The sequence below is a fragment of the Flavobacterium sp. CF108 genome, assembly GCF_900129795.1.
Classification (GTDB): Bacteria; Bacteroidota; Bacteroidia; order Flavobacteriales; family Flavobacteriaceae; genus Flavobacterium.
In genome coordinates this window covers 576,716-634,386 of the sequence record NZ_FQWW01000002.1, presented here as the reverse complement: position 1 = coordinate 634,386, position 57,671 = coordinate 576,716, and the positions used below count along the sequence as shown (strand labels likewise).

Below are 57,671 nucleotides of genomic sequence, written 5' to 3'. Positions count from 1 at the left end.
GGCATTGTCAAAAGTTGCAGGAATTACAAAAGTTCCTTTACTGTCAACATATCCCCATTTTCCATTTTGTTTAACGGCTGCTAATCCATCAGAAAAATCTCTTGCGCTGTCAAATTTTGGTTCAACAGCAAAAGTTCCTTCTTTTGTAATAAGACCAAATTTACCGTCTTTTTTAACTAAAGCAAGTTCTTGAGCATTAACTAATTGAAAAGCTATTAGAAATAAAAAAAATATTTTCTTCATGTTTTTTAAATATGATTCCAGTAAAATTAATTGTTGATCAAATAATCTTTTACACCTTGAACAAATGGATACATTACCTGATCTTCCTTAAATGTTGGAATTATAGTTCGAACATCATCGTACCATTTTTTGGTAACCGATGAAATTTTATCTTTTTGCCCTAAATAATCAATTGCCTGAACGATAGTAATCATTTCGATTGCCAATACTTCAAAAGCATTTTCGATTACTTTTGAGGTAATTACCGCAGCGTTTGTTCCCATACTTACAATATCCTGATTGTCATTGTTGTTTGGAATACTGTGAACGTACATTGGGTTTGAAAGCATTTGACTTTCGGCCGTTGTTGAAGTTGCTGTAAACTGAACTCCCTGCATCCCGAAATTGAAACCTAATGTTCCTAAATTCACAAATGGAGGCAGTAATTCGTTGATTTTTGAATTCAATAAATAATTCAATTGACGTTCTGCCAACATCGTTAATTTTGTAATAACGATTTTTAGTTTATCCATTTCCAGCGAAATGTAATCTCCGTGGAAATTTCCTCCGTGATAAACGTGTTTGTTTTTTACGTCGATGATTGGATTGTCGTTTGCGGAGTTAAATTCGTCTTCTAAAATAGAAGCTACATTATTAATAGTCTCTAAAACCGGCCCCAAAATTTGAGGAACACATCTTAATGAATAATATTCCTGAACTTTTTCTTTGAAGATTTCTTCGGTGTTTTCACCAGAATATAAATGGTCTTCTCTTTTACGGATTAAAGTACTGTCTGAAAGATTCTGACGCATTTTTGCAGCAATTTCCTGCTGTCCTTTATGACGTTTTGTTTGGTTTAATTCTGCAGAGAAATGATCATCATAAGCCTGAACCAATTCGTTTATGGCACAAGAAGATTTTAATGACCAGTCTAATAATTTTTTAGCGTGATATACATTTACAACGCCAATTCCTGTCATTACAGAAGTTCCGTTGATTAATGCTAAACCTTCTCTAATTTCTACCTGAATTGGTTTTAAACCTTCTATTTCAAAAACTTCCGGAGTTGGTCTTCTTTCGCCTTTATAAAAAACTTCGCCTTCGCCTATTAAAACTAATGCTAAATGTGATAATTGTACTAAGTCACCGCTGGCACCAACACCACCGTGTTCAAAGATTAAAGGTGTAATATCTCTATTGATAAGTTCAGACATTAAATGAATTACTGACGGATGAACACCAGAATTTCCTAATGAAAGTGTATTTAATCGAGCTAAAATTGCTGCTTTTGCACAAGCTGCATTTAATGGTTTTCCGGTTCCAGAAGAGTGGCTGCGGATTAAATTATATTGAAGCTGAATTTGATCAGACTCTTTAATTCTGTATTGCGCCATTGGGCCAAAGCCTGTGTTTACGCCGTAAATTACTTTATTTCCAGAGAATTCTTTTAAGAAATTGAAGCTTTCGTTTACTCGGTTTAGAACTACATCGCTAATTGTAACTTTTTGATTTCCAAAGATTATGGCTTCAAACTCTGCTAAACTTAAATATTCATTAATTGTATTCATTAACTCGTTTTTGGTTGTGCTAATTTAATTTTATTTATCAAAATAAATGTAGTTATTTTGATGATGGCAAATGTAGGTTAATAATTGATAATATTTTTATTATGATAAAGGAGTTTGTAGATGTTTTAGTAATAGGCGCCGGACCATCCGGATGTGTATCGGCATCGTATCTTCATAAAAACAATGTTAAGGTGAAAGTTGTTGAGAAACAGAAGTTTCCGAGACTTGTTGTGGGCGAAAGCTTAATTCCGAGAGTAATGGATCATTTTGCTGAGGCAGAATTATTTGATGCTCTTAATTCAATGAACTTTGAAAAGAAACTTGGAGCCCGTTTTATTAGAGGCGAAGAGATTTGTGTTTTTGATTTCAGCAAGAAATTTGGTGAAGGCTGGGATTGGACCTGGCAGATTCCAAGAGCTGATTTTGACAACACAATGGCGCAGGAAGTGGTTCGTAAAGGTGTTGACCTTGAATTTGAAACGGAAGTTTTAGAAGTTTCTTTTGAAGGAAAAAATTCAAAAACAATCGTAAAAGATAAAGACGGAAATTTAAAAGAAATCCATGCCAAATTTATTGTCGATTCCAGCGGATACGGACGTGTTTTGCCAAGACTTTTAGATTTAGATACGCCTTCGAAATTAGATCCGCATTCTTCGATTTTTACACACGTAAAAGATATTAACAGACCAGAAGGTGAGGAAGGAACTCAGATTTCATTTGATATTTTAGAAACTGAAGTTTGGCTTTGGGTAATTCCATTTTCTAACGGAAATACTAGTTTAGGTGTTGTTGGGCCAACAGATTTTATCAATTCGCTTTCTGAAAATAAAGATAATGCCGAGGCTTTGAAAAACGCTATTCAGCTATCAGATTATTATATTCAAAGATTTAAAGGAACAGAATTTTTATTTGAACCGGTAAAACTGGAAAATTATTCGAGAGCAGTAAAAAGAATGTATGGAGACGGTTTTGCTTTGACAGGAAACAGTTCTGAATTTCTTGATCCTGTTTTTTCATCTGGAGTAGCTTTTGCAACGGAGTCTGGAATGCTGGCGGCAAAATTATACTTAAAAGAATCACAGGGAATTCCTGTTGACTGGGAAGTTGAATTTACGCAATATATGAAACGCGGAATTTCGGTATTCACGACTTATGTACAGGAATGGTATACCGGAAATCTTCAGACTTTGTTTTTCCATCAGCCGGAAAATCCTGAAGTAAAAGAAAAAATTTGTGCTGTGTTGGCTGGTTATGTTTGGAACGAAGAGAATTCGTTTGTCAAGAAACATGATCACGTTATAGCCAATATGGCGTATTTACTAAATATGCAAAAAGAACAAAGCCCTGAATAATCAGGGCTTTTTTTTGGTTTTATTTAAATGCTTTTTTCAATAAAAGCTTAGATAACGATTTTGCAGTTTTGGCGAATCCTTCTCCAATTCTTGTTTCATTACTAAAATTACTTCCCCATTGATCTCCGGGAGCTTCTTCGCTTGTAATTTCCAGTAAAACATTTGATTTGTTTGCTGTTTCAACAAATTTAAGATTTGTAGTAACTTTTGCAGGTTGTTTCATAATTCCTGCATCCCAGCCCGGATAAATCCATACCGTTTGTACAATTAAAGTATAAGGAGTATTTAATCCTTCCTGGAAATTTAAATCTTTACCAGCTTTAGCTAGTACGACATTTCCTATTTCTAAAAATTTTGGTGTCCAGATTTGATCTTTTGCAACAACCCATCTTTTTTCCCAAAGATTTCCGTTTCCTTTTGCTTTTTCGTCTAAATCGGCTTTGTGTTCTTTAATGTATTGCGCTTCAGATTTTTTTTCTTTCATCATAGTGAAGCTGCTATAATCAAATATTGTATTGATTTCTTTTTGATCTTTTAAGAAATCAAAGTTTCCTTTTACTACTTCCATGTCCTGAGAAAAAGCGGTTCCGGAAATAATAAATAAAGCAAAAATTAATTTTTTCATTTTTTATTTATTTTGGTTAATTACTGGGCTAAAAGTAATTAAAATGTTTGTATAAATATTTTTCTTGTTAAAATAAAAATCATCTATAAAATCTACTTTTGCTTATAACAGAAAGATTTTGACTAAAATAAAAATAATTGAAGCAGAGAATAATAGTAATGCTTCAAATTTAATAACTTGTTTTAAAGATAACCCTAAACGCATTTTTTTACCAAGAATTTTGCTTATCAAAATAGCGGTAATTAAAAACAGGAATATAACTATAGAGTTAAGAATAAACCGATTAAGAAATAGCAGGAATAATGAATCATTTTTTAATTGAATGTATTTTTCTTCACTTCCTATCCATAAATAGGCACTAAAAAATATTGCAATTATTCCCAGAATCAGGAGAATTGTGTGGATAATTTTAAAAAAATATTCTTCATGTTTTTCCCGGAATAAAGAGCGTTATAACTATTTCTATTTTGTATTAATTTTTTGATTTCCGTGCCATTAAACTTTGATAATATACTTTATAATCAAATACTTGTTTGAGCTGATTGTTTTTATACAAATAAATACTGGACTGACCTTTAACTTTTACTATTGAGTCTCCAACTTCTACTTCATCCCAAAAACTGTTTACTACAGCATTGCTTGAACTACTTGTAAATTTAAGCATTGGCGTACAATGTTGTGATGAATCAATATATTTTTCAAGCACAATACCGGAATATGATTCTTCTTTACTATTCTCAAGTGCTCTTTTATAAAAAGCTTCACTTCCTGAAAGATAATTTGCCCAAAAAGCCATCACAGTTAGTAAAATCACTAAAATTAGAAATTTAAGTACATTTTCTTTTTTTATCATAGAGAGCAAATTTTTCTTTTTTGTAATAGTGGTTCTTGTTTAACTTAATCTAAAGACAAATTTTAAAAAATAAATTAGATTCCATGAAAATTTTAATTTAATCAAAAACAAACATAAAAAAGGGATCCCATACAGGATCCCTTTTCACTTCAAAATTACTTATTAAAAAATTACCAGAATTTAACGTACAATGCTACGATAATCAGTAATGTAATTACAATTAAAACTGTTGTTTGTGGTTTTACTTTAAACATTTCAGAGTCTATTTCAAACGCTTTTGGATTTACTTTAGGACCTGCAAAACTAATTCCAATCATAGCTAGCATCGTAAAGAAAAATGATAATCCCATACAAATGTGGAAAGGAATTTCAAAAATTGGACTTCCGTCAGGATAAAGTTTTCCGTTAGGATAAGCCGTATATAATAATGTATCGTGTCCAAATAATGCCGGAGCATATTCGTTGAATAAAACCGATAAAAGAAATCCTAAAATTACTCCAACAATAGCTGCAGTTCCTGTAGTTCTTTTCCAGAACATACCAAGGAAGAACATTGCGAAAACTCCAGGACTGATAAATCCTGTATATTTTTGGATATAAGTAAATCCTCCAACTCCTCCAATACCTAAAGTATCTTTCCATGTAAATAAAACAGCTAAAAGCATGGCAGCAAATACTGTAATTCTACCAATATTTACCTGTTGTTTTTCGCCAGCTTCTTTTTGAATATATTTTTTATGAATATCTAAAGTATAGATTGTCGAAATACTATTTACTTTTCCGGCCAATGAAGCTACGATTGCAGCAGTTAAAGCCGCAACAGAAAGCCCTTTTAAACCTGTTGGCAAGAATGTCAATACAGCAGAATATGCTCCATCTTTTCCTCCAACTAATTGTGGTAATTGTCCGTTTGTATATAATACATACGCAGCAATTCCAGGTAACATTACAATTAAAGGCATTAATAATTTTAGCATTCCTGCAAATAAAATTCCGGTACGTGCTGTTTGTAAATCTGCACCAAGAGCTCTTTGCGTAATATATTGGTTACAACCCCAGTAATTTAAGTTGATAATCCAGATACCGGCAAGGTAAGACATCAAACCTGGGAAAGTCAAATATTTGTCAATTTCAAGCTGAGATGAAGTCGCTGTAGGTTTTGGAATAATCATTTTGAAATGTTCCGGAGCTTCTGTCATTAATACTTTGAAACCTTCAATTGCACTGCCGCTTATTCCTAGCTTTTCTCCAACAGTTACTAAAGCAATATAAGAAGTTACCAATCCACCAATGATTAATACGGCAACCTGAATAACATCTGTATAAGCCACAACCTTCATTCCTCCAAGAGAAATAAATAAGGCAAAAACCGCTAAACCAATCATAATAACGTGAAGATATTCTCCTCCCGCAAGACCGTTAATAGCAACTGCACCTAAATATAAAATAGAAGTTAAGTTTACAAATACATATAAAAACAACCAGAAAACAGCCATAATCAACGCAGTCGATTCATTATAACGTGTTTTTAAGAATTGAGGCATAGTATATATCTTATTTTTAAGATATACTGGAATGAACCAAACGGCTACAATAATTAAGGCAACAGCAGCAAGCCATTCATAAGCAGCAACGGCGATTCCTAAAAAGAAACCTTCACCACTCATCCCGATGAATTGTTCTGCTGAAATGTTTGATGCAATTAACGAAGCTCCAATTGCCCACCAAGTTAAGTTTCCTTCTGCAAGAAAATAGGCTTTAGCATCATGCTCGTCTTGTTTACGTTTGCGATAAATGGTGTAACCGTAGACAGATACTACGATAAAATAGATAATAAAAACCGCATAATCTGCGAGAGTGAGGTTCTGGTTCATTGTTAATAGTATTTTAGATAATTAGTATAGGTGATTGTTTAAGTTAAAATTTGAAATTAATATTTATGTGGTTTAATGTGTTTAAAAATGAAATATGTGTTTTTATTGTGTTATTTTTTTGTCAAAACAAGAACGAAAGCCAAATTTAAAATAAAAACTTTAATAACAATCATTTTAAATGTGTTATTTACATTTATAAATAAATAATTCTGTTAAATTTTCAAATAACAGACTATTAGCGTAAAAATTTAGTCAATTTTTACTGCATTTTTATAATGCACTTCAGCTTGTTGTCTTAAAATTTCGGCGCTTTTCTCAGGAGTAATATCTCTTTGAGATTCTCCCATCATTTCGTAACCAACCATGAATTTTTTTACAGTTGCTGAACGAAGCAGCGGCGGATAAAAATGCATGTGGAAATGCCATTCAGGATGATCAAAACCGTCTGTTGGTGCCTGGTGAATTCCAGACGAATACGGAAATGAAGTATTGAATAAATTATCGTACTTGATGGTTAACTGTTTTAAAATTTTGGCATAAGCCGAAACTTCTTCAGCAGTAAAATCAGTGATTTTGCTAATGGCTCTTTTACTTACAATCATCGTTTCGTAAGGCCAAATTGCCCAAAACGGAACTAATGCCACAAAATATTCGTTTTCGATAACAATACGGCTTCCCACTTTTAATTCGGCCTGAACGTAATCTTCTAATAAAGTTCTGTGGTTTTTATCAAAATACGATTTTAAACTGTTATGTGTTTTTTCAACCTGAGTTGGCAATGAAGACTGCGCCCAGATCTGTCCGTGCGGGTGTGGGTTGCTGCAGCCCATAACACTTCCTTTATTTTCAAAAATCTGAACGTGGTTGATATATTTTATATTTCCTAAATCAGTATATTCTTTCTGCCAGGTTTTTACAATATTTTCAATGTCTGAAACTTCCATTTCCGGAAGTGTAAGATCGTGTCTTGGAGAAAAACAAACCACTCTCGAAATTCCCTGTTCTGGTTTTGCCTTAAAAAATGTATGCTTAATATCTTCTTCAAAAATAATTTCATCCTGTTTTAAAGCAGCAAAATCATTGTCAAAAACAAAACTGTTTTTGTATGCCGGATTACTAACTCCGTTTGCACGAACATTTCCCGGACATAAATAGCATTCGGGATCGTGTTTAGGAAGTGATTCTGTCGAAATGGTTTCATTTTGTCCCTGCCACGGACGTTTTGCACGATGAGGTGAAACCAAAACCCATTCATTAATTAAGGGATTAAAACGTCTGTGAGGATCTTCGTTAATGTCAAAATTTTTCATTGTGTTGTGTGTGGTATTAAAGTAATGTTGTTCCGTTTGAGATTTTTACATCATAAAATTTTAATTCAATCCCAAATGTATCTAAATAAAGATTTGAAAACTTACTTTTTACCTGATTTTCATGTCCTTTTTTAATTAAATTTATGGTACAGCCTCCAAAACCGCCTCCCATAACGCGAGAACCAATAATGGCATCATCTGCTTTTGCAGTATCTACAAGCATGTCTAACTCGGCACAGCTTACTTCATATTCCTGCGATAAACCATAATGCGTTTCAAAAAGCAATTGTCCTAAAAGTTCAATATCTCCTTTGTCCAGCGCTTCGCAGGCTTTTATAACACGGTTAATTTCTTTTACAACAAAATGAACTCTTTTAAAAACCGTTTCACTTATTTTATCCTGAATGCTTAAAAGCTGTTCTTCAGAACAATCCCTGAAACTTTTTACTTCAGGAAAATTATTTTTAATAATCGCTAAACCTTGTTCACACTCAATTCTTCGCGTGTTATATTCCGATGTAAAAAGAGAATGCTTCACGTTACTATCCATTAAAATCAATGAATAATCTTTAAAATCGGCATTGTGATATTCAAAATCAAGCGTGTTGCAATCTAGTTTTATAACTTTATTTTCAAGACCGTGAACGCTCGAAAACTGATCCATAATTCCACAGTTAATTCCAACCCAGTGTTCTGCTTTTTGTCCTAATAATGCTATGTCAACTTTTTCAATTTTTAAATCAAAAAGCTGTTTAATTCCGAATAAAGTTCCGCACTCTAAAGCCGCAGAAGAAGATAAACCAGAACCAACCGGAATATTACTGCTAAAAACACAGTTGAAACCTTCAAACGAATATCCGTTATCCTGCAATTGTTTTATAACACCGCGAATGTAATTTGTCCAGACAACATCGCTCAGTTTTACTTCCTGAGTTAAATCAATTTCAAATTCTTCATTTAAATCAATGGCGATTACTTTTGATTTCTTTGAATTGTTTTTTTCAAAAGCAAAACAAATCACTTTATCAATTGCAGCCGGTAAAACAAAACCGTCATTGTAATCAATATGTTCCCCGATAATATTAATTCTTCCCGGAGAAAGCACCACTTTATCTGGCTTAGTGCCAAATGATTTCTCAAAAAAAGCAGTCGTATTTTGTATTAAAATATCACTCATTATATTGTAATAGGTAGTTAGTTTATGTTTTCAAATTTGTAAACCGTTTTCTGGTTGTATTCTTCGCCTTTTTTCAAAACCGAATTTGGAAAATGAGACTGGTTTGGAGCGTCTGGAAAATTTTGAGTTTCAAAACAAATTCCGCTTGTTTTATGGTAAACCACATCGTTTTTTCCTTTTAAAATATCAAAACAGTTTCCGCCCACATATATATGTACACTTGGCTGATCCGTAAAAACACTCATTTTTAAATTATTTTTAGAGCTTGATAAAACCGCCGAAGCATTGTTTGTCTGTTCAATCACAAAAGAATTATCTATTGAAGCCGGGCAATTTTTCGCAGTTCTAAAATCAAACTCATGATTCGTTAGATCTATAAATTTTCCGGTTGGAATATTCTCGTGGTTTGTCTCCACTATTTTTTCAGCATCAATAAAAACGGTCTGATCTAAAACACTTCCATCGTGTCCGTCCAGATTAAAATAACTGTGATGCGTTAAATTTATAACCGTATCTTCTGTCGAAACCGCTTTATAATCTAATTTCAATTCATTGCCTTCTGTCAAAGTATACGTTAAATCAACATGTAATTCTCCTGGATAATTTTCATCTAAATCTTTACTTATAAGACTAAAAGTTATCGAAGGATTTTCATCCAAAGTTTGATTAGTAACACTCCATACTTTTCTTCCAAAACCATTATTTCCGCCGTGAAGGGAATTTCCATTATTATTTTTGGCCAATTCATAGGTTTTTCCATTTAATGAAAAAGTTCCTTTATTGATTCTTCCAGCATAACGTCCTACGGTTGTTCCAAAATAAGGAGCACTTGGCAGCAAATAAGATTCTAAATAAGAAGAAACAGAATCAAAACCCAAAACCACATCAACAAGATTTCCGTTTGAAACAGGAACTTGTAATGACGTCACAGTCGCTCCATAATTTGTAATCTCGACCTTCATACCATTTTTATTCGATAATTCTAAAGAAAGAATTTCGTTATTATCTGGGGTGAAACCAAAGGATTTAGAATTATAAGTTTCCTTTAAATGCGATTTATGTTTTATTTCCATGTAAATTTTGCCAAAAATGAAATTCAAAAATAGAAACATTTCTTTAGTTTTACATACCAGTACCTACCAGTTTTTGTATATTGCACAAAATTTCACTTTTCTTATGAATATAATTTCGATTCAAAACAACATTGGTCTGCCAAAATATAAGCAGATAATTCTTTCAATAGAAAAAGCAATTGAAGAAGAAAAATTAGTAAAAGGCGACAAGCTTCCATCAGTAAATAAAGTCTGTCTGGCGTTTTCATTATCGCGCGATACCGTTTTGCTGGGCTATGAAGAACTCAAAAAAAGAGGGATTATTTATGCCATTCCCGGAAAAGGATATTACGTTAAAAGCGTTGAAATCACTATAAAACAAAAGATTTTTTTACTTTTTGATGAGCTGAATATTTTTAAGGAGGATATTTATAACTCGTTTTTAAGCAGCATTGGAAAAAATGTTCAGGTCGATATTTTCTTTCACCATTTTAACAGTCAGGTTTTTCAAAAGCTCATAAACGACAGCAACGGCAATTATACCAAATACATTTTGATGCCCACAAATTTAAAAGATATCGTTGCTTCGATAAAAACCCTACCAGTAGGTGACGTAATTATACTGGATCAAACAAATCCTGATTTAAAAATATATCCGGCAATTTATCAAAATCACCAAAAGGATATTTTTGAAGGACTGAAAAGAGGAAAAGAGCGCTTGCGTAAATACAAAAAACTGATTTTGATTTTTCCTGGTTTTCGCGAACCGCTGGGAATGAAATTAGGTTTTGAAGATTTTTGTGCCGAATATAATTTTGAATCGGAAGTTATTGCCGAATTTACAAACAGAGAAATTACCGAAGGAGATTTATACATAATTCCGAATGATCGTGATCTGGTTCGCGTAATCGAAAATGCCCGAGATAAAAACTTAAAACTTGGAGCTGATTTTGGAATTATATCTTATAATGAAACACCGCTGAAAAAAATTGCCGCCAACGGAATTACTACTATTTCGACACATTTTGAAGCCATGGGAAAAATCCTGGCAGAAATGGTCCTTAAAGGAAAGAAGGAACAAATTGAAAACAAATCATCGTTAATTATGCGAAATTCTTTGTAAGGAACTGATAAAGAATTTTAGCAAATAGATTGTTTATATCACAGTAAAACAGCTTTTTGTTTAAAAAATCTAATAGTAAATTAATAAAAAACAATTTCTTTTTTTTGAAGATATATTTTGCTTACATTTGCAAATGTAAATTTTACACTTATTAATTTGTTTTAGCGGTTAGAGTTCATAATGACCGATTAAAGCAAGGTTAAAAAAGATAATAAATAATTTTGTTTATTTTTTAATAGTAGTTTTATTGAAGAAAAAACCCTGAAAATTGTGGATTTCAGGGTTTTGTTTTTTTATAGTAAATAGCCACAGATTAAAAGGATTCACACAGATTTAAAAAAAATCATTTTAATCCTTTTAATCTGTGGCTAAACTTAAAACTTATAATCTGCTGTATCTGCGTGAGACTTTTTATAAATTCAGTACAAAATCGTTAAGTAATTTCTCTTCATACTTTTCTTTATTAAAAGTGTATAAATAAGATCCTTTTCGGGATGACTGCATATCTTTTTCATCCAATTTATTCAGGATTTCAAGAGAATTTATTTTACTTATAAAGTTTCTCTTATCTAATTCCTTGCTCAAAATTGCTTCATACAATTCTAAAAGCTGACGCATTGTGAATTTTTCCGGAAGCAATTCAAATCCAATTGGTTTTATCGAAGTTTTATAACGAAGTCTTTTTATCGCATTTTGAACCATTTCGTTGTGGTCAAAAATTAAGTTCGGTGCATCATTTATAGGGAACCACTCTGCGTGATAATTTTGAATTAGTTCTGCATTGTGGTTTTCGATATTAATCAAAGCAAAATACGAAACCGAAATTGTTCTTTCGACAGGGTCACGATCAATTTCACTGTAAGCATATAACTGCTCCATATAGATATCATTTAGACCTGTATATGTATTTAAAATTCGGATAGCCGCATCATCTAAAACTTCATCACGTTTTAAAAACCCTCCAATTAGAGACCATTTTCCCTTTTCAGGTTCAAAATCCCTTTGAATTAAAAGTATTTTTAAACCGTTACTGTCGAATCCAAAAATAATACAATCTACTGCTAGTAAAACCTTATCGGCAGAGCTATAACTGTTTAGCATATTCAATATTTTATTGGTAAAGATATAAACTTCCTCAATTGTTTCATAATTTATTAATGTAGATTTTACACTTACAATAATAACACTTCAAAAATAGAGTTAAAAAAATCACTTTTTGCACAAAAATAACATTCATTTTTCTTTTTTAAGATTTTTTTTAAGTCAAAAACAGGATAATACAGGACAGTTTTTTGAAAAAACTTGAAAATACAAACTGTTTATTTAGGTTTTTATTTACAAAAACAGTGAATAAATCGTGTTTAAGTGATTAAAAAATAACTCATTTATATCTTTTTTAGATGGGCTGTTTTTTTGATTAAAAAGTGACTTTTTGATTAAAAGTGTAGTTTTTACACAATTAACTCGTCAAAAACATTTCTTTTTTGAAATAAATAGCAATTTCTTAAATGTTACAAATACACTTAAATTACGATATGTGTTTTTTTTTAGATGTTTTTTTGCGGTATTAATTTGTTTTTGCGCATTTTTTTTATTTAAATTTACAAATGTAAAATTAACACTTATAAACTAACCACAAAACCAACCTTAAACAAACCAGTATGATAACAAACCAACAATTAATTTTTTACTGCAATTTTTTATTGCCAAAAAAAGACTGGATTTTAGCAATCTGCATGCTAATATTTTCTGTTAATCAAATGTCGGCTCAAGGCAAAACGATTAGCGGAGTTGTTACTTCGGCACAAGACAATCTGCCTTTGCCGGGGGTAAACATCTTGATAAAAGGAACCAAAACAGTTGCCACAACTGGATTTGACGGAGAGTATTCGATTAAAGCATCTTCTACAGATGTTTTAGTTTATTCATTTATAGGATTTCAAATTAGTGAAATCTCAGTAGGAAATCAATTAAAAATAAACGTAGCATTAGGCGAGGACACAAACAAATTAAATGAAGTAGTTGTTATTGGTTACGGAACTCAAAAGAAATCTGATTTAACAGGATCTGTGAGTGTCGTAAATATGGAATCGGCTAAAAAAACAGTTACTTATGATGCGGCAAAAATGCTGCAAGGACAAGTTCCGGGCGTAACCGTGCAATCATCAGGTGAGCCGGGAGGTTTTGTAAATATCAAAATTAGAGGAATAACTTCATTTACCAATAATAATCCGCTTTTTGTAATTGACGGTATTATGGTCGATGCTCCTTTCGATTTTGCGCCGGGAGAAATTGAATCGATGCAGGTTTTAAAAGATGCTTCTTCGGCTGCTATTTATGGTGTTCGCGGTGCCAATGGAGTTGTAATTATTACAACAAAAAAAGGTAAAGCAGGCCGAATGGATGTTAAATTCAAATCAATCGTGGGACTTCAGAATGTAGCTAAAAAATGGGATGTTACAGATCGTGCGGGCTATCAAAAAATTACCAGCGAGGCCGAAAGAAACAGGGACATCAGAGCTGGTGTTCCGGTAAGTATTGCACCGGGAAATGATCCTAACAGCCCTTCCTATATTACAAATGTAAACACAGACTGGCAGAAAGAAGCGTTACAAACAGGAGTTGTACAAAATCAGGCTCTTACACTTAACGGAGGTGCAGAAAACATAGCATACAGTTTTAATATAGATTATTTTAAAAACACCAGTTATGTTAAAACACCTCAGGATTATGAGAGACTGTCAACTAATTTGAATTTGAATGGTAAAAAAGGAAAATTTAAATATGGTGTAAAAATAGCCTATACACAATCTGATAAAGAAATTTTTAATGAATACAATGCGGGACAAACCGTTATCAGCGACATTTTAGGCGCGGTTCCAACAATGCCTGTTTATGATTCTAACAGATTGGGCGGATACGGCGGTACAGATAATTTGACCCAAAGAGCGATTTCGATGAACCCAATTGGGTATAACAACCTAATTGAAAATAATGGAAAAAGAAACCGTTTCATTGGCGATGTGTGGGGAGAAATTGAAATCGTAAAAGGATTAAAATATAAACTGGATGTAAGTTACGACAGAACAGACTGGGAAAACAGAAAATTTATTCCGCCAAGTGATTTAGGCTGGTACTATATTACTACAAATGACGAAGCTTCTTTAGATGTAGAAACAGGTAATGAGTTAAGAACTTTTGTGAATAACTTATTGACTTATGAAGTTTCGCTTGGAAAACATAAAATTGACGCTCTTGCAGGTTGGATTCAGGAAAAAAGAGACTATCACAGATATAATTCAAGAGGTGTAGGTTATACGCCAGGAGAAATTCCGATGCTTCAATATGCTGATGCCAGAAATGCAAGTGAGTATAAATTTACAATTGCAGGAATCTCATACATCAGCAGATTAAACTATAATTATGATGACAGGTATTTATTGCAGGCAAATTTTAGACAAGACAGAACTTCTCTTTTTAGTGAAATAAATAATTCTGCAAACTTCTATTCATTCTCAGGAGGTTGGAAAATTAGTAACGAGAAATTTTTACAATTGCCAAAATGGGTAAGCAACATTAAACTTCGTGGAGGTTATGGTACAATTGGAAATAATACAATTCCTCAGTACTTTTTTGCTTCGACAGTAAACAGTTTTGCCGGTTATGATTTTAATAACTCGCTTGCTCCGGGAACAACTGTGGTTGCTGCACTTGATCCGAATGTACACTGGGAAAAAACAACTAGTAAAAATATCGCATTAGAATTAGGATTTTTAGACAATGACTTACAGTTTACAGCTGAGTATTTTAATAAAAAAGTTACTGATATGTTGGTTGGAGTGCCATTGCCATTTTCTACAGGGGCTTTTCCTGCAAATATTACAACGAACGCAGGTGATATGAAGAATTCTGGTTTTGAATTTACAGCATCATATAGTAATCATCATCATAAATTTAAATATGATATCTCAGGAAATTTTGGAACGTTGAAAAATGAAGTTACTAAAATTGGAGTGAATTCAAACCCACTTTATGGAGCAGTTTCAAAAACAGAAGTAGGAAGATCTGTTGGTGAACTTTTTGCATGGGAAGCTATTGGTATTTTCCAGAATGCAGCAGAAGTTGCAGCTTCTCCAACACAAACAGGCGCAGCTCCCGGCGATATTAAATTTAAAGATGTAAACGGCGATGGGGCAATTACAGATGCCGACAGAACTTTTCAAGGGGTATCAATTCCTAAATACGGTTTCGGAATGAATTTTAGCGCTTCTTATGCCAATTTTGATTTCTCAATGTTCTGGCAGGGCAGCGGCGGAAATAAAATTTTCAATGCCATGTACCGTAATTTGATGATTGGGCAATATACAAACCACCACACAGACGAATTGAATTACTGGACACCTACAAATACAAATACTAACGTTCCGGCCCCGGTTATTGGTGATCCTAATGGAAATTCAAGAGACTCAAACCGATTTATTGAAAGTGGTGATTATGTAAGATTACAAACCATGGAATTGGGATATAATATTCCTCTAAAAGACAAATTTATTGACAAGGCAAGAGTATATCTTAATGGACAGAATTTATTGACGATCACAAAATACAAAGGCTACGATCCTGATTTTAATAGTGACGGACTACTTTCAAGAGGATATGATGCAGGATCTTTTCCAAATCCAAGAACAATTTCTTTGGGTGTTGAAGTAAATTTTTAACTAGCCTAACCAACTAAAAACGTATTAAAATGAAATATAAAATATTTAACTATATAGCAATTTTCTTTTCATTGGCTGTTGTAACAACCAGCTGTGTTGATAATGAAGATTTGACCCAGATAGACCCAAATAATGACGCAGTCGATTCGTTCTGGAAAACAGATCAGGACGCTCTTGAAGGTGTAAATGCCGCTTACGGAAGTTTATTAACAGATGGTACTTACATGAGAAGTACACCATTATTACTAGACACAAGAGCAGACGACGCACGTACAAATAGCCCATGGGGTTCGATGTATAATGTTGGGCATTTTAACTCAAATGTAGCCGATGCTGCTATTTACGGATGGGCTTTTGAAACCTATTATCAGGGTATTTATCGTGCCAATCAGGTTTTAACAAATGTCCCTGATATTGAATTTGAAGATGCAGCACTCAAAAACAGAATTTTAGGCCAAGCCTATTTTTTAAGAGGACTGTATTTATTTCATGCGGTAAATATGTTTAAAAATGTACCAGTTCCTGTAGATGTTGGAGTATATCATCCACAAAAAACAAATGAAGAAGGCTGGGCTCAGGTTATTGCTGATTTTAAAACCGCAGCTGAATTACTGCCTAATTCTTACGTTGGCATTACAGGTCTGGATGCAGGCCAAAAAGGACGTGCCACAAAAGGTGCCGCTTTAGGATATCTGGGAAAAGCATATTTATTTACTAAAGATTTTACAAATGCCAGAACTGCTTTTAAACAAGTAATTGATTTAGGAGTTTATTCTTTGGTTTCAAACTACCGAGACAATTTTACAACAGCAAACGAAAACAATTCAGAATCTCTTTTTGAAGTACAATTCAGCAGAGATGCCGGCGGTGTCGATTTAGGCTGGGGAGGCGCTCCTGCGTCTGGCTGGGGGAAAACTTCTGCCCGTGCGATTACTTATGCACCAAGGGCTTTTGGATGGACAGATGTGCAGCCAACATGGGCATTATTTAACGAATTTCAGGAAGAAAAAACAAAAACAGGGGAAGTTGATCCTCGTTTAGATGCCACAATATTTTACAATAAACCGGGAACAAAATTATACGGAAGAGATTTTGCCGCTTTTTATGCCTCAAGCCCAGGAGATTTAAATGATTTGTTCTGCAGAAAATACCAAAATTCTGATGGAGAATTTGCAGACGAATACGACTGGCGTTCTGGAATTAACGAGCGAATATTAAGATATGCCGATATACTTTTAATGTATGCCGAAACTTTAAATGAAACAGGAGATACGCCGGGAGCATACACTTACATTCAAATGGTTAGAAACAGAGTTAATCTGCCGGATTTATCAGTTACAAAACCGGGAATGAGCCAGGACCAGATGAGAGAGCAAATTGGACACGAAAGATTTTTAGAATTTCCTCTGGAAGGCCACCGTTTTGATGACATACACCGCTGGGGATGGCTGCAAAACCCTGCAAAATTAGCATGGCTGAAAGCAAGAGATGCCGAGTTTAATTCGTATACAGCAGGACGTGAATATTTTCCAATTCCGCAGTTAGAAATGGACAATAATCCGGGAACAAAACAGAATGACAGTTATTGAGTTTTCAGTCTCAGTCCCAGTCTCATTGTAAATTGTGATTGTAAACTGAGATTAAGAATATATTTGAGTTAGTTAGAATACTTAATATCATATGGCAGATGAATAATCTGTCATGTGGTATTATAAAAAGAAATGAGATTACAAGATTAATTATTGAAACAGTAACTAAAAATTATAAAAAATGAAAACAATTGCAAGTTTGGTTTTATTCGCAATATTATTAGGAAGTTGTCAAAATGAAGATGTTATAATCCCTTCGAATGAGAGTGCGGCAGCTGCTGCAGAATCTCAAAATTCTCAGGTAAAAAATCTAACAGCTAAAACAGTAAGCGGAAATGTTCCGTCTCACGATCCTAGCACAATTATAAAAAGCGGAGTTAATTATTATGTTTTTACAACAGGAGATAATATCCCTATGACCTATTCAACAAATTTAACAAACTGGACTTGGGGAACCTCGGTTTTTACGTCAACCCCAAGCTGGATTACAGGATATGTGCCTGGTTTTACCAAAAACTTTTGGGCTCCTGATCTGGCATGGTTCAACAATCGCTGGAATATGTATTATTCCTGTTCTACTTTTGGATCTGCCACTTCTGCAATTGGTTTGGTTACCGCGCCTGCTATTTCTCAAAGTGCCGGAACAACCTGGACAGACCGCGGAGTAGTAGTTTCTTCGTCTTCATCTTCAGATGTAAATGCTATCGATCCTTCTATTTTAGTTGACGGAAGCAATGTATATATGGCTTACGGTTCCTGGCATGCCGGAATTGGAGTTATTCAAATTAACCCGTCAACAGGAAAAACTACCGGAAGCAAAACCATCGTTGCCGGAGGAAACAGCGCCTCATGGGAAGCGCCTTGTCTAATAAAAGAAGGAAGCTACTATTATATGTTTGTAAACAGGGGAACCTGCTGTAATGGTGTAAACAGCACCTATTATATTGTTGTAGGACGTTCGACAAGTCCGTTTGGACCTTTTGTTGATAAAAACGGAGTTTCTTTAAAAAGCGGCGGCGGAACTACAGTTCTGGCTGCACAAGGAAATTACATTGGCCCGGGTCATTTGTCAAGAATCACTGGAACTCAAAAGGGATCTGTTCATTATTATGATGGAGCCGATAATGGAAATCCAAAACTCGAAATCGTATACTTTACATGGTCATCAGGATGGCCGACACTTTCTTATTAAAAATACTATTCAGAGGAAAGTTTCCTAAAAACTTTCCTCTGTTTAACTTATAAATACATTATGAAAAAAGCACTTTTAATCTCCTTTCTTATTGCAGTTTGTAATCAGGCAGCTTTCTCCCAAAACGCGACGGTTGTCACTATAAAAAATAATACAGATGCTCCAACAATCAACAAAAATATCTACGGACATTTTGCAGAACATTTGGGACGTTGTATTTACGGCGGTTTTTTTGTGGGAGATACATCAAAAATACCAAACACAAAAGGAGTTAGAAATGATATTATTACAGCTTTAAAAGATTTAAAAATCCCAAATTTAAGATGGCCCGGAGGCTGTTTTGCCGATACCTACCATTGGAAAGACGGAATTGGCCCAAAAGAACAAAGACCTACAATTGTAAACCAATGGTGGGGAGGTGTAACAGAAGATAACAGTTTTGGAACACACGACTTTTTAAACCTTTGTGAAGTATTGGGAGCCGAACCGTATTTGTCTGGAAATGTAGGAAGCGGAACTGTTCAGGAATTATCAGACTGGGTTCAGTATACCAATTTTGGAGGTAAAAGCCCAATGAGTGATTTACGTAAAAAGAACGGAAGAACAGAACCTTGGAAAGTAAAATTCTGGGGAATTGGTAATGAAGCCTGGGGCTGCGGCGGAAACATGACAGCAGATTATTATGCAGGCGAATACCGCAAGTTTACAACATTTATGTCTGACTGGAATAATACCGGCGGTATTACCCGTATTGCGTCAGGAGCAAATAGTGCCGATTATAACTGGACTGAAGTTTTAATGAAAAACATTCCGCTAAATATGCTTGGCGGAGTTGGGGTTCATCATTATGCCGTAATTGACTGGGGTAAAAAAGGAGACGGAGTTAATTTTTCTGAAGAAGAATATTTTAAAACCATGCAATCTGCCTTAAAAATGGAAGAACTGGTTACCAAACATGCTGTTGTAATGGACAAATACGATCCTGAGAAAAAAGTGGCTATGGTTGTAGACGAATGGGGAGGCTGGTATGAAGTAGAAAAAGGAACAAACCCAGGATTTCTATATCAGCAAAATACCATGCGTGATGCTGTTTTAGCCGGAGCAACTTTAAATATTTTCAACAACCATGCAGACAGAGTTCGTATGGCAAACTTAGCACAATGCGTTAATGTTTTACAAGCTGTAATCCTTACCGATAAAGCAAAAATGATTGTAACGCCAACCTATCATGTAATGAAAATGTACAGCGTTCATCAAGATGCAAAATTACTGCCAATCAGTTTTCAGTCGCCTTTGTATACCATTAAAGGAGAAACACTTCCTGCTGTATCCGTTTCAGCATCAAAAGATAAAAACGGAGCCGTTCACATTTCAGTAGTAAATGTCGATGCAAAAAACAAAAACAAAATAGAAATCGACACAAACGACCTTGGAGTAAAAAACTTTACAGCTACAGTTTTAACATCGGCAAAATTGCAAGATTACAATTCATTCGATACACCAAACAAAATTGTACCAACAGTTTTTAAAGGCTTCGAAAACAAAAAAGGAAAACTTGAAATCACAATTCCTCCTTTCTCAGTAATTGTTTTAGAAGGAAAATAAAAGATAAAAAAGATGAAAAAATCAAATTCCATTTTAAAAATTGTTCCTTTCATCGGGTTTTTGGTGATGGCTGTTTTATCCAGCTGTTCCAAAGATGATCCGGCGTTAGAAACTCCTACACCACCCGTAGTCGTAGATCCGCCTGTGGTAACACCGCCTTTTCCCGGGCCAACTTATGCTGATAACTATACGGCAATAGCAAGCTGGGGAAACAGAACACAATGGAATTTAGCCAACGTACACGATCCGTCAGTAGAAAAATCGGGAGAATATTATTATATGTACCAAACCGATGCTTCGTATGGAAATGCTCACGACGGAAACGGACATTTTTTCTACAGAAGATCAAAAGATTTAATCAATTGGGAATTCATGGGATCTTCAATGACTCAGGCTCCGGCTTGGGTAAAAGATTCCTTAAATAATAAAAGAGCCAGAATGAATCCGGCACTTCCTCCAATAGAAAACCCAAATTATGGATATTGGGCGCCGTGTGTACGCAAAGTCGGAAACATCTACAGAATGTATTACAGCATTGTAGTGACCAACCCAATCACAGGAACAGACACAAACACTTCCTGGACAGAACGCGCTTTTATTGGTTTGGCCGAAACCAATGATTTAGCTTCAAACAATTGGACAGATAAAGGAATGGTAGTCTGCTCTGAACCCGACGGCGTAAAAAGTTATGTTCGAAACGGAGGAAACGATTGGGATGCTTATTTTAAATTCAACGCCATTGACCCAAGTTTTATTGAAACTCCAGAAGGGGATCAATATTTAATTTACGGTTCATGGCATTCCGGAATTGCAGCTTTAAAACTAAATCCAGCAACCGGTAAACCAGACAAATTAGAAACAATTGACGATTACGGAACACGAATTGCCGGACGCGGAAATGTAAATACAAATCGCTGGCAGGCACTCGAAGGGCCGGAAATTATCTATAATCCAGACACACAATATTATTATTTGTTTTTGGCTTATGACGAATTATCAGTAGCATACAATACCCGTGTAGCACGCTCAAAAAACATTTTAGGTCCTTATGTAACCAATACCGGAATCAGTATTACCAACGGAGCAGAATGTTATCCGATGGTAACACATCCGTATCAATTTAAAAACCATACAGGCTGGGTTGGATTTTCGCATTGTGCCGTTTTTCAAAATCCTACAACCAAACAATGGTATTACGCGTCACAGGCACGATTGCCCGAAGGTGTTGCCGGAATCAACGTTTCAAACGCTGTCATGATGGGACATATTCACGGTATTCAATGGACAGAAGACGGCTGGCCTGTTGTAGAACCGGAACGTTATGCAGGAGTTCCAACAACTACTATTGCAGATGCAAGTTTAGTGGGAACCTGGGAACAAATCACCATGAATTACCAATACAAAACCATGCAAAAATCAGTTACGATTTATTTAACCGCCGATAAAAAAGTAAGCGGTGATATAACCGGAACATGGTCGTATGACGCGACTAAAAAAATTGCAACCATAAACGGAGTTAAATGCAACGTAATTGATGCCTGGGATTGGGAATCAGCAACAAGAAAAGTGACGTTAAGTTACACCGGAATAAACAGCGCAGGATTAGCTGTTTGGGGTAAAAAAATAAATTAGGGTAATGCCACAGATTTCACAGATTAAAAGGATTAAAAAATCTGTGTGATAAAAAATAAGTCACGAATTACACAAATTAAATTCGAGAAAATTGGTGCAATTCGTGGCAAAAAAATAAAGCCAAAGATTAAAAAGAAATCATTTTAATCCATTTAATCTGTGGCAAAAAAAACAATAATAATGAAAAACCTATTTACAAGCCTGTCGTTTTTGCTTTTATCGATTGCAGGAACTGCTCAATCGATAAAGACAAACAACCCCATTATAAAAGATAAATATACCGGAGATCCGGCGGCATTAGTTTATAAAGGCAAAGTGTATCTATACGCAGGTCACGACGAAGCACCAAATGATTTTCATTTCTATAAAATGAACGAATGGCTGGTATATTCTTCATCAGATATGAAAACCTGGGAATCGCATCCCGTGCCTTTAAAAGTAACTGATTTTAAATGGGCAAAAAGCGACGCATGGGCTTCGCAGGTAATTGAAAGAAACGGAAAATTTTATTGGTATGTAACAGTAGAACACGGTTCTGTACCCGGAAAATCAATTGGAGTTGCCGTTTCAGACAGTCCAACAGGTCCTTTTAAAGATGCGTTGGGAAAAGCCTTAATTACAAACGATATGACCAAATTTTCCAATATAAGCTGGGACGATATCGACCCGACAGTTTATATTGATACTGACGGACAAGCGTATTTGTTTTGGGGAAATACCGCCTGTCATTACGCCAAATTAAAAGAAAACATGACTGAAATAGACGGTGAAATTCATCATATAAAACTACCAAATTTTACAGAAGCACCGTGGATTCACAAACATAAAAACTGGTATTATTTGTCATACGCCTATGAATTTCCCGAAAAAATCGCCTACGCGATGAGTAAATCCATTAACGGTCCATGGGAATTTAAAGGAATTTTAAATGAAATAGCTGGAAACAGCAACACCAATCATCAGTCAATTATAGATTTTAAAGGACAATCCTATTTCATTTATCACAACGGAGCATCAATTCCCGACGGAGGAAGTTTTAGAAGATCAGTCTGTGTCGATAAATTATATTATAACAAAGATGGAATTATGAAAAGAGTAATTATGACATCTGAGGGAATACAATAGTTAGTATTCAGTGTTCAGTTTTTAGTATTCAGTTTCACTTATATGATTTAAAAAAGTTTTCAGTACCAAGCTTAAATTTACTTACATCACTTATATGGTTTACAAAAATATAAAATATACACTTTCTGTTTTTTTGATGCTTATTGCTTCAGTTTCGTATGCGCAGGAAATTGTAGTTCACGACCCCGTTGTCATTAAACAAAAAGACACGTATTATTTGTTCTGTACTGGAAAAGGAATCAGTGTTTTTAGTTCCAAAGATTTAAAAAACTGGAATCCTGAACCACAAGTTTTTGCAGACAAACCAGTTTGGGCAGACGGCGTTGCAGCCGATTTTAAAAACCACATTTGGGCGCCGGATATTTCATTTCATAACAACACTTATTATCTGTATTATTCAGTTTCGGCTTTCGCCAAAAATACTTCGGCGATTGGCGTTGCGACCAACACAACTATAGATTCAAAAGATAAAAATTACAAGTGGGTCGATCAGGGAATTGTCATCCAATCGCAGCCTAATCGTGATATGTGGAATGCCATTGACCCGAATTTAATCTTCGATGAAAATAATACACCGTGGTTATCATTCGGTTCTTTTTGGGAAGGATTAAAAATGGTAAAACTAAATCCCGATTTAAAATCAATCGCACAGCCTCAGGAATGGTATACGATTTCGAAACGAAAAAGAACTTTTGAACTTCCAGATTCTGATCCCGGAGACGGTGCACTCGAGGCCCCTTTTATCTTTAAGAAAAACGGCTATTATTATCAATTTCTTTCGTGGGATTTATGCTGCCGTGGAGAAAAAAGTACTTATAAAGTTGTCGTGGGAAGATCTAAAAATGTAACCGGACCTTATCTTGATAAAGACGGAAAACTGTTAACCGAAGGCGGAGGAAGTTTAGTCGTTCAGGGAGATGAAAATTACTTTGGCGCAGGTCACAATAGTGCTTATACCTTTGATGGAAAAGACTATATTTTTTATCACGCTTATGAAAAGAAATCAAACGGAACGCCAAGATTAGTAGTAAAAGAAATGCAATGGGATGCAGATTTATGGCCCATTTTAAAATAGAATAACCAATAGAATGAAAAAATATACTTTCACATTAATACCAGTTTTTATCACACTCCTCGTTTTGATTTCCTGTAAAGAAACCAAAAACGATGCAGTGCAGTCTACTAAAACTTCGGCATTAAAAGCGGGTTATGAAATAGAGCCCGTAAATATTCAAAATGTAAAATTGACCGATTCATTTTGGCTTCCAATTATCAAAAGAGTGCAGGAAGTTACGATTGCATACGCTATTCAAAAATGTAGCGAAGAAGGCCGTTTCGAAAATTTCTTAATCGCCGGAAAACAAAAAACAGGAGAAGTTCGCGGGCAAATGCCTTTTGACGATACTGATGTTTATAAAATTATCGAAGGCGCATCAAACACTTTAATCTCAGCTCCAAATCCGAAGCTTGAAAGAGTTTTAGATTCTCTAATTGCCATTGTAAAAATTGGTCAGGAAAAAGACGGTTATTTAACCACATGGAGAACTATAAATCCCGCAAAACCGCCAGCGCCGTGGGTTCCGGTAATCGAAGGGAAACGTTGGGAATCATTGCAAATTAGTCACGAATGCTATAATGCAGGACATTTGATCGAAGCAGCTGTTGTGCATTTTGAAGCAACCGGAAAACGAAATTTTCTTGATATTGCTATCAAAAATGCCGATTTATTAGTGAAAACTTTTGGCGATAAACCTGGTCAGGTAAAAGGAGTTCCAGGGCATCAAATTGTAGAAACGGGTTTAATCAAATTGTATCAAATTACGGGAAAAGAAGAGTATCTAAAATTGGCAAAATACTATTTAGACAATCGCGGAAATCCGAACAATCATAAATTATATGGCGAATATGCACAAGATCATATTCCGGTTATACAGCAAAATGAAGTAGTTGGCCATGCTGTAAGAGCCGTTTATATGTACGCAGGAATGACAGATATTGCTGCAATGACAAAAGATAAAGGTTATACCAATGCCGTAAATAATTTATGGGAAAACATGGTGAACAAGAAAATGTACATCACAGGCGGAATTGGTTCAAGACACGACGGAGAAGCTTTTGGAGCCAATTATGAATTACCAAACTTAACCGCATACAACGAAACCTGCGCCGCAATTGGTGATGTATACTGGAACCACAGACTGCATAATTTATACGGAAAATCACAATATTTTGATGTGATCGAAAGAACAATGTACAATGGTTTAATTTCTGGAATTTCATTAGATGGAAAAGAGTTTTTCTATCCGAATGCTTTAGAAGCTGATGGTGTTTTTAAATCAAACAGAGGTTCCTGCACACGTCAGGCTTGGTTTGATTGTTCTTGCTGTCCGACTAATTTAATTCGTTTTATTCCGTCAATTCCGGGACTTATTTATTCGAAATCAAAAGATGTTTTATATGTGAATTTGTACGCTTCAAACAATGCCTTTTTCACTTTAGGAAAAACCGATTTACAGATTTCTCAACAAACCGGATATCCTTGGAACGGAAAAATAAATATTTCGGTTAACCCGAAAAAAGAAAGCCAATTCACAATTAAACTTAGAGTTCCGGGCTGGGCAAGAAATGAAGTTTTGCCGGGCGATTTATATTCTTATAAAAAAGCTTCAACCCAAAAACCAACTATTAGTTTGAATGGAGAAACATTGACAATTCAGCCTGAAAATGGATATTATATCATTACAAGAAATTGGAAAAAAGGCGACAAAATCAATCTTAATTTCCCAATGGAAGTTCAGGAAGTAGAAACGAATTCAAAAGTAGAAACTAATAAAAATAAAGTCTCTTTAGAATATGGCCCAATCGTTTACGCCGTAGAAGAAATCGACAACAAAACCAATTTCGACAAAATAAATGTAGCGTCTGAAGATACTTTCAAAGTAAAAAAAGAAGCCAATTTATTGCAAGGCGTAAACGTCATCGAAAATGAAAAATTCAAAGCAATTCCATATTATTCTTGGTCAAATCGCGGAGTTGGGAAAATGAAAGTTTGGTTGGACTATAAGAACTAAGATTCTATTCCTGCAAGGTTTCCAAAACCTTGTAGGTTTAATTTTTAAACTTAAGGAACTTAATAATACCTACAAGGTTTTGGAAACCTTGCAGGAGAACAAAAAATTAAAAATCCGTTTTTATCCGCGTCATCTGCGTGCCATAAAAACATAAATATAAAAAAATGAAGCCCAATTTAATTACCAAAATTACTCTTTGCGGAGCCTTGCTGACGAGCATTTACACATCGGCACAAAAAAACAATTTTGAAGTAGACGCATCCAAAACCATCACGAAAATTCAACCGACGATGTACGGAGTATTTTTTGAAGACATCAATTTTGCTGCTGATGGAGGATTATACGCCGAAATGATCAAAAACAGATCATTTGAATTTCTATTTCCAATGATGGGATGGAACGAACCAAACAGCGACCGCCATAAACTAAACCAGCAATCTGGAATTGCAGCTGTAATTCAATATTCTCAAAAAGGAACCAATCACAATTATTGCAGAGTTACGATTAATGATGCCAATGGATATCAGCTCATAAACGAAGGTTTCAGAGGAATGGGAATTAAAAAAGATTTGAAATACAATTTGACTTTAAAAGCATCAAAAGTTTCTGGAAATATTTCGAAAATAAAATTCCAGTTTATTGATAAAGACAATAAAGTTGTAGGAGAAACTTCGGTTATTCCAACATCAAATGACTGGTCAAATTATACGGCACAATTAACATCAAATGCAACAGAAGCCAAAGCAAAACTCAAAATCACTTTTGAAGGAAATGGCGTAGTTGATTTAGACAATATTTCATTATTTCCAGAAGATACCTGGGCAGGAAGAAAAAACGGACTTCGTAAAGATTTAGTACAATTATTATACGATTTGAAACCGGGATTTTTGCGTTTTCCAGGAGGCTGTATTGTTGAAGGAAGAACTTTGGCAGAACGTTATCAATGGAAAAAATCAGTTGGAAATGTTGAAGAAAGAGAAACCGCAGTAAACCGCTGGAATATGGAATTTGCACACAGACCCGCACCGGATTATTTCCAAAGTTTTGGTTTAGGATTTTTCGAATATTTTCAGCTTTCAGAAGATATTGGCGCTTCTCCGCTTCCCATTTTAAGCTGCGGAATGGCATGTCAGTTTAACACCGGACAATTAGTTCCGATGGATCAGTTAGATCCTTATGTGCAGGATGCATTAGACTTAATCGAATTTGCAAATGGCGGAGCAGAAACAGCATGGGGAAAAGTCAGAGCCGATATGGGACATCCAAAACCATTCAACTTAAGATTCATAGGAGTTGGAAATGAGCAATGGGGGCCAGATTATATCGAGCGTTTTAAAGTGTTTCAAAAAGCTATTAAAGCGAAATATCCAAACATTACAATTGTGTCTGGAACAGGACCATTTCCTGACGGAGATTTTTATGATTACGGCATGAAAGAATTGAAGCAGTTAAACGCAGAAATTGTTGATGAACATTACTATAAAGACCCGGCTTGGTTTCGTAAAAATGTAACACGTTACGATAATTATGACCGAAAAGGACCAAAGATTTTTGCCGGAGAATATGCAGCGCAAAGTGTTGCTATTGCAAGTCCTGATAACAAAAACAATTGGGAATGTGCTTTCTCTGAAGCCGCTTTCATGACCGGAATGGAACGAAATGCTGAGGTTGTTCATTTAACCTCTTATGCGCCATTATTAGCTCACGTAGAAGGCTGGCAATGGACGCCGGACATGATTTGGTTCAACAATTTACAATCGTACGGAACGCCAAACTATTATGTTCAAAAGTTATTCTCAAACAATAAAGGAACAGAATTAATCAACATTACAAAAGACGGAAAAGCTGTTACAGGCCAAAATGATTTGTTTGCATCTGCGGTAAAAGATGCGAATTCTAAAGAAATAATTCTGAAAATTGTAAATACTGCAGCCAATTCTCAAAATGTTTCAATTGATATAAAAGGAGCAAAATTAGATTCAAAAGGAACGGCAGTAATTTTAAAAGGAGATGGAATAAATGATGAGAATTCTTTTGAAAATCCGACTAAAATCAGCCCAAAAGAAAGCGAATTTAAAGTGTCTGGAAACAAAGTTCAATATGATTTTCCAGCATACTCAGTTTCAGTTTTGAAAATTAAGATGAAATAATCGCAATGTAATAAATGTAACACTAACATTTATTTTTTGTTTTGATCTTAAACCCTTGTTTTGATGCATTATTTGTAAAAATTCAAAGGCCATATTTTATTAAGTGTTTTTTGTACACTTATAAATTATTTATAATTATATTTGTCATTATTTAAAATTAATTTCGAATGAAAAATTACGTAATAGGATTAGACTACGGAACAGATTCTGTTCGTGCGGTGCTTATCGATACTGAAAATGGACAGGAATTAGCATCTAATGTTTCTCATTACAAAAGATGGAAAAACAAGCAATATTGTGACGCATCTATAAATCAATTTCGTCAGCATCCTTTAGACCATATTGAAGGTCTGGAAATTACAATTCAAACTGTTATAAAAGAAAGTAAAGTTGATCCAAAACTGGTTCGTGGAATTTGTATTGATACAACAGGATCTTCTCCGGTTCCGGTTACAAAAGACGGAACTCCTCTTGCATTGACAAAAGGTTTTGAAGAAAACCCAAATGCAATGATGGTTTTATGGAAAGATCATACAGCAATAAATGAAGCAAACGAAATCAATGAACTGGCAGTAAGCTGGGGCGGAGAAGACGTTACTAAATATGTGGGCGGGATTTATTCTTCAGAATGGTTTTGGGCAAAAATCCTTCACATTGCAAGACAAGACGAAGCGGTTCGAAATGCAGCGCACACTTGGATGGAACATTGCGATTTAATGACCTATTTATTAATTGAAGACAAAGATTTAAAAACATTTAAAAGAAGCCGTTGCGCTGCAGGACACAAAGCCATGTGGCACGCAGACTGGAACGGACTTCCTCCGGTTGAATTCTTAGAAAAATTACATCCGTATTTAGCACAGCTGCGCGGAAATTTATACGATGAAACCTATACATCTGATTTATCAGCAGGAAATTTAAGCAAAGAATGGGCAGATCGTTTAGGACTTTCTACAGAAACTGTTGTGGCTGTTGGAACTTTCGATGCACATTCAGGAGCTGTTGGAGCTAAAATTGGAGAGAATACTTTAGTTCGTGTTATGGGAACTTCAACTTGTGATATTCTAGTTGGTTCTTATGATGAAGTTGGAACAAAAACTGTTCGCGGAATCTGCGGACAGGTAGACGGTTCTGTAATTCCGGGATTTATTGGTTTAGAAGCCGGACAATCTGCTTTTGGAGATTTATTGGCTTGGTACAAAGAATTATTGCTTTGGCCAACAGAACATCTATTAGGTTCTTCAGCCGTTTTAAATGACGCTCAAAAAGAACAATTAAGAGAAGAATTCAGCGATAAATTAATTGTAGAATTGACAAAAGAAGCAGAGAAAATTCCGGTTTCAGAAAGTCTCCCAATTGCTTTAGACTGGATCAACGGACGCAGAACTCCAGATGCAAACCAAGAATTAAAAAGTGCGATTTCAAATCTTTCTTTAGGGACAAAAGCACCGCATATTTTCAAAGCTTTAGTAAATGCAATCTGCTTTGGAGCGAAGAAAATTGTAGATCGTTTTGAAGAAGAAGGTGTAAAAATCGACAGTGTTATCGGAATTGGTGGTGTTGCCCGTAAATCTCCTTTCATCATGCAGACTTTGGCAAATGTTTTAAACAAGCCAATTAAAATTGCAGCTTCAGATCAAACTCCGGCTTTAGGAGCAGCAATTTACGCAGCAGTTGCAGCCGGAATTTATCCAAACGTAATTGAAGCAAGTCAAAAAATAGGAAGTGATTTCGATGGAGAATATTTTCCTCAATTAGATAAAGTAGCAGCGTATCATAAACTGCTTTTAGGATACGAACAATTAAGTGCTTTTGCAGATCCAAACCTTAAAATATCGGAACATGAACTCTCTTTATAAAGATTTAAAACAAGAATGTTACGAAGCCAACATGCAGTTAAATGCATTGAATTTGGTAGTGTACACTTTTGGAAATGTGAGCGCCGTGGACAGAAAAAATGGTGTTTTTGCTATTAAACCAAGCGGTGTTCCTTACGAAGATTTAAAACCGGAAGATATTGTGATTGTCGATTTTGACAACAACATTATTGAAGGAACCATGCGTCCGTCATCTGACACGAAAACGCATGCTTATTTATACAAACACTGGCCAAATATTGGCGGCGTTGCGCATACACATGCGACTTATTCAGTTGCTTGGGCGCAATCACAACGTGATATTCCAATTTTCGGAACAACACATGCAGACCATTTAACAGCTGATATTCCGTGTGCGCCACCGATGGCAGATTCGCTTATCGAAGGAAACTATGAACACAATACCGGAATTCAGATTTTGGATTGTTTCAAAGAAAAAAATCTTTCTTATGAAGAAGTAGAAATGATCCTGATAGGAAATCACGGTCCGTTTGCATGGGGAAAAAACGCAGCAAAAGCAGTTTACAACAGTAAAGTTCTGGAAGTTGTAGCAGAAATGGCGTATCTGACTTTGCAAATAAATCCAAATGCACCAAAATTAAAAGATTCATTAATTAAGAAACATTACAACCGCAAACACGGAAAAGATTCGTATTACGGACAATAATAATTTTAGATTTTAGATTAACGATTTTAGATTTAGGATTTCAACTTGACTCGAGAGCTATGCTCGAACAGGCGAAGCAAACCTGAAACTTGAAACAAAATAAACAAAAGACATGATTGATATATCTCAAAAAGAAGTATGGTTTGTAGTAGGAAGCCAGGAATTATACGGTGAAGAAACACTAAGAAAAGTTGCAGAACATTCGCAGATAATTGCAAAAGGATTAGATGCTTCGTCTTCAATTCCAGTAAAAGTGGTTTACAAAGATGTGGTGAAATCGCCTTCACAGATTTTAGATGTTTGTTTGGCTGCGAATTCAGAGAAAAACTGTATCGGAATTATTGCTTGGATGCATACTTTTTCACCGGCAAAAATGTGGATTGGCGGTTTAAGTATTTTGAAAAAACCATTATGTCATTTACATACACAATACAATGCTGAAATTCCGTGGGGATCTATCGATATGGATTTCATGAACTTAAATCAATCTGCTCACGGAGATCGTGAATTTGGTTTTATCATGTCAAGATTACGTAAAAAACGTAAAGTGGTTGTTGGACATTGGGAAGATCAAAGGGTTCAAAAACAATTAGGAATCTGGTCAAGAGTTGTCCTTGGCTGGGATGAACTTCAAAACCTAAAAGTAGCTCGTATTGGAGACAATATGCGTGAAGTTGCCGTTACAGAAGGAGATAAAGTGGAGGCTCAGATTCGTTTCGGAGTTTCAGTAAACGGTTACGATTCTTCGGATGTTACCAAACATATTGAAAAAGTAACAGACAAACAACTAACTGATTTATTAGCTGTTTATGAGTCTTCTTATACTTTAACAGATTCTTTAAAAGAAGGCGGAGCGCAAAGAAGTTCTTTAGCGGAAGCGGCAAAAATTGAATTAGGTTTAAGAGCTTTCCTTGAAGAAGGAGGTTTCGGTGCTTTTACAGATACTTTCGAAAACCTTGGTGTTTGGAAGCAATTACCAGGAATTGCAACACAAAGATTAATGGCCGATGGTTATGGATTTGGTGGTGAAGGAGATTGGAAAACAGCGGCAATGGTAAGGGCTTTAAAAGTAATGAATATTGGTCTTGAAGGCGGAACCTCTTTTATGGAAGATTATACGTACCATTTCACACCGCAAAAATCATATGTTTTAGGATCACACATGTTAGAAATTTGTCCATCAATCGCTGATGGAAAACCTTCTTGCGAAGTACATCCTTTAGGAATTGGAGGTAAAGAAGATCCTGCACGTTTGGTGTTTAATTCACCTGCAGGAGATGCGATCAATGTTTCATTGGTGGATATGGGAACCCGTTTCCGTTTAATTGTAAACGAAGTTGAAGCAGTTAAACCAATGGCTGAATTGCCAAAATTACCAGTTGCAAGAGTTTTATGGGATTGCAAACCTAACCTTGAGATCGCAGCAACGGCTTGGATTTTAGCCGGAGGAGCGCACCATACGGTTTACAGTCAGTCATTAACAACCGAATATATGGAAGACTTCGCAGATATTGCCGGAATCGAATTATTAGTCATTGATGAAAAAACGACGGTAAGAGATTTTAAAGATAAAATTAATGCTAACGAAGCTTATTATCATTTGTTTCAGCATGGACTTTAATTTTTAAGGTGCTGAGGTTCTAAGTTGTAAAGGTTCAAAGGTTTTATTTTTTGTCTTAAAATTTGTTACTTTTAAGCTTTTCACATTTTACTTTTTACAATAATCAAAAAAATATTATTTATGAATGTATTAAAACGTTGTTTTTTTGGAATCGGCCTGTTAAGTCTGGCTTTAGTTTCAGTTCAATGCAAAAACGATAAAAAAATGGATGACACTACAGTTTCTTCAGATCAAAAAGCTAAGGTTACAATTGAAAAATCTTCTTACGGAACAACTGCTAAAGGAGAAAAAGTCGACAGTTATAAACTGAAAAACCAAAATGGGATGGAAGTCGATATCATCACTTTTGGAGGAAGAATTACAGATTTGAAAGTGCCAAATAAAGAAGGAGTTTTTGAAAATGTAGTTACCGGATTTAATTCTTTGGCACAATATGAAAAAGAAAATCCATTTTTTGGAGCTTTAATTGGAAGATACGGAAACCGAATTGCGAAAGGGAAATTTTCACTAGATGGAAAAGAATATCAGTTAGCTATAAACAATGCACCAAATGCTTTGCACGGTGGGCCACAAGGATATTTTAATGTTGTTTGGAAAGCAGATGAGGCTAAATCTGGTGAAACAGCTTCTTTAAAATTATCTTATTTAAGTAAAGATATGGAAGAAGGTTATCCAGGAAACCTAAAAGTTTTTGTAACTTATACATTGACAAATAATAATGAATTAGAAGTTTTATATGAAGCAGAAACTGATAAAAAAACGGTTGTTAATTTAACACAGCATACCTATTTCAATTTATCGGGAGATTTTTCTAAAACAATCTTAGATCATGAATTGACTTTAAATGCTGATAAAATTGTGCCGGTTGATGCGACTTTAATTCCAACAGGAAAATTAGAAGATGTTGCCAATACGCCTTTCGATTTCAGAACTCCAAAATTAATTGGAAAAGACATCGAAGTTAAAAACGAACAATTAATAAGAGGAAAAGGCTACGATCATTGCTGGGTATTGAACAATCCTGAAAAAGGAAAAACAATCATTGCAAAAGTATACCACGCACCAAGCGGAAGAGTTTTGGAAATGACGACAGACGAACCTGGAATTCAGTTTTACTCAGGAAATTTCCTTGATGGAACTTTACCAACACGCGACGGAAAAACATACGGACACAGAACTGGACTTTGTTTAGAAACAGAACATTATCCGGATTCTCCAAACCAGAAAAATTTCCCAACAACGGTTTTAAACCCGGGAGAAAAGTACAAAACTAAAACTACCTTTAAATTCTCTGTAAAGAAATAGTTTTAGAATTTGTTTATTAGTTTAATTCTCTAAGAAACCTCGGAAAGTTATGTTTTCGAGGTTTTTTTATGGATAAAATTATTTATAAAGACAAAGAATTTTGTTCATTTTTGTCATTTCTGACAAGATTGTGTTTTGGCTTTGCAACTATTGATATTAATTTATTCCTCATTTATAAAAAATTTAACTTAGCAAAAGTAAACGAGAACAAAATGAAACATCTTTTTAAAGCAGAATTAAACTGGACTTCAAAAAAAGAAGAAAATCAATTTTTAAAAATTTATAACAAAAACCATCAAATTAAAATTGAAGGAAAATCAGTTTTAGATGTTTCGGCAGCAAAAGCTTTTAAAGGTGATCCCTCATTATACAATCCCGAAGATTTATTGCTGAGCAGTTTGGTTTCCTGCCACATGATGTCCTATTTATATGTATGCTCTCAAAACGAAATAGAAGTTCTTGAGTATTCAGATAATGCCGAAGCCACACTCGAAGTTTCTCCAGACGGGAGCGGACGTTTTGTTGAGGTTAGATTATATCCGAAGGTGAAAATTTCAAATCCAAACCAAATTGAATTAGCTTTAGATCTACATTTTAAAGCAAATCAATTGTGCTTTATTGCAAATTCGTGCAATTTTCCTGTTTTGCATGAGGCGAGTTGTGAGGTTTTCACCATATAAGTGATATGTTCATTTAAATACAGGGCTTTTAAAAGCAAAGTTTATTTGCTTATATGACTTATATGGTTTAAAAAAGGCATAAAAAAAGTTATTGGAGAATATAATTATACTTACGATAAAGAAAATCGAACAATAAAAATATTTTCGGACACTAAACATAGACAGCAGTAAACTCTTTTTGTGAGAAATATTTTTTAAATTTCGTAACACTAATTATATAATCTATGAGACACCTTTTAATTGATAATTTAGACCCTACGAAGACAATAGGCTGGACTAATGATTTTGATAAAATTTCATTCAACCTTAATATTATGAAACCTATGTTGCAAAATGTTAATGAACGTAAAGGCAGAGAAAATAAAGGCTTTGCTGTATTTGGGGTTTATGATAAGTGGTTGGTTTTATATAATCATAATTTAATTAATCCGGAAAGACATTTAATGTATTTTGTTGAGTGTACTACAGATATTGATTTGCTAAAAAAATATAAATTAGGTATCGATGATAAAATAGATATGATTAAAGATCTTCAAACTAGATACATTACGCAGTACAATATTGATAGTAACACGACATTTTTATCATTTGTACATCCAAATGAACAAATTCTTGAACCTAATTTTTTTGTTTGTACTGATGATGACTTTATTATTAGTAAAGCACATCATTTAGGTGTATATCCACTGATAGAAAGTCATGGAGACGGAAAACTTAAAGTGTGTTTTGCTGATGAAATGATCAATGTTGACGGAGTATTAATTCAAAATGTTTATGCTATAATTAATTTTGGAAAAGCAGGTGAAAATGAAACAGCAGAAGAAGGTTATATATATTTAAAAATCTATGATTTTATTAGAAACCATGATAAAATAATAGAATTAGAAAAAGCTATTATTGGTCTTGGTGCTAAATTTGATCGTGCATATTTTTCTAAACGCTTTTCAATAGAAGATTTAAATTAATTTAATTTAATCATTTGCCATAAAAATAAAAAAAGACAGTCTATTTTAGACTGTCTTTTTAAACTTTGTAATTCTTGTAGAATTAAAATCCTTCTTCCAATTCTTGTTCTGGGAATAACCCTTGGATCGTTTTAATTGGCAGAAACATTTTTCCTGTACTTGGAATCATTATAAAGCCATAACTTTCATAAAATTCAATCGCTTTTTGGTTTAATGGATCAACTATAACCGCATAAAGCGCCATCGTGTTTTTTGATACTTCCAAACATTTTTTTAATGCATCAAACAATAAAATTTCTCCAAGCCCTTTCCCCTGCTCACTTTCATCTACCGCTAATCTTCCTAATAATGCTAAAGGAATATTATATGACTTTGGAATTTTTTTGGTTAACTCCGGTGGAAAATCTTCCCATCCAATAGAGCTTGTTGTCAATGTGAAAAATCCTAATACTCTTTTTTTATCTGCATTAATGTCTGTTAAAACATGACATACTGATAAATCTTTTCTGGCATCCTGTCCCGCTTGTTTGTGAAAATAATTATCTAATAACTCTTTGCCACATTTAAACTTTTTTCTTTCGTGATCCTCTGTAAGGACTTCAATCTTTAGATTCATTTTGTTCAACAAATTTAAAATGGTTCATTTGAGCCCTCTTAAGTTTATCATTAGCCTTTGGTGGATTTAAAATTGCATCCATGAATATTTTCTTGTCCTCGTAGGTTTTTAAAACAGTTTCATTTTCTTTAATGATTTTGTTTGCCTCGGTGTTAATACAATAAACAACAAATTCTGTTACATTTTTAAACCCTTTCAGGACTGATGCATACTTAATCAACTCCTTGTGTTCTTTACTGATACGAACATCAATTCGGTCGTTAATGATTGTTGACATATTATATTATTTTATATTTAATTTGATTTAACTTGATTTAATTTAATTTAATTTGATTTTCTTGTTTTAAATTTTAATTTTTTGATTTAGTAAGATTTAAGTAAAATTGTTTATTATTAGTATTGTCTCTAATAGTCTTTATCTTAGTCCTTTCTCCTCTTATAATTTATTTTACGGTTTTTCTTTATTTTATGAGTTATTCTCTTGACTTTATTCTAGACTTTTTCCGAATCCCTTTAGTCTTTTAAAGAGTTAAGTTTCGTATCAGTCTCGCAAATGTACGTATTTTTTCCGTACGTTGTTTTATTTTTTTTATTTTTTTTGTTCTCTTTTTTCTGTTTGTTGTGTTCATTTTATTTATACTTGGCGTTCCCTATGGTAGGGCTGTGAACACTCAATTTTTCTGCTTTTTGAAGAATTAAAGCAGAAAAGATTTCGGACAATTGCTCCCATTCCTTATGCATCAGACACGTTTAAAAAAATGGAGGTCTTTTAAAATTCCTATTTCTGTAATCCAAAGAAGTTAAAAAAAAACACTTTTGGAGTTATAGCCCTTTCTTCTCCCTTTTTTCAAGTCCTGGGCCATAAACAAGGAAAGTACAGTTTTGAACCGTATTCAAAAGATAAAATTGTTTTTTGCTTCCGTGAAAAAGGTAATTATTAAAATGAGAGAAAATAAGATTGCAGTAAGTACTTTTTTTGAAAGGTAATAGTTCAGAGTGTAAATTCTCTTTCTATGAGCATTAAGTTTTTATGTAAAATGGAAAGAATCCAGGCCCCTTGATCACCTTAAAAAGAAAAAACCTCTGAAAATCAATTGATTTCAGAGGTTTTAAGTACCCGGAGCCGGAGTCGAACCGGCACGGTTTCCCACAGGTGTTTGAGACCAGCGCGTCTACCAATTCCGCCATCCGGGCTTAGCAGACGAAAAAATAACGATAAATCAGTTATTTTAACGCAATAGAATGAGATCAATAATGTGTCCATTCCTTTAACACGGTGCAAATGTAAAAAATAAAATTAAATCATCTACTAAAAATACTTAAATATTTCCTTTCAGTGTCCAATAAATTTTATAAATTTGCACCTCGTTAAAACGACGCACACACAACTAACTACACCCGAGGCATTTATACAGGTCTGGCTTTACGAAAATCATAAAGCCGAATTGTGCAGAGTGCAGCGGAGCAAAAACAACAAATTATAATGTCGCACCTAGAACCAGAAGCTAAAATTTTTGCTTGTTCACAAAGTGTTTATCTTGCAGAAAAAATTGCAGAACAATACGGAATTCCGTTAGGAAAAGTAACGATGTCAACGTATAGTGACGGAGAATTTCAACCGTCTTACGAAGAGTCAATCAGAGGATTACGTGTTTTTATTGTGTGTTCAACTTTCCCATCGGCAGATAATTTGATGGAATTGTTATTAATGATTGATGCTGCAAAACGTGCATCAGCAAGACATATTACAGCTGTTATGCCTTATTTTGGTTGGGCAAGACAAGATAGAAAAGACAAACCAAGAGTGCCGATTGGGGCGAAGTTAGTAGCAAACCTATTAACCGCTGCAGGAGCAACAAGAATCATGACAATGGATTTGCACGCAGATCAAATTCAGGGATTCTTTGAAAAACCAGTAGATCATTTATTTGCATCTACAATCTTTTTGCCTTACGTGCAAAGTTTAGAGTTAGAAAACTTAACTATTGCATCTCCAGATATGGGAGGATCAAAAAGAGCTTATGCTTACTCTAAGTTTTTAGAATCAGATGTAGTAATCTGTTACAAACAAAGAAAAGCAGCCAACGTTATCGACACTATGGAATTGATTGGTGAAGTAAAAGGTCGTAACGTAATCTTAGTAGACGACATGATCGATACAGGAGGAACTTTAGCAAAAGCAGCCGACTTAATGATCGAAAAAGGAGCACTAAGCGTAAGAGCAATTTGTACACACGCTATTTTATCTGGCGGTGCGTATGAGAAAATTGAAAATTCGAAATTAACAGAATTAATCGTAACAGATTCAATCCCGTTAAAGAAAGAATCAAATAAAATTAGAGTAGTGAGTTGTGCACCTCTTTTTGCAGAAGTTATGCACATGGTGCACCACAACAATTCCATTAGTGGAAAATTTATAATGTAAAAGCAGTAAGCTTTAGGCTATAAGCCGTAAGCTATTCGCAATTACAAAAAAGCATAAAGCGTATTGCTTAAAGCTTATAGCAAATTAGAATATTTATTAATAACTATATTTTTTTACAATGAAATCGATTACAATTAAAGGATCAGAAAGAGAAAGCGTGGGCAAAGTGTCAACTAAAGCCTTACGTAATGCTGGAGCGGTTCCTTGCGTGTTATACGGAGGAAATCAGGCAGTACATTTCTCAGCGGACGCTGCGGCATTCAAAAACTTGGTTTACACTCCAAACGCTCACACAGTTGTGATCGAACTTGGAAAAGGAAAATCATTCAATGCAATTTTGCAAGACATTCAGGTTCACCCGGTATCTGACAAAATTTTACACATTGACTTCTTCCAATTATTTGATGATAAAGAAATCACAATGGAAGTTCCTGTGAAAATCGTTGGTACATCTAAAGGTGTTCTTGCTGGAGGTGTTTTACGTTTAAACACTCGTAAATTAAAAGTAAAAGCTTTACCTAAAAATCTTCCTGATTTTGTTGAAGCTGATATTACTCCACTTGAAATGGGTAACAAATTATATGTTACTAAAGTTGGTGCTCCAGAATACAAAATCATGCACCCAGACAACACAGTTGTTGCTCAGGTAAGAATTTCTCGTGCTGCTATGAAAGCTGCTCAAGAAGCTGCAAAAGCTGCAAAAGCTCCTGCAAAAGGAAAGAAAAAATAATTTTTTTCAACTCAATACAAAAAGCCTCAATCTTACGATTGGGGCTTTTTTTTTTAAAGGTTCTGAGATGCTGAGAAACTAAGGTTCTAAGGTTTTTGAAATGGGGTTAATTAAAATGTCAGGCTGAGCGAAGTCGAAGCCCATGCAAAGCATGGAATTTAGAATGTCGAGCTTCTTGTGGTCCTTCGACTTCGCTCAGGATGACAATATATCGTGCATACAAATAAAAATCAGTATAAACCAGTTTCATCCGCGTCATCCGTGTGCCATTCTTAGCGATCTTTGCGTAAATCCTTTGCGCTCTTTGCGGTTAAAAATAATTAATCTTACTTTTGCAAACATGATAAAATGGATAACAAAACTGTTTTCATCAACACAAAAAGAAGAGAACATAGATAATATGAAGAAATATTTAATCGTTGGTTTAGGGAATATCGGAGCCGAATACGTAAACACAAGACACAATATCGGATTTAAAGTATTAGACTTTTTGGCCAGAAAAGAAAGTCTTTCATTTGAAACCGTAAAACTAGGATCTTTGGCCGAATATAAGTTTAAAGGAAGAACGTTCTTTCTGCTTAAACCAAATACTTACATGAACCTTAGCGGAAAAGCAGTAAAATACTGGATGGATAAAGAAAATATTCCGCTGGAAAATATTTTGGTAATTACAGACGATTTAAACCTGTCATTCGGAACAATCAGAATCAAACCAAAAGGAAGCGATGGAGGGCATAACGGATTAAAAAACATCAATCTCGTTTTAAACACACAGCAATATACCCGATTCAGATTTGGAATCAGCGATCAATTTAAAAAAGGACAGCAGATAGATTATGTTTTGGGAGAATGGAATGACGACGAAAATTCAAAATTACCAGAACGTTTAGAAACTTCAGCTGAAATTATTAGGTCTTTTGGAACAGCAGGATTAGAAAATACCATGACCACTTTTAATGGAAAATAAAGATTTTCAGGTGTTTATGTTTTAAAAAATCAATTTATCAATTAATTAAATTGAATTATAACGAAATAGTATTTTCAATTCCAAAGTTAAATGTCTAAATTTGGGATAAATTATTATAAACCATAAAAATCCTTATACCATGGCTTTTGAATTACCACAATTACCTTATGCATATGATGCATTAGAACCACATATTGATGCGCGTACAATGGAAATCCACCATACAAAGCACCACAATGCATACACTACAAATCTTAACGCTGCAATAGCAGGAACAGATTTAGAGGGAAAAACAATCGAAAATATCTTAATCAACTTAGATAAATCTAATGCTGCAGTTCGTAATAATGGTGGAGGTTTTTACAACCACAATTTATTCTGGACAGTAATGTCTCCAAATGGAGGAGGATTACCAACAGGAGATTTATTAGCAGCTATCGAAGATTCTTTTGGAACTTTCGAAGAATTTAAAGCAAAATTCGCTAAAGCTGGAGCAACTCAGTTTGGTTCAGGATGGGCTTGGTTAACAGTGCTTAAAGGAGGAAAATTAGAAGTTGTAGGTACTCCAAATCAAGATAATCCATTAATGCCGGAAGTTGCTGGTCATGGTGGAACTCCAATCTTAGGAATGGACGTTTGGGAACATGCTTACTACTTAAACTACCAAAACAGAAGACCAGATTATATTGAAGCTTTCTTTAGTGTAATTAACTGGACAGAAGTTGCTAGAAGATATGCTTTAGACAAGTAAGAAGATAGAGCAAAGAATAAAGAGAAAAGACGAGTCCCGAAAGGTACTCGTCTTTTTTTTGTATATCTATAAGTCTCATCTTTATTCTATAATCTATTTTCTTTTCTCTTCTCTAAAAAAAGAAAATAAAAAAGGCGGAATCTCTTCCACCTTTTTTGCCCCAAATCTACCATAAACTTAACCTACTAATGTTATGGTTTTATAAATGTATGACAGTTATTTTTATTAAGAAAATTTTTCGGATGAAAGGTAAATATATCCGATGAAATGAATATAATGACTTAAAGGAGAAATACTTGAGTTTATTCCAATAAAAAAGGTGGAATCTCTTCCACCCTTTTTGCCCCAAATCTACCATAAACTTAACCTACTAATGTTATGGTTTTCCAAAAGTATTGTAGCTTTTCAATTTTACCAAACAAACAGGATAAACGGCAAAAAAAACCGATGAAATGCACAAATTAACCTTTTGTTAATACTTTTTTAATACGCTCTTGCGTCTTTTCCTTCGTAGAAATTCATAAACGCACGGTTTACAACGCGGTTTCCTCCTGGGGTAGGATAATCACCTGTAAAGTACCAGTCTCCTAAGTTTTTAGGACACGCAATATGTAAATCTTCTACTTTTTGGAAAATAATTTTTACCTCGGCATTAATTTCCGGAGAACTTAACATTTCGGCAATTTTGTCTGAAATTTCTTCTGGTGTAAATTGATCGTAAATTGCAGTTACATAATTCACAACATCTTTATCTGCGAAATTTTCCTGTGCTTTACATTTAGCATAAACTTCGTCAACAATATGATATAAGTTTCTTTCTTTTAATAACGTTAAAGCGGCTCTAAAAGCAACAAGTCCTTCAAGTTTCGCCATATCGATTCCGTAACAGTCAGGATAACGAATTTGTGGTGCCGATGAAACAATAACAATACGTTTTGGTTTTAAACGATCCATCATTTTAATGATACTCATTTTTAATGTAGTACCACGAACAATACTATCGTCAATAATAACCAAATTATCTTCAGGTTTAATTACACCATATGTAACATCGTAAACGTGAGCCACTAAATCATCACGGCTGCTGTCTTCAGTAATAAAGGTTCTAAGTTTGGCATCTTTAATAGCTACTTTTTCTGTACGTATTTTTACAGCTAAAAGTTCCTGAAGCGTTTCTGCGGTAAGCGTATTTCTATTTTCTAGAATATAATTGTTTTTTCTCTGATTTAAAAAATCCTGAGCAGCTTCGACTAAACCATAAAATGAAGTTTCGGCTGTATTTGGAATATAAGAGAAAACAGTATTGTCTGTATCGCTGTCAATTGCGTTAAGAACTGCAGGCAAAATTAATTTACCTAAGTTTTTACGTTCCTGATAAATTTCGGCATCACTTCCTCTTGAGAAATAAATTCTTTCAAACGAACAAGCTTTTTTAATAGTTGGTTCTAAGATTTGCTGCATAGAAACCTTTCCGCTTTTTTTGATAATCAAAGCATTTCCCGGATCGATTTCCTGAACACTTTCAAATGGAACATTAAATACAGTTTGAATAACAGGTCTTTCAGAAGCGACAACAACTACTTCATCATCTTGGTAAAAGTAAGCTGGACGAATTCCTGCTGGATCTCTAAAAACAAAAGCGTCGCCATGGCCTAATAAACCAGCCATTGCATAACCACCATCTAAGTTTTTAGCAGAACGAGCTAATATTTTTGCAATATCCAAACGCTCAGCAATTACTGGTGAAGCTTCTCTTTTTGAGTAACCTTCGGCTTTACAGTCTTGGTACAATTGCATAACTTCTTTATCTAAGAAGTGACCAATTTTTTCCATTACAGTAACAGTATCAGCCATTTCTTTTGGATGTTGCCCAAGTTCAACTAAGTTTTCGAAAAGCTCTTTAACATTTGTCATGTTAAAGTTTCCTGCCAAAATTAAGTTACGGTGCATCCAGTTACTTTGACGTAAAAATGGATGAACGCTTTCGATGCTGTTTTTTCCAAAAGTTCCATAACGAACGTGTCCTAAAAACAATTCACCAACATATGGAATTTCTGATTTTATTTTTTGAACATCGTCACCAATTTCAGGCTGCGCTTTTAACTCTTCGCTGATTCTTTCATTGATTTGTTTAAAGACGTCTTGTATTGGCTGCGAATGGTTTGAACGAACTCTGCTTATGTAGCGTTGTCCAGGTTCAACATCAAGTTTGATGCTGGCAAAACCAGCTCCGTCTTGTCCACGGTTGTGCTGCTTTTCCATCATCAAATACATTTTTTGTATTCCGTAAAAAGCAGTTCCGTATTTCTCTTTATAATATTCAAGCGGTTTAAGAAGTCTAACTAAGGCTATACCACATTCGTGTTTTAAAGCGTCGCTCATTGTTTTTTGTATTTTGTGTTGTTGTAAGTTGTGTGTATTAACGTAATAAAAAAAGCCCCGTGTTATCGAGGCTTTTGGGCATTATATTTCTATGTCAAACTGAGTTAACGACTTAAATTGCTGTAATCGAATCGCTACTTCTGCTTTGCTTAATGTTTCCATCCTTTCGGTTCCAAATTTTTCTACGCAGAACGAAGCTAAATTTGAACCGTAAATAATTGCATTTTTCAAATTGTTAAACGAAATGTTTTCGCTTTGTGCAATGAATCCGGAAAATCCTCCTGCAAAAGTGTCTCCTGCTCCGGTTGGATCAAAAACATCTTCAAGCGGTAAAGCTGGTGCAAAGAATACTTCTCTATTATGGAATAAAAGTGCGCCGTGTTCTCCTTTTTTGATTACCACATATTTTGGTCCCATGTCCTGGATTTTAGCCGCTGCTTTTACTAATGAATATTCACCAGAAAGTTGTCTTGCTTCTTCGTCATTGATTGTAATAACATCTACACGTTTAATAACGTCTAATAATTCCGGAAGAGCGCAGTCCATCCAAAAGTTCATTGTATCTAAAACGACTAATTTTGGTTTTTTCTCTAATTGATCTAAAACGCTGCTTTGTACTAACGGATGTAAATTTCCTAACATTACAACATCAGCGTCTTTATAGTTTTGAGGAACTTTTGGCTGAAAATCAGCTAAAACGTTCAGCTCAGTTACTAATGTATCTCTAGAATTTAAATCATTATGGTATAATCCACTCCAAAAAAACGTTTTACCGCCTTTTACAATTTCGATACCAGAGATATCGATATTTTTTGAAGTTAATAAGTCTAAATGTTCTTGAGGAAAATCATCGCCAACTACAGAAACTATGGCCGATTGCAAGTTGAAAAATGATGCTGATAAACCAATGTACGTTGCAGCACCACCTAAAATTTTATCTGTTTTTCCGAAAGGAGTTTCAATCGCGTCGAAAGCAACCGTTCCAACAATCAATAATTTATTCATTTTATGAATTTCGAATTAGGGTGCAAAGATACTCTATAAGTTACAATCTTGCAACGGTTTAGGTTCTCAAAATTTTCTTAAAAAAAAGATATCGATTTCGGGTCTAATTCTATTGTAAATGAATGAATTATATTTAGTTTTCTGGAGTGCTTAAAATATGTTTTCCGGATTTAAATCGCAAGTTTTATTTTGAAAAAAATCAAGATGCTTTTTGTTTAGATTTTATCTGAATCTACAACTGATACTTCTTATCAAAATAATTCTTCAAAACCCCAATCTGAATTAAAACCATAAAAGGAACAATTAAAATAGCGTACAATATAGTTTTAGAAATATGAATACCAGAAACAATTGCCGAAATTTTATCGGTATACGATTTTCCTATTTCTAAATTATTTTCTGCCCCGGCAAAATACACATTATAAACGACCAAAAGAACCAAGGAAAATCCAATAAAAATCCACGTTGAAATGGAAATTAAAGGTTTGTAAGGTTTGATTTTTACTTCTTCGGCAGCAAGAATTTTTGACATTATATTTGAAGTAAAGTCAGCAGATGGCGATTGAAGCGTATTTTCAGCCATCATTTTCTCAATAAGATTTTCTATATTTTTATCTTCCTCTTTCATAATACTCTATTATTTCTGGTTCTAACTGCTTTTTTAAAATTACGGCTAATTTTTGTCGGCTTCTAAATAATTTTACCTTGACATTATTAGCATTGATACTCATGATTTTGCCAATTTCTTCTAGGTTTTGATTTTCAAAATAAAACAAAGTCAACAAGAAATTCTCTTCACTTGGTAACAAATTTAAACAATTTTGAATGGTTTGCTTTCGTTCTTTGTCTTCTAAAACACTCAAAGCAGTCTCCATTGTTTTGATTAAATGAGATGAAAAATCATCTATCGAAATATTTAAATCCTCTTTTTTGCTTTTCTTCAATCTGTCCAAACAAGTATTATAAGCGATCTTATAAATCCAGGTTGAAAATTTAGATTCACCTTTAAATTTATTCAATGAACTGTAAATCTTAATAAACGTATCTTGTGAAACTTCTTCTGCTTCTTCTCGATTTTTAACCATTTTGAGTGCCAAAGTAAAGATCATATCTTTATAACGATCAACAAGAACGGCAAACGCATTTGTCTCGCCCTGCAGAACTTTATCGATATAATGTTGATCACTTATTGTACTCATATTATATAGGACGACAGTTTGTTTATTTAGGTTACAAGAAAATTAAAATAAATTCCATTTTTTTTAAACCACAAATCTTAATTTAAATTCCAATATTAAAAATCCAAATTCCAATTTGATTATACTTATATATAGTATAGAACTTTGTCAAAGCTTGACATTTATTAAAAAAAATATTAATTCAAAATTAACTGATAATCAGTAACTTTTGGAATTTGGAATTTAAATTTTGAAATTTTTTTGCAAAAGCTGTAACCTCAATTTAAAAAGCCTCGTCATATGGAGTATCAATCAATTAATAAAAACATAAAATTATGGGACCACAAGTTTTAATACCGCTTAGTCTTTTTTTGATGATCTTCGGGATTGTCTATCTTATTTATTCAACAAGAAATAGAGAGCGTATGGCTCTTATAGAAAAAGGTGTTGATGCCAGTATATTTTTAAAAGGAAAAATAAATGGAGGTTCGGCATGGAAAATCTTTGTTGTAAATCTGGCTTTCTTATTAATAGGAAGCGGGGTTGGAATTTTTCTTGCCTTGCTTATTACAACTTACACATCTCTTAACGATGGAGCAGTTTATCCTTCAATTATTTTTATAATGGCAGGAATTGGACTTTTGGTAGGATTTAAAACCGCAAAAGATTTAGACAAAGAATAAAGTAAAGATTTTAAGTTAGTAATTTAATAACGTATCAGAAACTAGTTTTCGATACGTTATTTTGTTTTTATAGTAACTTAGAATCAGTTGTTTCGTAAAAAGAATCAATAGAAAGTTTCGGCTGCATCGATGCCATAACGGCCAGTTGATCACAGCGTTCGTTTTGAGGATGGTTATTATGGCCTTTTATCCATTTAAAATTGACTTGGTGCTTTCGGTACACAATTAAAAAACGTTTCCATAAATCGGCATTTTTTCTTCCTGCAAAACCTTTTTTCTCCCAGCCTAAAACCCATTTTTTTTCAACAGAATCTACTACATATTTAGAATCAGAAATTACAAGAACCTTCATATTTGGCTTTTTCAGTTTTTCTAAACCAACAATTACAGCCAAAAGTTCCATTCTATTGTTAGTGGTAAGGCGAAAACCTTCGTAAAATTCTTTTTTATGCGGAGTTCCCACTAATTCCATGACCACACCATAACCTCCATTTCCCGGATTTCCTTTTGCAGCGCCATCTGTATATATATGTACTTCGTGTTGGGTCATTTTATTTTTTTGTTAACCATATAAGTTATATAAGTCCATTTAAAGTATTGTCTTATATTTCTTAGGTTATTTAAAAGTTCATTCTGATTTTAGTATTATTTAAACGCCAGCCTTAAATTATCTTATATAACTTATATGGTTTAAATCTTAGAACTTGAATCTTCCAGTATTCTATGAATAATCTCAGGAAAATGTTTTTGTTCTAATTCATGAATCTTTTCAGCCACTGTTTCCGGAGTATCTTCTTCAGTTAAAAGAACATTTTGCTGAAATATGATGCCGCCTTCATCGTAGTTTTCGTTTACATAATGAATCGAGATTCCGGTTTCTTTTTCCTTATTATTAACTATCGCTCTGTGTATGTGCATTCCGTACATTCCTTTGCCTCCATATTTAGGTAAAAGGGCAGGATGAATGTTGATTATTTTGTTTGGATACTGCTCAATTATGTTTTCGGGAAATTTCAATAAAAAACCGGCAAGAACTATCAAATCCGGGTCGATTTTTTGTATTTTTTGTAATACGTTTCTTTCTAAAAGTTCGTTTTTTTCGAAAATTTCGACTGGAATTTGATGATTTTTTGCTCTTTCAATAACTTTTGCCGAAGCATTATTTGTAAAAACCGAAACGACCTTTGCAATTTCAATGTTCGAAAAATATTTTATAATGTTTTCTGCGTTAGTTCCTGATCCTGAGGCAAAAACGATAATTTTTTTCATAATAGAATTTATTTTGAGAATGCAAAAAACGGAATAAAAATCGAAAATAAATAGCTTTAAAAGACCTTTCTTGAAATTAATTTTATAAATTAGTGTCACATTTATAAACTAAATAGTTGTTTTAAAATAAAGTTTTTTATTTTTGCCAACAAATTAAATTCTAAAATTAAAGATTATGTCAGACATTGCATCAAGAGTAAAAGCGATTATCGTAGACAAATTAGGTGTTGACGAAAACGAAGTTGTAACAGAAGCAAGCTTCACTAATGATTTGGGAGCTGACTCATTAGACACTGTTGAGCTTATTATGGAATTCGAAAAAGAATTTGATATTCAAATTCCAGACGATCAAGCAGAAAACATTGCTACTGTAGGTCAAGCTATTTCTTATATCGAGGAAGCTAAAAAATAATAATACCACACCCGATTTCTAAAAATCCCAATTTTTGAAATTCCAAATTCCAATTGGAATTTGATTTTTGAAATGTGAAATTTTTAAGAGTCGGGTGTTATTATTTTTTTAAATTTAAATTTCGATTGATTTTCAATCAAAAAGATATATTTATATTGTAATACCCATGGCTCTTAAGTAACAAAACGGTTAAGAAAGCGTGGGTTTTATTTGTTTAAAGACACAAAATACATAATTTATGACATTAAGGCGAGTTGTGGTAACAGGATTAGGTGCACTTACTCCTATCGGGAATAATATCCAGGATTATTGGAATGCACTTGTGAATGGGGTAAGCGGAGCCGCTCCTATCACATATTATGATACAGAGAAGCATAAAACGAAATTTGCCTGCGAAGTAAAAAACTTCAATATTGAAGATTACATGGATCGCAAGGAATCTCGAAGATTAGATAAATTTGCTCAATATGCAGTTGCTGCCAGTGATGAAGCTATTAAAGATGCTGGACTTACAGATGATAATGTCGACAAAACTAGAGTTGGGGTTATCTGGGGAGCAGGAATTGGAGGTTTAGAAACATTCCAGGAAGAAGTAATTTATTATGCAAAAGGGGATGGAACTCCAAAGTTCAACCCGTTTTTTATTCCAAAAATGATTGCCGATATCGCTCCTGCGCATATTTCTATGCGTAACGGGTATATGGGACCAAATTATACTACGGTTTCTGCATGTGCATCTTCTGCAAATGCATTAATTGATGCTTTCAACTACATTCGTTTAGGAATGTGTGATATTATTGTATCTGGTGGTTCTGAAGCTGCAATTACCATTGCCGGTATGGGAGGTTTTAACTCTATGCACGCTTTATCAACAAGAAATGAAAGTCCGGAAACAGCTTCAAGACCTTTTGACGCAACCAGAGATGGTTTTGTTTTAGGAGAAGGAGCAGGAGCTTTAGTTCTTGAAGATTACGAACACGCAAAAGCAAGAGGCGCAAAAATTTATTGTGAAATTGGCGGAGGCGGAATGTCATCTGATGCTTACCACTTAACAGCACCACATCCAGAAGGAATTGGAGTTATTGCAGTAATGAAAAATACGCTGAGAGACGCTGGAATGAACCCTGAAGATGTTGATCATATCAATACTCACGGAACTTCTACTCCACTTGGAGACGTTGCTGAGTTAAAAGCAATCAGTAAAGTTTTTGGCGAGCACGCTAAGAATATCAATATCAACTCTACAAAATCAATGACAGGACATTTACTAGGTGCCGCCGGAGCTATTGAAGCTATTGCTTCTATCTTAGCAATGAAACACGGTATTGTTCCTCCTACGATTAACCATACGGTAGTTGATGAGAATATCGATCCTGCATTAAACCTTACCTTAAACCAACCTCAGAAAAGAGAAGTGAATGTTGCTATGAGTAACACATTTGGTTTTGGCGGACACAATGCTTGTGTATTGTTTAAAAAATTAGCTGACTAATTTTCGTATATGAATATTATCAAAAAAATATTTTCTAAATCCCGTTCTCTAGAAGACGGGATTTTTTTTGACACTATTCAGAAAATTCTTGGTTTTCAGCCTGTAAATATTGAATTTTACAAAAAAGCTTTTACCCATAGATCGTCAAATAAATTAGATGAAGCAGGACATCCTATAAATTACGAACGTTTAGAATTTTTAGGAGATGCTATGTTAAGTGCTGTAATTGCTGCGCATTTGTTTAATAAGGCGCCAAATGGAGACGAAGGATATTTAACAAAAATGCGTTCAAAAATTGTAAGCCGCGAACATTTAAATGAACTTGGCAAAGATTTGAATTTAGTACGTTTTGTAGAAAGCAAAGTACCTGTTCAGCATTTTGGAGAAAATATTCATGGTAATATTTTCGAATCGCTGATTGGTGCTATTTATCTGGATAAAGGTTATTCGTATTGCGAAAGGTTTATCCAAAAAAGAGTAATTACCCCTTATGTCGATATTGCAAGACTGGAAGGAAAAGTAATTAGTTATAAAAGCTTAGTTATCGAATGGTGTCAGAAAGAAAAGAGGATCTTTCATTACGACATTTTCGAAGACAACGGTATTGACGGACAACGCTTGTTTGGTGTCAAATTAAGTATAGACGATAAGGTAATCGCACGAGCGCGGGCAACCTCAAAAAAGAAAGCAGAAGAGAAAGCTTCACAAAGAGCGTATTTTGCATTTCAGGAAAAAATAGATAAGAAATAATTACAATTTTGATGTAATTTTCTTAATGCTAAATCGTTTTCGTTTATAAATTAACAAAAACAAGCTGCTTATAACTATTGATGCTCCGTTAGAAATAGTATATTTACAACTTGATTTTTCATGACATGGCTATTCATAGATTGGATTTAGACGAATTTGACGAAATTGATTATTATTTAATGGCAATTCATACTTCATTAGAAGATTATAGACTGGCCTATTTTATCAATAAGAACCTTCCGATTAACTTAAGTAAGAGCAAAAACGAGATCCATGCTCAGACTAAGGAAGGTGAGGCAAATTTTTCGAGATTTTATTATTATGATTCTGAGAAAGCTGTATCGTGGAATTTGATTCAGAATAAAAATGAGATCATTTCTGTGAGTACAAATGATTTCCAGAATTTGTTTTCTAATGAAACAAGTGAGGTTTCTACAACAATTCATTTACTTCCTGAATTCAAAAAAGTAGATTTTTTCCTGAAAATCGATAACAGTGAGGAAGCTGTCGATTTTTCAGAAATTCAGCAACAACTAAATTCAATAGAAAGTATTGCAGCAATTTATGCTGTAGATACCAATAAAATAAAATCAAAAAACAATCTAATTTTTTAAAAAAAATGTTAACAAACAAGAAAACCAAAATTGTTGCTACACTAGGCCCTGCATGTGGTACGAGAGAGATTATCAAGGATATGATCGACGCAGGGGTGAATGTGTTTAGAATCAATTTTTCGCATGCAGACTACGAAGGAGTAAAAGAAAAAATTAGCATTATTAGAGGCCTGAACGAAGAGTTTGGTTACACTACAGCAATCTTAGGAGATTTGCAGGGACCAAAACTAAGAGTTGGTGTAATGGAAGAAGGAACAGTAGTGCAAGATGGTGAACTAATCACTTTTACAACTGCAGAAGATGTTTTAGGAACAGCTCAAAGAGTGTTCATGAAATATCAAAATTTTCCAAATGATGTTAATCCGGGAGAGCGAATTTTGCTTGATGATGGTAAACTTATTTTTGAAATTGTTTCAACAGATAAAAAAACAGAAGTTGTTGCTAAAGTAATTCAGGGTGGAGAATTAAAATCTAAAAAAGGGGTTAATCTTCCAAACACAAAAATTTCTTTACCGGCTTTAACTGAAAAAGATATTGCAGATGCCATTTTTGCAATTGAACAAAAAGTAGACTGGATCGCCCTTTCATTTGTGAAAACTCCTCGCGATTTACAAGATTTACAAGAATTAATCGCTAAGCATTCAGAGGTTAAAATTCCAATTATTGCTAAAATTGAAATGCCGGAAGCTCTTGAGAACATGGATAAAATTGTAGCATATTGCGATGGTTTAATGGTTGCTCGTGGAGATCTAGGTGTTGAACTTCCTGCTCACGAAGTACCATTAGTACAGAAAGATTTGATTCGCAGAGCAAAAACGGCTAGAATTCCTGTTATCGTTGCTACACAAATGATGGAAACAATGATTACAAGTTTAACGCCAACAAGAGCAGAAGTAAATGACGTTGCTAACTCAGTAATGGACGGTGCAGATGCTGTAATGTTGTCTGGAGAAACTGCAACAGGAAATTATCCTGTACAAGTTATTCAAAGAATGACACAAATTTGTGAGGCTGTTGAGGATTCTCCGCTAATTCGAGTTCCACAAAACACTCCACAAATTAAAACAAAACGTTTTGTTACTAAAACAGTTTGTCACCAGGCAGCTTTATTGGCAAACGAAATCGAAGCTAAAGCAATTTGTACTTTAACAAACAGCGGTTATACAGCTTTCCAAATTTCGGCTTGGAGACCATCTTCGGCACATATTTTAGTATTTACTTCAAACAGAAGAATCTTAACACAATTGAATTTATTATGGGGAGTTAAATCATTCTTCTATGATAATGAAGTAAGTACAGATGATACTGTAACGGATGTAAATAAAATTGCAGTTGAAAAAGGATATGCGTCAAAAGGTGATTATTTAATTAACCTTGCTGCAATGCCAATTAAAGAAAAAGGAATGGTTAATACCATGAGAGTTTCTGAAATAGAATAGTTTTCTTTTAGATCACGATATTTTCAAATCAAATCCACCCATTCGGGTGGATTTTTTTGCTTTATATATTCTTCAATTTATAAAACCTGGCGTTCCAAGTTATAATTTGCAACATCATGGAGCAAAATAAAACCATTTTCATGTTGCAAGTTATAATTTGCAACAACCTAAAGTCTTAAAAATAGGATTATTCGTGTTTTTATTACTTAATTTTGAGATACTTAACAAAACGTTAAAAAATTGCTGTTGCAAATCTCCTCAAAGACAGCGACTAAATGTTCAAAGAAATTGCTTTTAATATAGGTTGCATTTTCTACTTCATTTTTGTAGAAAATTATAGTTCGATTTTCAGATAAAAACCACTATACAAACGAATTATTAACAAATCTTATTACCATGAAACAAAGTAAATTTAGAAATGCCATAATGCTTTTAGCATTAATATGCTTCACGATTGTTCAGGTGAAAGCTCAGAATAAAAAACCCAACATTCTTATTATATGGGGAGATGATATTGGAACAACAAATGTTAGTGCTTATAGCGATGGGTTAATGGGATACACAACTCCTAATATTGATCGTGTAGGTAATGAAGGATTACGTTTTTTACATTATTATGCAGAACAAAGCTGTACAGCGGGGCGTGCTGCTTTCATTACCGGACAACACGGAATTCGTACTGGCTTGACTAAAGTTGGTTTTCCAGGTGCACCAATGGGAATGAGTCAATTAGATCCTACAATTGCTGGAGCACTTAAATCTTTAGGATATGCAACAGGACAATTTGGCAAAAATCATTTAGGAGATCGTAATGAGAGTTTACCAACAGTAAATGGATTTGATGAATTCTTCGGAAATCTGTATCACTTAAATGCAGAAGAAGAACCAGAATTACCAGACTACCCTAAAGATCCTGCATATTTAAAACAGTATGGACCAAGAGGAGTATTAAAATGTACCGCCACAAATGTTGATGATCCAACAATTACAGATCCTCGTTTTGGAAAAATTGGAAAACAAAAAATAGAAGATACTGGAGCTCTGACTAAAAAAAGAATGGAAACGGTAGATGATGAAACTGTTACTGCCGCAATAGATTTTATCAAAAGACAAAATGCAGCTGGAAAACCTTTCTTTGTTTGGTGGAATGGTACTCGTATGCACTTACGCACGCATGTAAGAGCAGAACATCGTGGGAAATATACTCATGGAGATAGTGAATATATTGACGGTATGATTGAGCACGATTTAACAGTTGGCGAGCTTTTAAAAGCTTTAGATGATTTAGGAATTGCAGATAATACGTTAGTAGTTTATTCTACAGATAATGGTCCACATATGAATACATGGCCAGATGGAGGAATGACTTCTTTTCGTTCAGAAAAAAACACAAACTGGGAAGGGGCTTTTAGAGTTCCTTGTATGGTGCGCTGGCCGGGTGTGATTAAACCAGGTCAAGTAACTACCGAAATGATGAGCCACAACGATTGGTTTCCTACCTTAGTTTCAATAGCAGGAGAGCCCGATATTATAAATAAAATGCTGAATGGATATAAAGCAAACGGAAATACTTATAAAGTACATTTAGACGGTTATGATCAATCTGCATTTTTAGAAGGTAAGACACCAAAAAGCACCAGAGACAGATTCTTTTATTCAGATGATGACGGATTACTTGTCGGAATGCGTTTAGGAGATTACAAATACGTTTTTGCAGAACAACGTATGCAGGGAACGATGGGATTATGGGCAGAACCGTTTGTAAAACTTCGTTTGCAAAAAATATTTAATTTATATCAGGATCCTTATGAAAGAGCAGATTTCACCTCTAATACATACTGGGACTGGATTGTTAACCATATTGGAAGTGTTTATGGAATGAATGTAGAAGTTATGAAGTTTGCAGAAACTTTTAAAAAACATCCACCTCGCTCTATTCCGCCAAGTTTTTCTCCAGTAACAATTATGGAAGAAACACTAGATCAGATAAAACTGCAAAAAACAATACAAAATGATATACAGTCAAAGAAAAAATAAAATATAAAGTTGAAGCTTGAACTCCCCATGTTCAAGCTTCATTCACTTAAAAATCAATACCATGTATAAGAAAATATATGTATTGTCTCTGCTTTTATTTTTACTGGTTTCGTGCAAAAATAAATCAGAAGACGCTACTACTGTTAACCCTAAAGACAGTTCAGCCGTTATAGTTGGAGATCCGCTTCCCAGCTGGAACAAAGGTGCTTTAAAAGAGGACATTATTGCTTATGTTGAAAAAGTAACTAAAAAAGGAAGCCCCGATTTTATTCCGATAGAGGACAGAATCGCCACCTTTGATAACGACGGAACCTTATGGGCTGAAAAACCATATGTTCAGGAATTATTTGCTTTTTATCAGGTAAAAAAAATGGTCGGATCCAATCCTGCTTTGGCACAAAAACAGCCTTTTAAAGCTGTAGTAGAAAAAGACAAAACCTTTTTTGAAAAAGGAGGCGACAAAGCCCTTATAGAACTTGTAGCTGCAACCCACACCGGAATGACCGAAGATGAATTTGAAACATTAGTAAATGATTTTTTTAAAACCTCAAGCTACCCTGGCAAAAATGTTCCCATAAAACAAATACGTTATCAGCCGCAATTAGAACTGCTAAATTATCTCCGTGCCAACGGATTTAAAACCTATATCGTAACAGGTGGTACAATTGAAGTTGTGAGGGCAATATCTCAGGATTTTTATGGAATTCCAAAAGATCAGGTGGTAGGAACTTCTTTTAAATACAAATATGACGATGCTAAAAACGCCGTGCAGCGAGAACCAGCTTTAGATCATTTTAACGATAAAGAAGGAAAGCCAGTTGGCATACAATTGCATATTGGCCAGCGTCCTGTTTTTGCCTGCGGAAACGAGGGCGGAGCAGGAGATATTGCCATGCTGAAATATTCTCAGGGAAACAAATACCCATCATTTCAATTATTGGTCAATCATAATGATTCCATTAGAGAATACAGCTATCAGGAAAAAGATAACTTATCGTTAAGCACAGCCGCAAAAAATAAATGGCATGTAGTAAGTATAAAAGACGACTGGAAAAAAGTTTTTGCAGATAAATAATTTGAATTAGTTAAAATAATCTCAATGAAACAACTTTTGACGGGCAAAAGCTGCTTCATTTGAGATTTTTAGATGGATTAAAAATCTTAAAAAAATAGCTATGAAACGAATCAAGTATTACATCTGTCATAAATTATTTTTCAGCACTTTATTTTTTATCTTATCCTTTGTTATTTCTGCTCAGGAAGCCGCACCCAAAGCTGGAGCAAGCGCACAGGAATTGGCAGATAAATTAGCAAATCCCGTGGCAAGCTTAATTAGTGTGCCTTTGCAGAATAACTTAAATTATGGTATTGGCCCTTTTAACGGATCAAAATATACTATAAATATACAACCGGTAATTCCTTTTAAATTAACAGAAAATCTAAATTTAATTACCCGTTATATATTGCCAGTAGTAGATCAAAGAGACATTACAGGAAACGATACACATCAATTTGGTTTAAGTGACGCAACAGTTACGGCTTTTTTTGCACCAAAAACAAAAGGCCTTATTTTAGGTATTGGTCCGGCATTTTTAATTCCAACAGCAACAGATAAATTATTAGGGACAGAAAAATTTGGAGTCGGTCCCAGTGCATTAGTAATGCATCAGGGAAAAGGGCTTTCAGTAGGTTTCATTGCCAATCAAATTTGGTCAGTTGCAGGAAATGAGGATCGTGCTGATTTCAATCAGTTTTACACTCAAATATTTCTTTCTCATAGTTATAAAAGCGGAGCAAGTTTAGGGGTAAATGCCGAAATAACTCAAAACTGGGATGCAAAAACAACCTTAATATCATTAAACCCTTCTATTGGTGCCGTAACAAAATTAGGGGATCAGGTCGTTCAGTTTGCGATTTCACCTTTAATTCCAATTACAGGACCTTCTGAATCAAAACCAGATTGGGGATTACGCGCTATTTTGGCATTTGTTTTCCCGGGATCATAACATCGTTTTTGAGTTTCTTTAATTTTAAAAAAACAAATCATGAAGTTAAAAAATCTATCCATTATAATAATAACTTGTTTGGTCTCGTGTACCAATTCTACAACAAAAAATGAAACTTCAATCGCTGCAGATACTACAAAAACAGTAGTTTTTAAAGCTGCAGATTTTGAAGAACAACTTGTTTATAATCGAGCAGTTGAAGCTGTGATTTGGGGAATTCCCGCAGTTAATTCAGAATTGCTTCATGAAAGCCTTGTAAAAGTGAAGGGAGATTACAATCAAATTATTTACTGGTCGGGATTAATCAGTTCCAAAAATCAAACCTTAACCCCAAATCCAGACGTGATTTATGTAAATCCGCTCTATGATACACGACAAGGTCCTGTTGTTTTAGAAATTCCTCCCGTTGATGGTGTTTCATCACTAACAGGAAGTTTAGATGATGGCTGGCAAACCGCAATTGAAGATATTGGCCCAGCGGGTGTCGACAAAGGAAAAGGAGGCAAATACCTCATTTTACCGCCAAATTATAAAGATGCCGTTCCGTTAGGATATATACCGATGCCGTCTTCAACTTATACAGGATATGCAATATTGCGTTCAAATCTTACAGACGGAAGCCCAAATGATATTAAAAGAGCAGTTGACTACGGAAAAAAAGTCAAGATATATCCGCTTTCTGAAGCTGATAATCCATCCGCAACAACGTTTGTTGATTTGTTAGAAGTTCCATTCAGTAATACAATTCCATACAACTTTCATTTTTTTGAGATATTGAATCAATTTATTCAAAGAGAACCTTGGATAAATCGTGACATAGCAATGATTGATCAGTTAAAAACTATTGGAATCGAAAAAGGAAAAACCTTTCAGGCTGACGCCAGAAGACAGGAAATTTTAAATGCTGCAATAAAAGATGCACATACCTGGATTGATTCAGAATATGAAAATGCGTTTAAAATACCTTTTTACAATGGCACCAAATGGGCATTACCCGTTTCGCAGGATTTTGTAAAATCAATAGGAAGTAATTATTCAATACCAAACCTTTATCCGGTACGCGAAAGAGCTATCGCCTATTCAATAGCCTATTTTAGTGCCAAACATTTAGGAACCGGACAATTCTATTTAATATCAATTAAAGATGATAAAGGACAAGAATTTGACGGTTCAAAATTGTATAAACTTCATTTGCCTGCAAAAGTTCCGGTAAAACTATATTGGTCAGTAACAGTTTACGATCGTGAAACCCACGCACTTATTTTAGGAATGAAATACTCAAGCCGCGCCTCAACATCACCAGGCCTTCAAAAAAACAGCGATGGTTCTGTAGACATTTACTTTGGTGCAAAAGGTCTGGCAGGAAAAGAATCAAATTGGGTTCCAACAGATCCAAAAAGAAAATTTGAATTACTGGCACGTTTCTATGGGCCGGAAAAAGGCTTTTTTGACAAAACATGGAAAATGGGAGATGTTGAAGAAGTAAAATAAGAATCATTTTTATGATCGAGAAAACAGCAAATAAAAACGAAACTTTATTTGATCCACTGGCATCAAAAGCT

The 57,671-nt window shown here is 34.3% G+C and carries 49 protein-coding genes and 1 tRNA gene (2 of these 50 running past the window's edge); 32 read left to right on the top strand and 18 right to left on the bottom strand.

The genetic code is table 11. The features are described 5' to 3' along the window. Positions 1 to 243 carry the 5' end (the start) of a WG repeat-containing protein gene (locus BUE10_RS08030; RefSeq protein ID WP_073483953.1) on the bottom strand. It extends 867 nt beyond the left edge of the window, so the window shows 243 of its 1,110 coding nt (coding positions 1-243); it begins with the start codon at positions 241 to 243; its stop codon lies beyond the left edge, outside the window. Positions 244 to 269: 26 nt separating this feature from the next. Next, positions 270 to 1,790 carry a flexirubin biosynthesis tyrosine ammonia-lyase FlxA gene (gene hutH / locus BUE10_RS08025; RefSeq protein WP_073483951.1) on the bottom strand — a complete coding sequence of 507 codons (1,521 nt, stop codon included), beginning with the start codon at positions 1,788 to 1,790 and terminating at the stop codon, positions 270 to 272. 101 nt (positions 1,791 to 1,891) lie between these two features. Here hutH and BUE10_RS08020 point away from each other — a divergent pair, with 101 nt between their 5' ends. Beyond that, a complete protein-coding gene (locus tag BUE10_RS08020; RefSeq protein WP_073483949.1) occupies positions 1,892 to 3,142 on the top strand; it encodes an NAD(P)/FAD-dependent oxidoreductase in 1,251 nt (416 codons plus the stop codon). Between the two features lie 19 nt (positions 3,143 to 3,161). On the opposite strand, the gene BUE10_RS08015 is transcribed toward BUE10_RS08020, so the two are convergent. The 6 genes from BUE10_RS08015 to BUE10_RS07990 form a co-directional block, all read right to left on the bottom strand. After that, on the bottom strand, positions 3,162 to 3,767 hold the full coding sequence (locus tag BUE10_RS08015) for a hypothetical protein (protein WP_073483948.1): 606 nt from the start codon (positions 3,765 to 3,767) through the stop codon (positions 3,162 to 3,164). Positions 3,768 to 4,239: 472 nt separating this feature from the next. After that, complete coding sequence (locus BUE10_RS08010) at positions 4,240 to 4,620, bottom strand: hypothetical protein (RefSeq protein ID WP_073483946.1); 381 nt, start codon at positions 4,618 to 4,620, stop codon at positions 4,240 to 4,242. Between the two features lie 170 nt (positions 4,621 to 4,790). Next, entirely contained in the window at positions 4,791 to 6,494 is a 1,704-nt protein-coding gene (locus BUE10_RS08005) for a sodium/sugar symporter (RefSeq protein ID WP_073483944.1), read from the bottom strand. A 248-nt stretch (positions 6,495 to 6,742) separates the two neighbouring features. After that, positions 6,743 to 7,804, bottom strand: coding sequence for a UDP-glucose--hexose-1-phosphate uridylyltransferase (locus BUE10_RS08000; RefSeq protein WP_073483942.1), 1,062 nt, complete (start codon positions 7,802 to 7,804; stop codon positions 6,743 to 6,745). Between the two features lie 16 nt (positions 7,805 to 7,820). Then, a complete protein-coding gene (gene galK, locus BUE10_RS07995; protein ID WP_073483940.1) occupies positions 7,821 to 8,981 on the bottom strand; it encodes a galactokinase in 1,161 nt (386 codons plus the stop codon). Positions 8,982 to 8,998: 17 nt separating this feature from the next. Then, entirely contained in the window at positions 8,999 to 10,054 is a 1,056-nt protein-coding gene (locus BUE10_RS07990; RefSeq protein ID WP_073483938.1) for an aldose epimerase family protein, read from the bottom strand. 103 nt (positions 10,055 to 10,157) lie between these two features. On the opposite strand from BUE10_RS07990, the gene BUE10_RS07985 reads away from it, so the two are divergent. Next, the gene (locus tag BUE10_RS07985; protein ID WP_073484235.1) at positions 10,158 to 11,156 is read left to right on the top strand and encodes a GntR family transcriptional regulator; all 999 of its coding nucleotides are present in this window, start codon (positions 10,158 to 10,160) and stop codon (positions 11,154 to 11,156) included. Positions 11,157 to 11,567: 411 nt separating this feature from the next. Here the strand turns inward: BUE10_RS07985 and BUE10_RS07980 are convergent, their stop codons facing one another. Next, positions 11,568 to 12,257 (bottom strand): NUDIX hydrolase, encoded by a 690-nt coding sequence (locus tag BUE10_RS07980; RefSeq protein ID WP_073483936.1) that lies wholly within the window; start codon positions 12,255 to 12,257, stop codon positions 11,568 to 11,570. 560 nt (positions 12,258 to 12,817) lie between these two features. Between BUE10_RS07980 and BUE10_RS07975 the strand changes: the two genes are divergently transcribed. From BUE10_RS07975 to BUE10_RS07905, 15 genes are all read left to right on the top strand, one after another. After that, on the top strand, positions 12,818 to 15,874 hold the full coding sequence (locus tag BUE10_RS07975) for a SusC/RagA family TonB-linked outer membrane protein (protein WP_073483934.1): 3,057 nt from the start codon (positions 12,818 to 12,820) through the stop codon (positions 15,872 to 15,874). A gap of 29 nt (positions 15,875 to 15,903) precedes the next feature. After that, positions 15,904 to 17,463, top strand: coding sequence for a RagB/SusD family nutrient uptake outer membrane protein (locus tag BUE10_RS07970; protein ID WP_073483932.1), 1,560 nt, complete (start codon positions 15,904 to 15,906; stop codon positions 17,461 to 17,463). Positions 17,464 to 17,644: 181 nt separating this feature from the next. Beyond that, positions 17,645 to 18,655 (top strand): arabinan endo-1,5-alpha-L-arabinosidase, encoded by a 1,011-nt coding sequence (locus tag BUE10_RS07965; protein WP_083598001.1) that lies wholly within the window; start codon positions 17,645 to 17,647, stop codon positions 18,653 to 18,655. Positions 18,656 to 18,715: 60 nt separating this feature from the next. After that, a complete protein-coding gene (locus BUE10_RS07960; protein ID WP_073483930.1) occupies positions 18,716 to 20,260 on the top strand; it encodes an alpha-N-arabinofuranosidase in 1,545 nt (514 codons plus the stop codon). A 12-nt stretch (positions 20,261 to 20,272) separates the two neighbouring features. Further along, positions 20,273 to 21,892 carry an arabinan endo-1,5-alpha-L-arabinosidase gene (locus tag BUE10_RS07955; protein WP_073483928.1) on the top strand — a complete coding sequence of 540 codons (1,620 nt, stop codon included), beginning with the start codon at positions 20,273 to 20,275 and terminating at the stop codon, positions 21,890 to 21,892. Positions 21,893 to 22,072: 180 nt separating this feature from the next. Next, positions 22,073 to 23,017 carry a glycoside hydrolase family 43 protein gene (locus BUE10_RS07950; RefSeq protein WP_073483925.1) on the top strand — a complete coding sequence of 315 codons (945 nt, stop codon included), beginning with the start codon at positions 22,073 to 22,075 and terminating at the stop codon, positions 23,015 to 23,017. 94 nt (positions 23,018 to 23,111) lie between these two features. Further along, a complete protein-coding gene (locus BUE10_RS07945) occupies positions 23,112 to 24,092 on the top strand; it encodes an arabinan endo-1,5-alpha-L-arabinosidase (RefSeq protein WP_073483923.1) in 981 nt (326 codons plus the stop codon). Positions 24,093 to 24,105: 13 nt separating this feature from the next. Next, positions 24,106 to 26,088, top strand: a complete 1,983-nt coding sequence (locus tag BUE10_RS07940; RefSeq protein WP_083597999.1) for a glycoside hydrolase family 127 protein — start codon at positions 24,106 to 24,108, stop codon at positions 26,086 to 26,088. 164 nt (positions 26,089 to 26,252) lie between these two features. After that, complete coding sequence (locus tag BUE10_RS07935; protein ID WP_073483921.1) at positions 26,253 to 28,238, top strand: alpha-L-arabinofuranosidase C-terminal domain-containing protein; 1,986 nt, start codon at positions 26,253 to 26,255, stop codon at positions 28,236 to 28,238. Positions 28,239 to 28,405: 167 nt separating this feature from the next. Next, positions 28,406 to 30,097, top strand: a complete 1,692-nt coding sequence (locus BUE10_RS07930) for a ribulokinase (RefSeq protein WP_073483920.1) — start codon at positions 28,406 to 28,408, stop codon at positions 30,095 to 30,097. Further along, positions 30,081 to 30,782: an L-ribulose-5-phosphate 4-epimerase gene (locus BUE10_RS07925; protein ID WP_073483918.1), complete on the top strand. Its 702-nt coding sequence runs from the start codon at positions 30,081 to 30,083 to the stop codon at positions 30,780 to 30,782. The genes BUE10_RS07930 and BUE10_RS07925 overlap by 17 nt, the downstream gene beginning before the upstream one ends. 112 nt (positions 30,783 to 30,894) lie before the next feature. After that, on the top strand, positions 30,895 to 32,403 hold the full coding sequence (gene araA / locus BUE10_RS07920) for an L-arabinose isomerase (RefSeq protein WP_073483916.1): 1,509 nt from the start codon (positions 30,895 to 30,897) through the stop codon (positions 32,401 to 32,403). A gap of 120 nt (positions 32,404 to 32,523) precedes the next feature. After that, complete coding sequence (locus BUE10_RS07915) at positions 32,524 to 33,708, top strand: aldose epimerase family protein (protein WP_073483914.1); 1,185 nt, start codon at positions 32,524 to 32,526, stop codon at positions 33,706 to 33,708. A 212-nt stretch (positions 33,709 to 33,920) separates the two neighbouring features. Continuing rightward, positions 33,921 to 34,388 carry an OsmC family protein gene (locus BUE10_RS07910; protein WP_073484228.1) on the top strand — a complete coding sequence of 156 codons (468 nt, stop codon included), beginning with the start codon at positions 33,921 to 33,923 and terminating at the stop codon, positions 34,386 to 34,388. A gap of 224 nt (positions 34,389 to 34,612) precedes the next feature. Then, the gene (locus BUE10_RS07905) at positions 34,613 to 35,353 is read left to right on the top strand and encodes a hypothetical protein (RefSeq protein WP_073483912.1); all 741 of its coding nucleotides are present in this window, start codon (positions 34,613 to 34,615) and stop codon (positions 35,351 to 35,353) included. Positions 35,354 to 35,435: 82 nt separating this feature from the next. On the opposite strand, the gene BUE10_RS07900 is transcribed toward BUE10_RS07905, so the two are convergent. From BUE10_RS07900 to BUE10_RS07890, 3 genes are all read right to left on the bottom strand, one after another. Beyond that, complete coding sequence (locus BUE10_RS07900) at positions 35,436 to 35,969, bottom strand: GNAT family N-acetyltransferase (RefSeq protein WP_073483910.1); 534 nt, start codon at positions 35,967 to 35,969, stop codon at positions 35,436 to 35,438. Then, positions 35,953 to 36,246, bottom strand: a complete 294-nt coding sequence (locus BUE10_RS07895; RefSeq protein ID WP_073483908.1) for a type II toxin-antitoxin system TacA family antitoxin — start codon at positions 36,244 to 36,246, stop codon at positions 35,953 to 35,955. The genes BUE10_RS07900 and BUE10_RS07895 overlap by 17 nt, the downstream gene beginning before the upstream one ends. Positions 36,247 to 37,083: 837 nt before the next feature. Further along, a tRNA-Leu gene (locus BUE10_RS07890) sits at positions 37,084 to 37,163 on the bottom strand. Between the two features lie 289 nt (positions 37,164 to 37,452). Between BUE10_RS07890 and BUE10_RS07885 the strand changes: the two genes are divergently transcribed. From BUE10_RS07885 to BUE10_RS07870, 4 genes are all read left to right on the top strand, one after another. Further along, on the top strand, positions 37,453 to 38,394 hold the full coding sequence (locus tag BUE10_RS07885; protein ID WP_073484226.1) for a ribose-phosphate pyrophosphokinase: 942 nt from the start codon (positions 37,453 to 37,455) through the stop codon (positions 38,392 to 38,394). Positions 38,395 to 38,512: 118 nt separating this feature from the next. Continuing rightward, complete coding sequence (locus BUE10_RS07880; RefSeq protein ID WP_053472910.1) at positions 38,513 to 39,124, top strand: 50S ribosomal protein L25/general stress protein Ctc; 612 nt, start codon at positions 38,513 to 38,515, stop codon at positions 39,122 to 39,124. 340 nt (positions 39,125 to 39,464) lie between these two features. Beyond that, positions 39,465 to 40,091, top strand: a complete 627-nt coding sequence (gene pth, locus BUE10_RS07875; protein ID WP_073483906.1) for an aminoacyl-tRNA hydrolase — start codon at positions 39,465 to 39,467, stop codon at positions 40,089 to 40,091. Positions 40,092 to 40,230: 139 nt separating this feature from the next. Then, a complete protein-coding gene (locus BUE10_RS07870) occupies positions 40,231 to 40,842 on the top strand; it encodes a superoxide dismutase (RefSeq protein WP_073483904.1) in 612 nt (203 codons plus the stop codon). 483 nt (positions 40,843 to 41,325) lie between these two features. On the opposite strand, the gene BUE10_RS07865 is transcribed toward BUE10_RS07870, so the two are convergent. From BUE10_RS07865 to BUE10_RS07850, 4 genes are all read right to left on the bottom strand, one after another. After that, complete coding sequence (locus tag BUE10_RS07865; RefSeq protein ID WP_073483902.1) at positions 41,326 to 43,224, bottom strand: amidophosphoribosyltransferase; 1,899 nt, start codon at positions 43,222 to 43,224, stop codon at positions 41,326 to 41,328. Between the two features lie 81 nt (positions 43,225 to 43,305). Then, complete coding sequence (locus BUE10_RS07860) at positions 43,306 to 44,229, bottom strand: PfkB family carbohydrate kinase (protein ID WP_053472906.1); 924 nt, start codon at positions 44,227 to 44,229, stop codon at positions 43,306 to 43,308. A gap of 232 nt (positions 44,230 to 44,461) precedes the next feature. Next, complete coding sequence (locus BUE10_RS07855) at positions 44,462 to 44,857, bottom strand: hypothetical protein (protein WP_073483900.1); 396 nt, start codon at positions 44,855 to 44,857, stop codon at positions 44,462 to 44,464. Next, positions 44,841 to 45,428 carry an RNA polymerase sigma factor gene (locus BUE10_RS07850; RefSeq protein WP_073483898.1) on the bottom strand — a complete coding sequence of 196 codons (588 nt, stop codon included), beginning with the start codon at positions 45,426 to 45,428 and terminating at the stop codon, positions 44,841 to 44,843. The genes BUE10_RS07855 and BUE10_RS07850 overlap by 17 nt, the downstream gene beginning before the upstream one ends. 314 nt (positions 45,429 to 45,742) lie before the next feature. On the opposite strand from BUE10_RS07850, the gene BUE10_RS07845 reads away from it, so the two are divergent. Next, complete coding sequence (locus BUE10_RS07845) at positions 45,743 to 46,090, top strand: DUF6249 domain-containing protein (protein WP_073483897.1); 348 nt, start codon at positions 45,743 to 45,745, stop codon at positions 46,088 to 46,090. A 67-nt stretch (positions 46,091 to 46,157) separates the two neighbouring features. On the opposite strand, the gene rnhA is transcribed toward BUE10_RS07845, so the two are convergent. Together rnhA and purN are read right to left on the bottom strand one after the other, a co-directional pair. Next, positions 46,158 to 46,640 carry a ribonuclease HI gene (gene rnhA, locus BUE10_RS07840; protein ID WP_073483895.1) on the bottom strand — a complete coding sequence of 161 codons (483 nt, stop codon included), beginning with the start codon at positions 46,638 to 46,640 and terminating at the stop codon, positions 46,158 to 46,160. Positions 46,641 to 46,780: 140 nt separating this feature from the next. Continuing rightward, positions 46,781 to 47,359: a phosphoribosylglycinamide formyltransferase gene (gene purN, locus BUE10_RS07835; protein ID WP_073483893.1), complete on the bottom strand. Its 579-nt coding sequence runs from the start codon at positions 47,357 to 47,359 to the stop codon at positions 46,781 to 46,783. A 175-nt stretch (positions 47,360 to 47,534) separates the two neighbouring features. Between purN and BUE10_RS07830 the strand changes: the two genes are divergently transcribed. The 10 genes from BUE10_RS07830 to BUE10_RS07785 form a co-directional block, all read left to right on the top strand. Next, positions 47,535 to 47,771: an acyl carrier protein gene (locus BUE10_RS07830; RefSeq protein ID WP_007137004.1), complete on the top strand. Its 237-nt coding sequence runs from the start codon at positions 47,535 to 47,537 to the stop codon at positions 47,769 to 47,771. Positions 47,772 to 48,009: 238 nt separating this feature from the next. Further along, a complete protein-coding gene (gene fabF / locus BUE10_RS07825) occupies positions 48,010 to 49,263 on the top strand; it encodes a beta-ketoacyl-ACP synthase II (RefSeq protein ID WP_073483891.1) in 1,254 nt (417 codons plus the stop codon). A 9-nt stretch (positions 49,264 to 49,272) separates the two neighbouring features. Further along, positions 49,273 to 50,013 carry a ribonuclease III gene (rnc, locus tag BUE10_RS07820; RefSeq protein ID WP_053472899.1) on the top strand — a complete coding sequence of 247 codons (741 nt, stop codon included), beginning with the start codon at positions 49,273 to 49,275 and terminating at the stop codon, positions 50,011 to 50,013. Positions 50,014 to 50,138: 125 nt separating this feature from the next. Continuing rightward, the gene (locus tag BUE10_RS07815; protein WP_053472898.1) at positions 50,139 to 50,627 is read left to right on the top strand and encodes an IPExxxVDY family protein; all 489 of its coding nucleotides are present in this window, start codon (positions 50,139 to 50,141) and stop codon (positions 50,625 to 50,627) included. A gap of 5 nt (positions 50,628 to 50,632) precedes the next feature. Beyond that, positions 50,633 to 52,066 carry a pyruvate kinase gene (gene pyk / locus BUE10_RS07810; protein ID WP_073483889.1) on the top strand — a complete coding sequence of 478 codons (1,434 nt, stop codon included), beginning with the start codon at positions 50,633 to 50,635 and terminating at the stop codon, positions 52,064 to 52,066. Between the two features lie 396 nt (positions 52,067 to 52,462). Continuing rightward, the gene (locus BUE10_RS07805; protein ID WP_073483887.1) at positions 52,463 to 54,103 is read left to right on the top strand and encodes an arylsulfatase; all 1,641 of its coding nucleotides are present in this window, start codon (positions 52,463 to 52,465) and stop codon (positions 54,101 to 54,103) included. A 61-nt stretch (positions 54,104 to 54,164) separates the two neighbouring features. Further along, positions 54,165 to 55,178 carry an HAD family hydrolase gene (locus tag BUE10_RS07800; protein WP_073483885.1) on the top strand — a complete coding sequence of 338 codons (1,014 nt, stop codon included), beginning with the start codon at positions 54,165 to 54,167 and terminating at the stop codon, positions 55,176 to 55,178. Positions 55,179 to 55,278: 100 nt separating this feature from the next. Then, positions 55,279 to 56,109: a hypothetical protein gene (locus tag BUE10_RS07795; RefSeq protein ID WP_073483882.1), complete on the top strand. Its 831-nt coding sequence runs from the start codon at positions 55,279 to 55,281 to the stop codon at positions 56,107 to 56,109. 39 nt (positions 56,110 to 56,148) lie between these two features. Further along, complete coding sequence (locus BUE10_RS07790) at positions 56,149 to 57,600, top strand: DUF1254 domain-containing protein (RefSeq protein WP_200801711.1); 1,452 nt, start codon at positions 56,149 to 56,151, stop codon at positions 57,598 to 57,600. An 11-nt stretch (positions 57,601 to 57,611) separates the two neighbouring features. Then, on the top strand, positions 57,612 to 57,671 hold the beginning of the coding sequence (locus BUE10_RS07785; RefSeq protein WP_073483880.1) for a DUF2252 domain-containing protein. Its footprint extends 1,341 nt past the window's final position; 60 of the gene's 1,401 nt are visible here — the first part of the coding sequence; it begins with the start codon at positions 57,612 to 57,614; its stop codon lies off the right edge, out of view.

What these genes read in the sequence shown, in the direction of transcription:
- pth (WP_073483906.1), top strand. Translation starts at nt 39,465, where the DNA reads ATGATAAAATGGATAACAAAACTGTTTTCATCAACACAAAAAGAAGAG.
- BUE10_RS07865 (WP_073483902.1), bottom strand. Translation starts at nt 43,224, where the DNA reads ATGAGCGACGCTTTAAAACACGAATGTGGTATAGCCTTAGTTAGACTT.
- BUE10_RS07880 (WP_053472910.1), top strand. Translation starts at nt 38,513, where the DNA reads ATGAAATCGATTACAATTAAAGGATCAGAAAGAGAAAGCGTGGGCAAA.
- BUE10_RS07925 (WP_073483918.1), top strand. Translation starts at nt 30,081, where the DNA reads ATGAACTCTCTTTATAAAGATTTAAAACAAGAATGTTACGAAGCCAAC.
- purN (WP_073483893.1), bottom strand. Translation starts at nt 47,359, where the DNA reads ATGAAAAAAATTATCGTTTTTGCCTCAGGATCAGGAACTAACGCAGAA.
- BUE10_RS07950 (WP_073483925.1), top strand. Translation starts at nt 22,073, where the DNA reads ATGAAAAACCTATTTACAAGCCTGTCGTTTTTGCTTTTATCGATTGCA.
- BUE10_RS07985 (WP_073484235.1), top strand. Translation starts at nt 10,158, where the DNA reads ATGAATATAATTTCGATTCAAAACAACATTGGTCTGCCAAAATATAAG.
- BUE10_RS08000 (WP_073483942.1), bottom strand. Translation starts at nt 7,804, where the DNA reads ATGAAAAATTTTGACATTAACGAAGATCCTCACAGACGTTTTAATCCC.
- BUE10_RS07945 (WP_073483923.1), top strand. Translation starts at nt 23,112, where the DNA reads ATGGTTTACAAAAATATAAAATATACACTTTCTGTTTTTTTGATGCTT.
- BUE10_RS07960 (WP_073483930.1), top strand. Translation starts at nt 18,716, where the DNA reads ATGAAAAAAGCACTTTTAATCTCCTTTCTTATTGCAGTTTGTAATCAG.
- araA (WP_073483916.1), top strand. Translation starts at nt 30,895, where the DNA reads ATGATTGATATATCTCAAAAAGAAGTATGGTTTGTAGTAGGAAGCCAG.
- BUE10_RS07980 (WP_073483936.1), bottom strand. Translation starts at nt 12,257, where the DNA reads ATGCTAAACAGTTATAGCTCTGCCGATAAGGTTTTACTAGCAGTAGAT.
- BUE10_RS07845 (WP_073483897.1), top strand. Translation starts at nt 45,743, where the DNA reads ATGGGACCACAAGTTTTAATACCGCTTAGTCTTTTTTTGATGATCTTC.
- hutH (WP_073483951.1), bottom strand. Translation starts at nt 1,790, where the DNA reads ATGAATACAATTAATGAATATTTAAGTTTAGCAGAGTTTGAAGCCATA.
- fabF (WP_073483891.1), top strand. Translation starts at nt 48,010, where the DNA reads ATGACATTAAGGCGAGTTGTGGTAACAGGATTAGGTGCACTTACTCCT.
- BUE10_RS08010 (WP_073483946.1), bottom strand. Translation starts at nt 4,620, where the DNA reads ATGATAAAAAAAGAAAATGTACTTAAATTTCTAATTTTAGTGATTTTA.
- galK (WP_073483940.1), bottom strand. Translation starts at nt 8,981, where the DNA reads ATGAGTGATATTTTAATACAAAATACGACTGCTTTTTTTGAGAAATCA.
- rnc (WP_053472899.1), top strand. Translation starts at nt 49,273, where the DNA reads ATGAATATTATCAAAAAAATATTTTCTAAATCCCGTTCTCTAGAAGAC.
- BUE10_RS07905 (WP_073483912.1), top strand. Translation starts at nt 34,613, where the DNA reads ATGAGACACCTTTTAATTGATAATTTAGACCCTACGAAGACAATAGGC.
- BUE10_RS07830 (WP_007137004.1), top strand. Translation starts at nt 47,535, where the DNA reads ATGTCAGACATTGCATCAAGAGTAAAAGCGATTATCGTAGACAAATTA.
- BUE10_RS07895 (WP_073483908.1), bottom strand. Translation starts at nt 36,246, where the DNA reads ATGTCAACAATCATTAACGACCGAATTGATGTTCGTATCAGTAAAGAA.
- BUE10_RS07975 (WP_073483934.1), top strand. Translation starts at nt 12,818, where the DNA reads ATGATAACAAACCAACAATTAATTTTTTACTGCAATTTTTTATTGCCA.
- BUE10_RS07910 (WP_073484228.1), top strand. Translation starts at nt 33,921, where the DNA reads ATGAAACATCTTTTTAAAGCAGAATTAAACTGGACTTCAAAAAAAGAA.
- BUE10_RS07805 (WP_073483887.1), top strand. Translation starts at nt 52,463, where the DNA reads ATGAAACAAAGTAAATTTAGAAATGCCATAATGCTTTTAGCATTAATA.
- BUE10_RS07940 (WP_083597999.1), top strand. Translation starts at nt 24,106, where the DNA reads ATGAAAAAATATACTTTCACATTAATACCAGTTTTTATCACACTCCTC.
- BUE10_RS07860 (WP_053472906.1), bottom strand. Translation starts at nt 44,229, where the DNA reads ATGAATAAATTATTGATTGTTGGAACGGTTGCTTTCGACGCGATTGAA.
- BUE10_RS07850 (WP_073483898.1), bottom strand. Translation starts at nt 45,428, where the DNA reads ATGAGTACAATAAGTGATCAACATTATATCGATAAAGTTCTGCAGGGC.
- BUE10_RS07955 (WP_073483928.1), top strand. Translation starts at nt 20,273, where the DNA reads ATGAAAAAATCAAATTCCATTTTAAAAATTGTTCCTTTCATCGGGTTT.
- BUE10_RS07795 (WP_073483882.1), top strand. Translation starts at nt 55,279, where the DNA reads ATGAAACGAATCAAGTATTACATCTGTCATAAATTATTTTTCAGCACT.
- BUE10_RS08020 (WP_073483949.1), top strand. Translation starts at nt 1,892, where the DNA reads ATGATAAAGGAGTTTGTAGATGTTTTAGTAATAGGCGCCGGACCATCC.
- BUE10_RS07800 (WP_073483885.1), top strand. Translation starts at nt 54,165, where the DNA reads ATGTATAAGAAAATATATGTATTGTCTCTGCTTTTATTTTTACTGGTT.
- BUE10_RS07930 (WP_073483920.1), top strand. Translation starts at nt 28,406, where the DNA reads ATGAAAAATTACGTAATAGGATTAGACTACGGAACAGATTCTGTTCGT.
- BUE10_RS07900 (WP_073483910.1), bottom strand. Translation starts at nt 35,969, where the DNA reads ATGAATCTAAAGATTGAAGTCCTTACAGAGGATCACGAAAGAAAAAAG.
- pyk (WP_073483889.1), top strand. Translation starts at nt 50,633, where the DNA reads ATGTTAACAAACAAGAAAACCAAAATTGTTGCTACACTAGGCCCTGCA.
- BUE10_RS07915 (WP_073483914.1), top strand. Translation starts at nt 32,524, where the DNA reads ATGAATGTATTAAAACGTTGTTTTTTTGGAATCGGCCTGTTAAGTCTG.
- BUE10_RS07790 (WP_200801711.1), top strand. Translation starts at nt 56,149, where the DNA reads ATGAAGTTAAAAAATCTATCCATTATAATAATAACTTGTTTGGTCTCG.
- BUE10_RS07815 (WP_053472898.1), top strand. Translation starts at nt 50,139, where the DNA reads ATGGCTATTCATAGATTGGATTTAGACGAATTTGACGAAATTGATTAT.
- BUE10_RS07885 (WP_073484226.1), top strand. Translation starts at nt 37,453, where the DNA reads ATGTCGCACCTAGAACCAGAAGCTAAAATTTTTGCTTGTTCACAAAGT.
- BUE10_RS07970 (WP_073483932.1), top strand. Translation starts at nt 15,904, where the DNA reads ATGAAATATAAAATATTTAACTATATAGCAATTTTCTTTTCATTGGCT.
- BUE10_RS07965 (WP_083598001.1), top strand. Translation starts at nt 17,645, where the DNA reads ATGAAAACAATTGCAAGTTTGGTTTTATTCGCAATATTATTAGGAAGT.
- rnhA (WP_073483895.1), bottom strand. Translation starts at nt 46,640, where the DNA reads ATGACCCAACACGAAGTACATATATATACAGATGGCGCTGCAAAAGGA.
- BUE10_RS07855 (WP_073483900.1), bottom strand. Translation starts at nt 44,857, where the DNA reads ATGAAAGAGGAAGATAAAAATATAGAAAATCTTATTGAGAAAATGATG.
- BUE10_RS08005 (WP_073483944.1), bottom strand. Translation starts at nt 6,494, where the DNA reads ATGAACCAGAACCTCACTCTCGCAGATTATGCGGTTTTTATTATCTAT.
- BUE10_RS07935 (WP_073483921.1), top strand. Translation starts at nt 26,253, where the DNA reads ATGAAGCCCAATTTAATTACCAAAATTACTCTTTGCGGAGCCTTGCTG.
- BUE10_RS07990 (WP_073483938.1), bottom strand. Translation starts at nt 10,054, where the DNA reads ATGGAAATAAAACATAAATCGCATTTAAAGGAAACTTATAATTCTAAA.
- BUE10_RS07870 (WP_073483904.1), top strand. Translation starts at nt 40,231, where the DNA reads ATGGCTTTTGAATTACCACAATTACCTTATGCATATGATGCATTAGAA.
- BUE10_RS08015 (WP_073483948.1), bottom strand. Translation starts at nt 3,767, where the DNA reads ATGAAAAAATTAATTTTTGCTTTATTTATTATTTCCGGAACCGCTTTT.